This is a genomic window from Bacillus cereus group sp. Bce019, from assembly GCF_051781745.1.
In the GTDB taxonomy this organism is placed as follows: domain Bacteria; phylum Bacillota; class Bacilli; order Bacillales; family Bacillaceae_G; genus Bacillus_A; species Bacillus_A cereus.
The window spans coordinates 1-57,671 of sequence record NZ_JBPWJX010000018.1 but is presented as its reverse complement, the minus strand read 5'-3'; the positions used below and the strand labels follow the sequence as shown (position 1 = coordinate 57,671).

The following is a 57,671-nucleotide window of genomic DNA, read 5'->3' as shown; positions in this document are numbered from 1 at the left end:
TCATAGTACCCACAGATTCACACAACTTAGATATATGGGATGAAATTTCTCTAAAGCAAATACAAGCTGGTGAACATACAAATTTATTTGCGGAACAAAGTAATTATCAAAATATTAATTTGTTACAAGTTAGCGATATCCGTTTATATTTGGACAAGCAACTACAATTCAGTTCCGTCGATGAGCAAATTTATCATGAAGCACTTGTACATCCAATTATGTCAAAAGTAATTGATCCAAAACGTGTTCTCATATTAGGCGGTGGCGATGGCCTTGCCCTGCGAGAAGTTTTAAAATATGAAACTGTACTACATGTAGACCTTGTCGACTTAGATGGATCGATGATTGATATGGCTCGTAATGTTCCTGAATTGGTTTCTTTAAACAAAAGTGCATTTTTTGATAATCGTGTAAATACACACGTATGTGATGCAAAAGAATTTTTAAGCTCTCCTTCCTCTTTATACGATGTAATCATTATTGATTTTCCAGATCCAGCGACAGAGTTGTTAAGTACTTTATATACAAGCGAACTTTTTGCTCGTATAGCTACATTTTTAACAGAAGACGGAGCATTCGTCTGCCAATCTAATTCACCTGCTGATGCACCACTAGTATATTGGAGTATCGGTAACACAATTGAACATGCGGGATTAACTGTGAAAAGTTATCATACAATCGTTCCTTCTTTCGGAACTGACTGGGGATTTCATATTGCTGCTAATTCTGCACATGTACTCGATCAAATTGAACAATTATATGTAGTACCAACTCCTCGAACATTGCCTTCTCTTCTTTTTCCTTTATTTCAATTTAAAGAAGAACATCTAGAACAACGTAACCTCGCTCTTTTAAATTCAGAATCAAATCTTATCTTACACCAATGTTACAAAAAGGAAATGGAGTTTTGACGATATCACAGGAAGGAGTGCTACCTTATGGAATATTCTACTTTCGGTAAGCATATAATAGTAGATTTGTGGGGAGTGGATTTTTCCCTATTAGATGATATGTACTTTTTAGAACATCATTTAGTTAACGCTGCTGACCAATCTGGTGCCCACGTTTTAAACGTAAGTACAAAAGAATTTGATCCGCATGGTGTTACTATTTTAGTTTTACTATCAGAAAGCCACCTTTCTATTCACACTTATCCAGAAAAAAACTTTGCAGCTATCGACTGTTATACTTGCGGTACGACCGTTGAACCGCAAATAGCGATTGATTATATCGTAAGTATATTAAAACCAAATGAGATGCATATAAAAAAACTAATTCGTGGTATAGGAGAGATTGTAAATACTGATTAAATATCACTCTTACTCATTTGTAAAAAGGAGGAGTGTAAATACCATCAGTGGAACGAACATTCCACTGATGGTACAGACACATACATAAAGTGAAACTTTAATTAGTGGGGGTTTTGTTCATCTCCCACTAATTATTAGTTGAACCAATCGGGCCTTTACGGACAGTTAAGCTCCCTCCTAACTTCCTTGCTCCATCCACATTTTGAGGTGGGAGTTTTACTGCCCGTTAATGCGGGATAAAAAACCTTGCATAAGCAAGGTTCATTCATCCACCGACATCTTCCTATATAACTCTACAAACTCACTCGCTAATTCTTTCACCGTAATTGCATTCATTAAATGATCTTGTGCGTGTACCATTAAAAGAGTAACTTCGGTCTTTTCGCCACCAGCTTCTTTCTGGATAAGCTCCGTTTGTACACGGTGCGCCTCTTTTAATTCCTCTAGTGCTTCTTGTAATTTAGCTTCAGCTTCTGTAAACTCCCCACGCTTCGCACAATCAATTGCTTCCATTGAACAACTTCTCGCGTTTCCCCCATGCAAGATTAAATGAAAAGCTTTCGTCTCTATCGTATCCATTGTAGTTCTTTACTCCCCCTTTTCTTCCGCCAGTTTTTGTTTATCCCATATTTTTAAGAACGGTAAATAAATGAAGAATGCTAGCGCAAAGTTAACAAGTTGCAAAATAACACCTGAAATTTTCCCGCCCGATCCTAAATATCCACTAAAAAGAATAGGTGTCGTCCAAGGTACAGCGGCCCCACTCGGACGTGCGACCCATCCCCATTCCATTGCAAAGTAAGAAACAATTGTTAACACAACTGGAACTAATATGAATGGAATTAGTAAAAGTGGGTTCATTACAATCGGCATACCAAAAGTTACCATCTCATTAATATTAAATATACCAGGTGCAATTGACAATCTCCCTAAACTTTTTAATTGTTGACTTCGTGCAAATAGTAACATTCCGACAACTAGAGCAAGCGTTGCACCAGAACCGCCCATATAAATCCATAAATCAAAAAACTGTGCCGTAATCGTATTTGGTACATCTTGCCCAGCTTGAAAAGCAACTCGGTTTTGATCCATTAACGATAACCAAACGGGGCTCATTACACCACCAACAATAGTAGCACCATGAATTCCACACGACCAAAGAACATGAACGAGAATAACTGCTATTATTGCGCCCCAAAGACTAGCACCAAGTACACTAAGTGGTTCCTGTAAAATTTGTCCTACAATATTATGGATACTGCCAAAAGAAGTATTTTCTATAATTAAGCGTAAAATCCAAATGACTGTTACAACAATAAATCCTGGAACAAGTGCCGCAAATGAACGCGTGACAGCTGGTGGAACTGTCTCTGGCATTTTTATAATTATCTTTTTTTGTACAATAAACCGATAAAGTTCAGTAGATATAAGTGCAATAATCATTGCTACAAATAACCCTTGGCTTCCCATTAATGCAGCTGGGATAGCGCCTTCTACAAGTACACTTTCTTTTGTACTTGGTATAATATATGCAACTTGGAATGGAGTCGCAAGTAAAAACGTTACAAGCGACAATGCCCCGGATGCTAAAGCATCCACTTTATAATACTCTCCAAGCCTGTAAGCGATTCCAAAAACAGCTATTAAAGCCATTATATTAAAAGTTGCACTAACTGGATACCCTAAAGCTCTCTGCCAATTCTCACCAAACAAACCTGCCATAAACTCGTTATATCCAGGTATCGGCAGTGCACTAATAATGAGGAAAAACGATCCAATAATTAAGAAAGGCATCGTTAAAATAATTCCATCTCGAATTGCTTGTAAATGCCTCTGCTCTGCAACCTTCCCTGCTATCGGCATCACATACTTCTCTAAAAACCGTATCATCTATCCCACTCTCCTCATGGTTTCATTGACAAAGCTGCTTGCAAGATAGCTTCTCCATTACAAAGTCCGTAATGAACGGATTGAATGACATCAACAGGTATCCCTTTATCCTTACATAATTCTTTCATTTTCGGTAATAAATAACGTACTTGCGGTCCAAGTAAAAGGACATCAGCTTTATCAATATGACTATTCACTTCAGAACCTGATACTGCCCAGATTGTTACTTCTATCCCTCTTGCCTCTGCTGCTTTCTCCATCTTTGTAACAATCAAACTGGAAGACATTCCCGCTGCACAGCAAAGTAAAATATTCATCCCGCTTCCCTCCCCTTTTTTCTCTACCTAAATTATGGTGCACTCCTTGCCACCACTAGGTTACAAATATATATGTCTAGATTTCCTGCTGTATGCCGAGCTTAAAAACAAAAATTTCTTGGTTTTCGCGCTATTCCATTTATCCGTATTCTCCTAGTAAAGAGGACTCTAACTCGCTATAATGATTCAGTATGAATTTTTTTAATTGATAGGAGGATATATTTATGAAGGCATATCGCTTTCCACTTATTTTATTATCTTCTATCCTAATTGGTGGTTTCATTGGTTATTTCATGGGTGCCGATGCAGTTGCTTTAAAGCCGCTTGGTGATATTTTCTTAAACTTAATGTTTACGATTGTTGTGCCGCTAGTGTTCTTTAGCATCGCATCGTCTATTGCTAATATGGATGGATTAAAACGTTTCGGTAAAATTATGTCTAGTATGGCTGGGACTTTCTTATTTACAAGTATTTTAGCTGCTATTTTTATGATTATTGTCGTGAAAGTATTCCCGCCAGCACAAGGTGTTGTACTAGAACTAACACAACCTGACAAAGCCGGCAAAGCTGTTAGTGTTGCAGATCAAATCGTCGGTATTTTAACAGTATCTGACTTCTCGAAGTTACTATCTCGTGAAAATATGTTAGCTCTTATTTTCTTCTCTATCTTAATGGGCATTGCAACTTCAGCAGTTGGCGAAAAAGGAAAGCCATTCGCTACATTCCTACAAGCTGGTGCAGAGATTTCAATGAAGGTTGTATCCTTCATTATGTACTACGCTCCAATCGGACTTGCTGCTTACTTCGCAGCATTAGTTGGCGAATTCGGACCACAACTTCTTGGAACTTACTTCCGAGCAGCAATGGTATACTATCCAGCTTCTCTTATCTACTTCTTTGTATTCTTCACGTTCTATGCATACCTTGCAGGTCGCAAACAAGGTGTACAAGTATTTTGGAAGAACATGGTCTCTCCTACAGTTACATCACTTGCAACTTGTAGTAGTGCCGCAAGTATTCCAGCGAACTTAGAAGCAACGAAGAAAATGGGTATTTCTTCAGACGTTCGTGAAACAGTTGTCCTTCTTGGTTCTACACTTCATAAAGACGGCTCTGTTTTAGGTGGCGTATTAAAAATTGCTTTCTTATTCGGTATTTTCAACATGGAATTCGAAGGACCGAAAACATTAGCAATCGCACTTGTTGTTTCTCTATTAGTAGGAACAGTAATGGGTGCTATTCCAGGCGGCGGTATGATCGGTGAAATGTTAATCGTATCTCTATACGGTTTCCCGCCAGAAGCACTGCCAATTATCGCAGCAATTAGTACAATCATTGATCCACCTGCAACGATGTTAAACGTAACAGCAGATAACGCATGTGCAGTAATGACAGCTCGCCTTGTAGAAGGTAAGAATTGGATCAAAAACAAATTTGCTTAATAGAAAGAAAGAGGATGCTCTAAACGAGCACCCTCTTTTTGTCGTTATTTGTTGATAAGTTGATATTTCCTCTCGCCACAAATTTGTTAAAATCTTCACAAATATTCCACATCCATTATCCATTCTCCGTACTATAATCATGTATGGAAAAGGAGATGGAAACGATGACACAAAGCGCACCTGAATTTAAAGTTTTGCAAAGCATTGCATTTCTCGCTGTCGTTTTGCAAAGTTCTTTATTATATACAATGAATCAAGGAAATGTCTTACTTGAGCAATCCCTCATTATGGGCATGCTATTTAATCTTGCAAAATTCTCAGCACCAGCATTCATATTTATCGTTGGATTTCACTTAATTCGTCACTATACGAAGCAATTAGTATATAAAGAATATATTTCTGAAAAAGCGACACACTTACTCATTCCTTATTTCTTTTGGTCTATTCTTTACTTATTAACAACAAATGATCTTATTACATTACAAAGTGGAATAAAAAGTTTATTACTCGGAACAGCCGCGCCCCATCTTTGGTACGTTATTATGATGTTCCAAATTCACTTATTGTTCCCTTTACTATGCACACTTTTTTATTGGTTTCAAAAACGAACAGAAAATAAAAAAGACATATATAAATATATGACCTTTTTCGCTTGCCTATATTTTCTATTAATGTGGTTCTCTTCTCACTATATTTTTAATGGAGAAAAATTAACAAGTTCAACAATTTTACATTATACAGATCGATCATTTCTATTCTACTCATTCTATTTCGTTATGGGCGGCATTGCCGCTGTAGCACTAAAAACTTGGCGGCTATTCGTCATGAAACATATCCCGCTTATAACAATATTATTTTTCATCTTATTTTTATTCATCAATTATGAGTTGTTTAGTTTTTACGGAGCAAACTCTATTCATTTAACTGTTTCTACCTATTTAAAGCCATCTATGTTTTTATATATCGTATGCGAAATTATCATACTGTATGTGTTATCTATTATGATAGTACAGCGTCGTGGTTTCTTATATAAAACGTTACGTTTCATTGGAAATTACACGTATGGTGCTTATTTAGCTCATTTATTCTTCTTGCAACTATGCACAAAACTTCTTTCCTTATTCACGCTGCAAGAAAATACTATATTATATACCCTATTACTATTTGTGTTAACGGCCATTATCTCTATTTCAACAATGGTCATTTGTAGCACAATACCATTTCATACTTGGATTACAGGACCTTCTCCTACAACAAAGATGAAATGGACGAAGGTTGTATTCCGAAAAAATCATAAAAAACTATTCAAGCCATATATTTGATATAATGATACGCATATAAAAAGAAAGCGAGAGACACCTATGATTAATCAAGTTGGACAAATTATGCTATATGTAAATAACCAAGACGAAACAGTACAATTTTGGACAGAAAAAGTAGGGTTCCAAATCATTGCGGAAGAAAATAACGGAAATGGCTTCCGCTGGATTGAAATTGCACCGGCGAAAGAAGCAGGAACAAGCATCGTCCTTCACGATAAAACGTTAATCGCGAAGATGCAACCTGAACTAAACCTAAATACACCTTCACTTATGTTCTTCTCAAATGACTTAGACCGTCTATATAAAGATCTTTCTGAGAAAAATGTCACAGTTGGACAGGTTGTAGATTTACCTACTGGTAGAGCATTCAACTTTGCTGATAATGAAAATAATTACTTTGCAGTAATGGAACGTAAATAAAAAAGAAGCTATCCGAAAAAATCGGATAGCTTCTTTCATTTTAAGAAACTTGTTCTACATTCGTTTCTCTATGCTGTATATGGCTCGTGATCCAAGCAATTCCACCGGCAACAACGAGATAACATAACAATATTAAAATTTGCATTTGTAATTGCGACCAATCTCCTAAAGAGATAACATCTTGTAATCCTCTAAGAGAATGAGACATTGGGAGAAATTGTCCAATTTTACTAAGAACAGCTATATTTAATTCTCCTGGGAAAGTACCTCCGCTCGTCGCTAATTGCAGGACAAGAAGGGTTACCGCTAAGAACTTTCCAACAAGACCAAATACTGTTACTAGCATAAGAATAAATGTCATGAACGTAAAGGAAATAACAATACTTGATAAAACAAAGAGTGGCACACTTGCGACTTCTAATTTCATAACACCTAGCACAACTACATCTACGAGTAGCGCTTGAATAAGTCCAATTAAATATACCAATCCTAGTTTATTAATAAAATGTACCGTTCCACTTACCTTCATATTTTGTCTGCGGCCAAGAGGTAAAATATTCGATGCCATAATTCCGCCAACATAAAATGCAAGCGATAAGAAATATGGCGCAATGCCTGAACCGTAGTTAGGAACGTCAGAAACTGTTGACTTCACTAACTGAACTGGCTCTGAGAACATCGTATTACGTGCATCATCATTACGAACATCCGCTATCTTCTCTGCGCCCTCTCCCAATTTCGTAGAAAGTTCTTTCGCACCATCATCAAGTTTAACAAGTCCATTTGTTAATTTACCAGCACCGTTATTCAGCTCCGTTCCACCACTCGCAAGTTGATTTACACCTTCTTGTAATGATGTAAATCCAGCTCCCCATTTCGTAAATCCACTAGCTAAATTTGTAGCACCATCTGCTATTTTTTTCGTTCCAGCAGTAGCTTCATTTAACTTAACTCCGAATGTATTCATGCCTTCTTCAATCTTATGTTGACCGTCAGTAAGCTTCTTCGCACCTTGTGTCAATTGTTGTTGGCTATTATTTAAAGTATTTGTTGCTTTAGCTAGTCCATCAGACGTAGCAACAATTTTTTGAAAAGCGGGATCTTGCTGCACTTCTGGATGATTTTTCACGTACTCTTCTAATTGTTGTTTTATACTATTAGCTGCACCATCCGCTTTTACTTGGCCTTCAGCAAGCTTCTCACTTCCGCTCACCCATTCATTTGTACCAGCACTTAATTCACTAACCCCTGATTGTAACGTTTTTTCACCTTGTGCTAATAACTCCATACCGCTATGAAGTGAAGTTGCTCCTTGACTTAGCTCATTCGCTCCGTCAGTTAAGGCTGATTTGCTAGAAGCAAGTTTTTTACTTCCCTCTTTCACTTTTGATGTCCCGTCACTTAAACGATGAATACCATCTGCAAGCTGATTTGCCCCATTTCTTGCATCTGTCGTTCCTTCATGTAACTTCCCAGCACCATTACTTGCATCACTCAATCCTTGTGCCAAATCTTGAAACTTTGAAAACACACCTTCTGTATAAGATTTCGTAATACTGTTTGAGATTTTTGTTTTCATATTTTCAACAGCTGTCGTTCCAATTTGCGCTGCTACAAAGTTTTTACCCGGATTTACTTTGTACTGCAATTGTGCTGGTTCTGGTTTCTCATCCATAAGTGTACTTACCTTTTTAGAGAAATCAGCTGGAATCGTAACAACCATATAGTATTTATCTTCTTTTAGCCCTTCATCAGCATTTTTTTCTGATACGAAATGAAAAGCCAGTTCTTTATTCTCCTTTAAATTTTTTACAAAATCGTCTCCTGCATGAATTGTTTTCTCATCCATCGCAGCACCTTTATCTAAATTCACAACCGCAACAGGTAATTTATCTAATTTTCCGTACGGATCCCAATATCCGGCTAAAAAGAATCCTGAATAAATTAACGGAACGATTAATAAAAAAATTAAAGCGATACGTCCATGCTTATGGTGCCACATCGCTTTCCAATCTTTAAATACAAGTTGAATTCCCTTCATGAAACATACTCCTTCTCCGAATTTAACACCATTAGAATGGTTTAACAGATTTACTATACACGTCACTTTCCATACTGTATAATACATCTTTAATTATTAATTCATTCCTTTTGGTCTATAGAAAGGAGACTCGAAATGGAACTGCTCCAGTTAAAATACTTTCAGACAGTGGCACGACTAGAACATATGACAAAGGCAGCTGAAGAATTGCATATCGCACAACCTTCACTCAGCAAAACAATAGCTAGACTCGAAAAGGATTTAGGCGTCCCTTTATTTGATCGCCAAGGTCGACAGATTACTTTAAATTCTTTCGGAAAAGTATTTTTGAAACGAGTAGAGCGTATTTTTCATGAATTAAGCGAAGGGGAACGAGAAATTAAAGATTTAGCCGAATTACAACAAAGCTCTATTACACTAGCCGTTTCTATTCCGAGAATATTGCCAGAACTACTTGGCTCTTTTTTACTAGAACATCCTAACGTTCGGTTCCAACAATTTCTGGCATCCACTCCTTCTATGAAACGACAACTAGATAATATAGAAATTGACTTTTGTATCTCCTCTGTGCCAATTGAAGGAGAAGAAATTGTTTGGGAACCACTTATTACAGAAGAAATTTTCTTAGTCGTCCCTTCAGGCCATCGTTTATCAGGCCGAGAAAATATCCACCTCCATGAAGTAAAGGACGAACCGTTCATTAGTATGAACACTGGTTATGGATTTCGGCACTTAACGGATGAATTTTGTAAAGAAGCTGGTTTCACTCCACATATTGCTTTTGAAGTCGATGAACCGACCGTGATTAGCGACCTCATTAAGCAAGGTCTCGGCATCGCTTTTGTTCCAAGTTTAACTTTATTAAAAAACTCTACTTTAGCATCGAGCAAGTTGCGTATTATTGAACCCACTTGTCAGCGAACTATCGGATTAAGTTGGTCAAAAAAACGCTACTTATCAAAAACAGCTCAGCAATTCCGTGAATTCGTGATTGACTACTTCTCTAATATTAGAACGTAAAATTATATGAACAAATAAAAGGTGCCACCTTCATATGGTGGCATCTTTTATTGTTCACTCTTTTTTAATTCCATTTCAGCTAAAAGCGGCAATACGTTATCAAAAATATGCGTATTATTATTTTCACCTGTTACATATCCACCGTAATATCTACTAAATACGTTGTCATTTCGGAATGTGGCCATATGATCATACAATTCCTTCGCAAACTTTGTATCACCTGTTTGTAGTACGTACAAAATCGTTAGTCCGTACGCGGCCGGCGATTCATAATTCACAGTTTGTTTTCCCGTTTCTAAATTGTAACGACCGTATAGCTTTCCATCCTCCTGGAACTTCTTCTTTATAAATTCCAAATAAGCAGCTGATGAAAGACCACCTAAACTTCGATGATATGCAACGTATGATTGGTCAATAAGATTCACTTCTTTATCGTACGTAAATGTACCATCTTCTTTATACTCTTTTGGGAATGCCCAGCCATGCCTTGGATAATCTGCTAAAAATTGAACGACTTCCTGATATTGCTGAGCAGAAACTTTGCCGTACTTCTTCATATAGGAGAATGCACGCGGATTTATGTATGATGTTGTTACAAAATTATTTTGTTTCCCTGCATCTGCATCATAATAATCAACATAATAATTATCTTTTTTATTATAATGAAGTACAGCATCACTTAATTGATCGGCAAGGTTTTTATAACGCTCTTCCTTATACATTTCATAAGCACGATATAATTGTTCTATAATACGAAGATCATCTATAAGTGCATTTGTAGCTGACTGCCTCTCTCCCTTTTCAGAGAGTTTCCATAAAACGATATGATTCTTATATATGAAATTATCTTGAATAACCTTTACTTGCTCATCAAATAACGCCTGATCATCTTTATCAAGTGTATACTGTAACCATAATCCCGCCGATTCTGATAAAGCTTCACGTCCCTTAGCTTCACCCGTACCTGCCTTAGTATCTACTAAACGATACGTGGCAAGTGTTCCATTGTCATTCACCATATGTCTTAAAATAAAATTTTCTGTACGGTTTCCTTGTAAAGCTGACCAAAATACAATTCCACCTAAAGCGATTAAGAAGATAACTCCAATCCCTATATATAAACGTTTCCGCAATCTTTTCACCTCCCTAGTAAGGCTAACCTTAATTTTATCAGAACATACATAAATTTAAAAAAGACAATCTATTAGATTGTCTCCCGCATTTCTATCCCCCGCAAACCTCTTTAGAAGGTTTATATAGCGATTGTACAAGTCGATCATATTCACGACGTGTAATTTCTTTATTATATAGCTTCAATAATAAATCTCTATGCTCTTTTGAAAATGCCATCTTTTTAATGACTTCAGGATACATAAAACACCCTCTCCATTTCACATAAACTTCTTGATTCCGAAAAACAGAACTTATGTTCGCATAAAAGATTATAAAAGATTCCTGAGCAAAAAACAAACAAAACATGACCAACTATTTATTTCTTTCTATTCAAAATATTACAACATTATATTATCATATTCACTTTTTAAATACATATATATTTTTGGTAGTTTTTTTGAATAAATCTTCCAATTCAATCAGAAAATAATGGCAAAAAAGAAGAGGAGTTTACATATGGATACGGTAACATTAGCAAGAGCATTTTTTGGTTCTTCATTAGCATTCCACATTATCTTTGCAACACTTGGTGTCGGTCTTTCATTGATGATTTTTATAAGCGAAATACTCTATCACTGGAAGAAAGACTCCGACTATGCCATTATGGCGAAAAGATGGACAAAGGCGTTTGCTATTCTTCTCGGTGTAGCAATTCCAACTGGAACAATTGTTGGTGTGCAAATCTCACTTCTTTGGCCTGGTTTCGCCAAAATTGTTGGGCAAGTTATTTCTGTTCCCTTCCAAATTGAGATTTTCGCCTTCTTTTTGGAGGCTTTATTCATGTCGATTTACGTATATGCAGCTGATAAACTTCCTCCATTTATGAGATTAATCTCGCTATTTTTCGTCATGCTTGGTGCCACGGCATCCGCCGTGCTCATTACATCAGCAAATACATGGATGAATACACCAGCAGGCTTTTCAATGAATCCAGATGGATCTGTTTTTAACGTTGATCCGTGGAAAGCTTTCTTTAATCCAAGTTTTGGCACAAGTGCATTCCATGTTGTTATTACGGCTTATGCAACTGGTGCGGCTGTCATTGCTTCTATCGCTGGATTTAAATTATTGAAGAAAAATTTAAGTACACGTGAAATTGCTTATCATAAAAAAGGGCTACTATTAGGGCTTGTCGTTACATTTATTACAGGCGCTACGATGTGGCTTTCAGGACATGAATCAGCGATTGCCTTACATAAACACTCACCTGAAAAACTTGCATCTGCTGAAGCTTTATTTGAAACGACATCACACGCACCGCTATCCATTGGCGGAGTTGTGGATCCCAATACACTTGAACTAAACTATGCACTTGAAATTCCCAACATGCTTAGCTTATTAGTGGGACTAGACCCTAGCACTGTCGTAAAAGGTCTAAAGGAATTTCCACAAGAAACATGGCCACCATTTTATACGCATACACTATTCAACTTAATGGTCGGCACTGCTGCGTTTACCTTTGCAGTTGCAGCAATTGCGCTCTTATATTGGTACTTCGTTTACCGAAAAAAGGGAACAGAACTACCGAAGTGGCTACTTTGGGGGGCTGCCGCATGCGGACCAATTATGATGCTCGGTATTGAATTCGGATGGATTTTCAGTTGTAGCGGTCGTCAGCCATGGACAATTTATGGTATGCAACGTACCGTCGATGCATCTACACGCGCCGATTTCGTCGGTCCTTTATTTATTTTGTTCATCATTTTATATATTGGACTCGCTATTTTAACAGTCATTGTTCTACGGACATTCTTTAGAAGACATCCATTAAAGAATGATTTACAACACCAAGGAGGCGATTCTCATGCATGAGGAAAGTATTGCAATCATCATCTTATGGGCCCTTATTTTCGTATACAGTATACTAGGGTCCATTGATTTTGGAGCTGGTTTTTGGGGCATGGTATACGCAAAACATCCGACGCTCGCTGCTAAACTTGCGAATCGGTACTTATCACCTACTTGGGAAGTAACAAATACGTTTCTTGTTTTCGTCGTTGTCGCATTTCTCGGCTTCTTTCCGAAAGCGGCCTTTACTCTTGCGACAGTAATGTTCGTACCAGTTATGTTAATTTTAGTGCTCGTTGCAGTACGTAGTACGTTTATGGTATTTGCTTACTCCTTGCCAAAATATCAGTACCTTCTTCGGGTTATTTCAGGTATTACTGGTCTCTTAATTCCAGCACTATTAATTACCGTTTTACCCGTTACAGAGGGAGCCTATATTACAATGTCTGAAGGAAAAGAAGTACTCCTGTATGGAAAACTTCTTTCTAGCCCGGTTATCTACTGTTATATGCTTTTCGGACTAACGTCTGAACTATTTCTCTCCTCTCTCTTTCTCGCTGATTTTGCGAGAGAACAAAGTTCAGAAGATACGTATAGAATTTATAGAAGAAATGCCATCATCCTTGGTCCTGCAACGCTCGTTACAGCGATCATCGCCCTCGTTGTAATGGACCCAGAAACACATTGGCTTATGCAAGGATTAATAAAGCAATTCCCGTGGTTTACAGTTTCTATTATTTTATTCGTTATCGGATACTCGTCCCTTTGGTGGACAAACAAAAAATACAATACACTAGGATACCCTCGCATTGCCGTTTTAGCTGTCGTCGCTCAATATGCATTTGCAAGCTACGCTTACGGCGTCGCGCATTTACCTTATATTATTTATCCTGACGTAACTGTATTTACAAGCTTTACAACGAAAGAAACGTTCTATGCACTGCTTATTCTATACGCAATTGGGATTGCAATTTTATTACCAGGATTTATTTTCTTCTGGAATTTATTCTTGAAGGATCGTACTTTTTTGAAGGAAAAATAATATAGCATTGGGGTCTATTCCAAAAGGCATTTTGGCATGGGCTCCTTTTTTCATGTTTTGTCGATAAGTCGATATATTTTAAGTTGCGCCGATATATTTCAATAATCGCTGATATATTTTAAGTTGCGCTGATATATCTCCATAAGCGCCCATATAAATTTCATTTACTATCTTACTGCCCCAATAATTTATAGACTCCTCTCATAATAGTTATTTCACTATTCGTGACACTTGTCCTTTAGCATGAAAAACACATATTCGCTTCATCTCGTTATACGTCTAGTTCTTCTTATTTTTGCTGAATATACTACCAATATAAACTTGAGACAAGCTACATCTGTTCAAGGGAAAATAGAAAGGTAGGCAAAATATGAGCATTGAAATATGGATTACTATTATTGTATTTTTCTTAACGATGATCGTTATCTTTTGGCGACCCCACGGCTTAAATGAGGCATGGCCAGCAGCAATCGGTGCTGGCATTATCCTAATTACTGGACTTGTGTCAAAACCAGACGTCATAGATATTGTTAGTAAAATAGGAGGAGCCTCCATAACAATATTAGCCACTATTGTTATGGCAGTTATATTAGAAAGCTTCGGCTTCTTCCATTGGTCCGCAGCGAAACTGGCAAATCTAGCGAAAGGTTCTGGACGCCGTCTATACTGGTATATTCAATTATTATGTTTTCTTATGACTCTTTTATTTAATAACGACGGCAGTATTTTAATTACAACTCCAATTTTAATTCTTCTTCTAAAAAACCTTCGATTAAAACCACATCAACAAATTCCTTATTTATTAAGTGGCGCTTTAATCGCTACTGCGTCTAGTGCACCAATTGGTGTAAGTAATATCGTAAACTTAATTGCATTAAATATCGTTAATATGACTCTTTATATGCATACTGCTATGATGTTTGTACCTGCAACATTAGGCTTATTATTTATGTCATGGCTCATGTATACAGTTTTGAAGAAAAAACTTCCGAAAAAATTACCTGTTTCTTCATATGATATTGAAGAAATTTTCTTCACGAAAAACTTCCATCCGCTAAAAGGAAATAATTCTGTTGATACGAAACAAAAACGGACAAGATTCATGTTAAAAGTATTAGGTTTCGTCTTCCTGATGCGCTGTCTTCTATTCGTTGCATCCTTCTTATCCATCCCAATTGAAATCGTTGCAGTACTTGGTTCACTCGTTCTTCTCATTTGGAGATGGTACTACTTACGAACAAATCCTGTCGATATTTTGAAAAAGACACCGTGGCACATTTTAATTTTCGCCTTCTCTATGTACGTCATTATTTACGGACTCCACAACGCAGGATTAACAGCTGCACTTGTACAATGGCTCGAGCCAATTGTGAATCAGCATCTACTCTATGCTAGCTTTGCAATGGGCGGACTTGTATCCATCCTCTCTAACGTCTTCAATAACCATCCTGCCCTTATGATTGGTACAATCACATTAACAGAAATGGGACTAGATCCAGTCACATTAAAAACAATCTATCTTGCAAACATCATTGGTAGTGACATCGGTTCACTATTACTACCAATTGGTACACTAGCTTCACTCATTTGGATGTATATTCTGAAACAAAACAAAATTAAAGTAAAATGGAAAGACTATTTAAGTGTATCCCTTATCGTTATCCCGCTCACAACAGTCGTCACACTATTCCTCTTATTCTACTGGGTACATCTCTTCTTTGCCTTATAAACAACAGAAGCCCCATTTGCTACCGTCTTAGCAAATGGGGCTTCTTCTATAATAAAGTTAGGTACTACAGTGTGATCAATCAAGTAAAGAGGTGTAACATGTTATTGATATAAATGACTACCAGCTTCTTTAAATTCTTCCGCTTTCTCTTTCATTCCTTTTTCAATTGCTTCTGTCGTTTCTAAATCATTTTCTTTTGCATATTCACGAATATCATGTGAAATTCTCATACTACAAAACTTCGGTCCACACATTGAACAGAAGTGAGCTGTCTTTGCCCCTTCTGCAGGCAACGTTTCATCGTGATATTCCATCGCACGTTCAGGATCTAAAGATAAATTAAATTGATCGCGCCAACGGAATTCGAAGCGTGCTTTTGAAAGTGCATCATCACGCTGATGAGCCGTTTTATGTCCTTTCGCAAGATCAGCCGCATGCGCTGCAATTTTGTACGTAATAACACCCGTGCGTACATCATCTTTGTTTGGCAAACCTAAATGTTCTTTCGGCGTTACATAACAAAGCATCGCTGTTCCAAACCAGCCAATCATAGCAGCTCCAATCGCCGATGTAATATGGTCATAACCTGGTGCAATATCTGTCGTTAGCGGCCCAAGTGTGTAAAACGGCGCGCCCTGACAAATATCAAGCTCTTTCTCCATATTTTCTTTAATTAAATGCATCGGTACATGCCCAGGCCCTTCAATCATAACTTGCACATCATGTTTCCAAGCAATCTTCGTTAATTCACCAAGTGTTTCAAGCTCAGAAAACTGTGCTTCGTCATTTGCATCTGCAATCGAACCTGGACGTAATCCATCTCCAAGAGAGAACGAAACATCGTACTGCTTCATAATTTCACAAATCTCTTCAAAGTGAGTATATAGGAAATTTTCTTTATGATGGAATAGACACCACTGCGCCATAATCGAACCACCGCGCGAAACGATACCTGTCGTACGCTTTGCCGTGATTGGAATGTAACGAAGCAATACACCAGCGTGAATCGTAAAGTAATCAACGCCTTGCTCCGCCTGCTCAATTAACGTATCACGATATACTTCCCACGTTAAATCTTCTGCAATTCCGTTTACTTTTTCCAGCGCTTGATAGATCGGTACAGTTCCAACTGGTACAGGCGCGTTACGAATAATCCACTCACGCGTCGTATGAATATTTTTACCTGTAGATAAATCCATAATCGTATCTGCACCCCAGCGAGTAGCCCACGTCATCTTCTCTACTTCTTCTGCAATCGAAGAAGATACAGCTGAGTTTCCGATATTCGCGTTTACCTTCACATGGAAGTTACGCCCGATAATCATCGGTTCAGCTTCTGGATGATTAATATTCGCTGGTAAAATAGCGCGGCCTTCTGCGATTTCCTTACGAACAAACTCCGGCTCTACCCCTTCACGAATCGCAACATATTCCATCTCAGAAGTAATAATGCCATTACGTGCATAGTGCATTTGCGTAACGTTTGCACCTTGCTTTGCTCTAAGTGGCTGGCGATCCATTTGCGGGAAAACAGGTGTATGTTTCGAAGCCACTTTCACACCGTCATCCTCTGGTTTCACTTCACGCCCTTCGTATGCTTCTACATCACCACGCCCCATAATCCAAGAGTGGCGCGGCGTTGGAATCCCCTTTTCTAACTCCACTTTATACTCAGGATCCGTATAAGGGCCGCTCGTATCATACACACGAATTGGCGGATTTGGAACGCCATTCGTTTCGCTTTGTTCAATCTCACGCATCGGTACTTTCATGCCTTCTCGTGGCCCATCCACATATACTTTCTTACTCCCTGGTAAACTCGATTTCAATTCAATTTGCTCAGCTGAAACAGATTGTTTCATAATTTTTGTTGCCCCCCTGTACGTGACAAGGACGAGATATGGCCAGCGTATGCCAAAATAAAAAGAGCCAGGTCCATAAAAAAATAAGGACCTGGCTCATAAAAGACATCATTATGTAAAGCCGTTAACTTCCCTACGCTGGTACGAGCCAGATCAGGTCCAAAGGGTTAAGAAGTTCACGCGCTTCTCTCTCAGCCTACGCATACGTTAGGCACCCCTAGTTTATCACTGATTTAATTTTCAATACTTTCCCATCATACACCATAATCTGAAAAATTCAAAGTTTATTTCTTTTGCTCTTTACGGAATCATCCAAGTTAAATAATAAGCCTGCACATAAGTCATAATCCCTACAATGATAACGAAGAACAAACTATGCTTAACTGTAAAACGGAACAAATCCGATTCTTTTCCAGCAAGACCAACTGCTGCACAAGCGATCGCAATCGACTGTGGGGAAATCATTTTACCTGTTACACCGCCTGTTGTATTTGCTGCAACGAGAAGCACTTCAGATACGCCGACTTGCTGCGCTGTAATGGCTTGTAAATTTGAGAACAGTGCATTCGCAGACGTATCAGACCCTGTTAGGAATACGCCAATCCAGCCTAAGAATGGTGAGAAGAACGGGAATAGTCCGCCAGTTCCAGCTAATGCTAACGCTAACGTGGAAGATAGACCAGAATAGTTTGCGATAAATGCAAACCCTAGTACGAATCCGATAGATAGAATTGGCATTTTTAATTCGCTTAACGTTTCTTTAAATGTCACTACTGCATCTTTTACATTCATTTTCAAAATAAACATGGAAATGATACACGCAATTAAAATCGCTGTTCCGGTTGCCGATAATACATCAAACTTCAAAATTGCCTCGTAAGGCGTTGGTTTATTTACAATTGGCTCTGCTTTCATTACTAGATTATGCAGACCTGGAATTTCAAACTTAAATACAAGACTTTCTAAAGCCCCTCCTGGAGTGAATAATGCCTTAAAGAAACTTTGGCTCCAAATGACTACCATAACCGTTAATACGATAAATGGGGACCATGCCTTCACTACTTTTCCAAACGTTAATTTCGGCATCGATGCCGCTGTCGTTGTTGCTGCTACTTCACTATTGGCTTGCCCAGATTGATAAATTTCTTTCGGCTGCCAAACTTTTAAGAACAGCGCTAAACTAATTAAACTTACAAGTGCCGATGTAATATCCGGAAGTTCTGGTCCTAAAAATGTCGCTGTAATGAACTGCGTAATCGCAAATGAACTACCCGCTACAAATAACGCAGGCCACGTTTGTCGTATCCCCTTAAATCCATCCATTAAAAATACGATAAAGAATGGCACAAATAATGATAGGAACGGTAATTGATGCCCAGCCATTTGTCCAATTTTATGTGGATCAATACCTGTTACTTGTCCAGCAACTGTAATCGGAATTCCCATCGCTCCGAACGCCACTGGTGCAGTATTTGCAATCAAACAAAGACCTGCTGCGTATAAAGGATTTAACCCAAGACCCGCAAGAAGCGCTGCTGTAATCGCTACTGGTGCCCCAAATCCTGCCGCTCCTTCTAAAAATGCTCCAAATGAAAATCCAATTAAAATAACGAGTAGACGATGATCGTTCGTAATCGATAATACCGATGCACGAATCACATCGAATTGACCTGTTTTCACAGAAATTTTATATAAAAATACCGACATAATGATAATCCAAGCAATTGGCCATAATCCGTATAAGAAACCATATCCGGTCGCTGCCATTGCCATCGTGAACGGCATTTTATAAGCGAATAACGCTACTAAAACTGTAAGTACAACTGTAATAAACCCTGCCACATACCCTTTCATGCGGAAAACTGCTAAAGCTAAGAAAAAAAAGATAATCGGAATAAGTGCGACCGCTGCCGAAATCCAAATGTTTCCGAATGGATCATAAACTTGTGTCCATGTGTTCATTGTTCTCTCCCCCTAAAGAATCCCCTTTTGAATAGAATAACCTCATCAATAGACTATCAGGTCATCATACCTTTAAGTCTAAAATAAAAAAACGTTTAAGAAAACGTTTTCAATAACTTTCATTTATACTGTACCATAACAATTTCTATTAAAAAAGATTTTTTTGAAAATTTTATTATTTAACAGAAAATCTTACAAAATCGTCACGTTCTTGTAATGTTCATCGATAGGAAGTTTGCCAAAATTATTGCATAATAATAGTATAACAACAGAAATTATTTATGAGGTGATATATATGAACGGAAATAAAATATTAGCTGCGTTATCATACTTTAGTGTACTATTTGCCCCTATCTTATTCCCTATTATCGTTTGGATTGTAGGAGACGCTGAAACAAAACCACATGCAAAACGTGCTCTATGGACACACATCATTCCAAGTATCGCTACATTCATTGGCGTAACTATTTTAGGAATTATGGGTCTTGGATCTGATCAACCAGATGTAACACTTGGAATTGGATCAATGATTGTCTTAGCTATTTGCGGAATCATCAGCTTATACTACTTCATCTGGAACATTGTAAAAGGAATTAAAGTGCTGAAAGCTTAATTTTAAACAAATATTTGTTTAAAAAGGGCCCCTTGCAAATTGCAAGGGGCCCTTTTCCTAATTCGTTCACTTTATCTTCTGCGTTTCTTCTTTTTTCTCATCATTTTCTTTCGGCGTGTATTCACTTTATCCGCTATAATGTGGAGCGTACTTGCCACAACAATTCCCATTAAGAATGTTACAATTTCAACCTCATGTTTCTGCGCAATTTCTATTAAATTACCATCCAATGCGATTACATTTAATAGTAATAAAAATGGAGAAAAGACAATTAACATGTACGCAATACGAATCACATCACCAAGTATAATCGTATGCGTAAAGAAAGATCGATGTGGCATTACTTTCTTATAAGGATACCAAAATATACGTAAGAAACCCCATTTGTTATAAGCATTACTGTACGTATCTAAATCTGGTGTTAAAAATGAAGTACCTACTAAAAAACCAATTGCAAAAGTTAATAAAAAATCAAAATTTGTTAATCCATACGAAAAGAGCAAAAACAAAACAACCGGAAGGGATATTAAGTTTATTTTCGTATGCGTTCTTCCTGATGGCATAATGCACTTCCTCGCTTACGTTCGTCCTGTCACCTTATGACAGGTTTCACCTATTGACCTAATTTCTGATCGATAAATGTTGTGTCTATATCCGAACCAAACCATTCTGCCAACTTCACTCGTGCCTTATCTTTCACATCTTCATTGACGTATAACGACACCTGTATTAGTGCGGCCGTTAACGCCCCTAAATCATCCGTATAGCCAATTCCAGCAATGAAATCTGGAATCGCATCAATCGGTGCAATAAAATAAGCAAGTGCTCCAATTACAATAATTTTCACTCGTTTTGGAACATCTGGTCTTTGCAAAACGTAAAACAGTAATAAACTTGCATAAATGACCGACTGCCCTGCTTGCTTTGCAACATGTTTTACTTTCTTCCAAAACGCTTCAACCGAAAATTTTTGTTTCATGTAAAAAGCCTCCCTATTTTTAAAAAGAAATAAGCTACAATATGTTATCAGTAAAAGTTCATGGAAATTACACAAAACCTATCAATGAACTTTTATTGTAACAAACAAACTAAAAAAGAACAAGTGTTCGTTAATTTTTACACGATTTCCTTCATATAATAGATTTCTAGATAACCCTTACCCATCTTCGTTTCTTATTTCTCAACAAAGAAAATTTTCACTTCTACTTAACATTCTGCTCTACCTTTGTTATATTTTCTAGTTGACGGACATATAAACGAATGTTAAAGTTTTCTCTGGTAGTGACAAATCTTATACAAAAAATGTAAAATGTTATAGTGTTTCTCATAAACGAATTTTGTTGTATAATACAGAAATGACGTTATGCTTATGAGCAACAAAAGAAACCAAAAGGGTATGCATAGTTATAGTCGTATATGGGTGAATATAGAACCTTTAATTATGGCCAAGAAAACTATGTATTTTTTATTTTAGCATTTTTCGCTCCAAAATCGACCAAGCCTGATAGAGAAAGGGTGGAAATGAATGAAAGAAACCTTGAAATCACAATTTCAAAATGTGCGTTTCACTGTATTCGTAGCTTTAGCCTTATGGCTGAAAACTTACCTTATTACACGCACAAGCTTTGACTTAAAACTTGAATCTTTCATGCAAGAATTCATTTTATTCCTTAGCCCATTAGCAGCATCATTACTGCTTGTTGGTCTTGCATTATTTGCAAAAGGGAAAAAACGTAACTATATAGCACTTGGAATTAATTTTGTCTTAACAATCGTTCTTGTTGGTAACGTAATGTTCTACGGATTCTACAATGACTTCGTTACATTACCGGTGCTAGGACAAACATCTAACTTCGGAAGTTTAGGTTCTAGTGTGAAAGAATTATTTAACTACAAAATTATCCTTGCATTTGCAGACATTATCGTTTTCTTCGTTCTATTAAAGAAAATGAAGAACTTTGCACCTACAGAGCGTGTAGCACGTCCGATGCGTTCTCTATACTTCGTATCAACAGTTGCTATTTTCTTCGCAAACTTAGGACTTGCAGAAGCTGAACGCCCAGAACTATTAACACGTTCATTCGACCGCGTTATGCTTGTTAAAAACTTAGGATTATATGTACACCAAGTATACGATCTTGGCTTACAAGCAAAATCAAGTTCACAAAAAGCGTTCGCTGACGGTAGTAAATTACAAGAAACAGAAAACTACGTAAAAACAACACAAAGTAAACCGGATCCAAATATGTTCGGTACTGCAAAAGGGAAAAACGTAATTGTTGTCTCTCTTGAGTCATTACAAACATTCTTAATTGGTGCAACAGTTAACGGACAAGAAGTTACACCATTCTTAAACCAATTTACGAAAGAAAGTTATTACTTTGATAACTTCTTCCATCAAACTGGTCAAGGTAAAACATCTGATGCTGAATTCCTAGTAGATACTTCGTTATATCCACTAGACCGCGGTGCTGTATTCTTCACACACGGTAACAATGAATATACAGCAACTCCAGAAATTTTACGTCAGCAAGGGTATCACACGTCGGTATTCCACGCAAACAACGCAACATTCTGGAACCGTAACATTATGTATCCAGCACTTGGTTATGATCGTTACTACAACGAACTTGACTACAAGATTACGCCAGAAACAAAATTAAACTGGGGATTAAAAGATATCGAGTACTTCGATCAATCTATTGATATGTTAAAACAAGTGAAGCAACCATTCTATACTCGCTTCCTTACTTTAACGAATCACTACCCATTCACTTACGATGACAGTACAAAATTAATCGACGAATACAATTCTGGTGATGGAGTATTTGACCGTTACATGGTAACTGCTCGTTACTTAGACGAAGCAATGAAACACTTTATTGAGCGTCTAAAAGCAGAAGGTATTTACGACAACTCAGTAATCGTATTCTACGGTGACCACTACGGTATTTCTGAAAACCATAACCGTGCAATGGCACAGTTCTTAGGAAAAGAAGAAATCACTGCATTTGACCATATGAACTTACAAAAAACACCGATGTTTATTCACGTTCCAGGTCAAAAAGAAGGTAAAACAATTTCGAAACCAACTGGTGAAATTGACATTAAACCAACTATTCTAAACTTACTTGGTGTAGATTCTACAAATGACGTTCGATTCGGTCATGATGTATTCTCACCTGATAATAAAGGATTCGTTGTTCTTCGTGACGGTAGCTTCGTTACAGATAAATACATGTACACAAACAGTACATTCTATGATCGTGCTACTGGCGAAGTTGTACAATTACCGAAAGAAGAATCTCAACCACTAATTGATCGTGCCCAAAATGAATTGAACATGTCTGATAAAATCATTGAAGGTGACTTACTTCGCTTCTCTGAAAGTAATAAGATCAAAACTGGTGAAGTAAAAACAGTTATTAAAGAAGAAAAGAAGAGCGCTGAGTAATCTCAGCCTCTTTTTTTATTTTCTTCCATACAACTACTTATATTCATTAACTTTAAAATTACATAACCTTTACCAAATATTCACATAGTGTTAATGAAGGATCTCTATAATAAAATATGTAAACGAGGTTCTACATATTTCTTATCTCTCATCTTTCATAAGATCCCTTAAAGAAGTGTGTAAATCTTTTGTTTCTACTTTCTTATAATTGTCTTTCAACATGTTTTGTTTCCATACACAAAACATTCAACGAGACAATGTCCCTATGAAAGATAGCTACCCTCCTTGTGCAGCATTCCATAAGAATGTTGCTTTTTTTTTATTTAAAAGCAGGATTCTCATTCTTATTTTCGAATTTGTATATACAAAATGCTGTAAAGTGAAACTTTAATCAGCCCTCACCAATCGGGCAGCTACGGGCAGTTATTCGCCCACTTCACTTCTTTGCTCCACCCGAATTTTTAAGTAGGAGTTTTACTGCCCGTGAATGCGGGGTAAACCATCCTTACTTCTCTATGATTTACAAATACATATACGGTCATATGTAGAGAATTGCTTACATAAAAATTACTATAGTGATTTTTATGTCGCATGAATGAAAGTTTCACGTTACTTACGTACTTACGAAAGGATGGGACGGAAATTGGCATACGAAAAATTTGTACTTTGGAATGATGAAGTTATTGATACAACAAAACAACAAACGTACATAGAACTTGAAGAGAGAGGTTTGCAGTTTGGAGATGGTGTCTACGAGGTTATTCGCCTATATAAAGGGAACTTTCACTTATTAGATCCGCACATAACGAGATTATATCGCTCCATGGAAGAAGTAGAATTATCGCTCCCTTTCTCAAAAGCTGAGCTCATCACTTTATTTTACAAATTAATTGAACGAAACCATTTCCACGAAGATGGCACAATTTATTTGCAAGTATCTCGCGGTGTACAAGCTCGCACACATGTATTTTCATATGACACCCCTCCGACAATTTATGCCTATATTACAAAAAAAGAAAGACCAGCCTTATGGATTGAATATGGTATACGCGCTATATCAGAACCCGATACTCGATGGCTACGCTGTGACATTAAATCATTAAATTTATTACCAAACGTACTAGCTGCTACGAAAGCTGAACGGAAAGGCTGTAAAGAGGCACTTCTCGTAAGGAATGGTATTGTAACGGAAGGAAGCCATTCCAACTTCTTTTTAATTAAAAATGGAACTCTTTACACACATCCAGCCAATCATCTTATTTTAAATGGAATTATTCGTCAATATGTCCTTTCTTTAGCGAATACTCTTCACATTCCTGTACAGGAAGAACTTTTCAGCATTCGTGACGTTTATCAAGCAGATGAATGCTTTTTTACAGGCACAACGATTGAAATTTTACCAATGACCCACCTTGATGGAACCGCGATTCAAGATGGGCAAGTTGGTCCTATCACCAAAAAGCTGCAAAAATCTTTTAATCAAATCTTGTTACAATCCAATATGGCATCTTCTTAAACCCGAATAATTTCTGTCCTTTCACATTCAATATATGCATTTAAATGGAAATCAAGGTGTAAATTTATACCTTGATTTTTTCTTGTAATCTTTTTGTCATATTCAGATTCCCACATAAGCCTTGACAGTAATCGACATGCTCTTTAGAATTTTTAACAGTTGGTAAATATTTCTTCACTACATTACAGACAGAAAGGAATCGACAAATTATGAAAAAGTATCTTGCCGGTCTTGCGGCAGTGTCTGTAGCAGGAGGAGCAGCACCTACACTTGATAGTGTTCAAGCTGCACCTGAACAAAATACACAAAAAGCTGCTACAACTGTCCAAGCTTCTGCATCAAACAACTCATCTTATACGGTAAACGCGAGCGTATTACATGTTCGTGCGGGATCAAGCACTTCTCACGACATCATCTCACGTGTTTATAACGGTCAATCACTAAACGTGATTGGCGAAGAAAATGGTTGGTTCAAAATTAACATTAACGGAAAAACAGGCTTTGTTAGTGGCGAATTTGTATCAAAAAGTGGAGCAGCAAACAACAATGTAAGCACAGGTGGAAACAATAAAGTTACTGCTGATGTATTACGTGTACGTACAGCTCCTAACACATCTAGTTCTGTTTCTGGACGTGTATATGAAGGACAAACATTAAACGTAATTGGACAAGAAAATGGTTGGGTGAAAATTAACCATAATGGACAAGTAGGTTATGTAAGTGGCGAATTCGTATCTGGCGTTTCTTCTAATGCGGGTTCTTCAAACAACAATACGAATAATAACAACCAAGAAGTAAAACCAGCAAGCGGAAATTATACAGTAAATGTATCTTCCCTTCGCGTTCGTACAGGTCCTAGCACTTCTCACACAACTGTAGGTTCTGTCAAAAAAGGACAAGTAGTACAAGTTGTTGGCGAAGTTCAAGATTGGTTCAAAATCAATTACGCAGGACAAACTGCTTATATAAGCAAAGACTACGTAACAAAAGGCGGTTCTAACGAAAACGTTACAGAAGGCAACAAACAAGAGCAAAACAATAATGGAACTATTCAAACTGGTGGTTCTTACGTAGTTAACGCTACATCTTTACGTGTTCGTACAGGCCCTGCTGCTTACCATAGTGTAATTGGTGGCGTTTTAAACGGTACAACATTAAACGTAGTTGGATCTGAAAACGGTTGGTTTAAAGTAAATTACCAAGGAAAAACAGGCTTTGTTAGTAGCGAATTTGTAAAATTCGTTAAAGGTGGCACTACTACTCCTGAGCAACCAAAACAACCTGAAAAACCTAACCAAGGTGCAATTGGTGACTACTACATTAATGCTTCTGCACTAAATGTACGTAGCGGCGAAGGTACAAACTATAGAATCATAGGCGCACTTCCACAAGGTCAGAAGGTTCAAGTAATCTCTGAAAACTCTGGATGGAGCAAAATTAACTACAACGGTCAAACTGGTTATATCGGAACACGTTACCTATCTAAAACACCAGTTGGAGGCGCAGTAGATAATAAGCCTAACAATAACCAAAATAACAATCAAAACAATAACAACAATAATAATACAGGTAATAATAGCGGCGACAGTTCTTCCGTACTTGCATACGCAAAATCAATGCAAGGTGTACCATACGTTTGGGGCGGAACTTCTGCTAACGGTGTTGACTGCAGTGGTTACATCTACCACGTATTTAAGAAATTTGGTCATAACATTAGCCGCCAAAGTGTTGCAGGATATTGGAGTAGCCTACCAAAAACTTCAAGTCCACAACCTGGTGACTTAATTTATTTCCAAAACACTTATAAATCTGGTCCTTCTCACATGGGTATTTACCTTGGGGGCGGATCATTTATCCAAGCTGGAGATAAAGGTGTAGCAATCGCTTCATTAAGTAACTCTTATTGGAAGAGCCACTTCTTAGGATACACGAAAGCACCTTAATTAATAGTTTCAAAGCCTTCTAGTTTACTAGAAGGCTTTTTTGTACAATTTCAACACATTTCTCCCTTTCCCCTAGCTTCCCTCTACAAAAATAATGTATCTATTCTTCTATTTCATACACTTTATTCTGCAAAAACAATGCATAACGTTATCATAATGTATATATTCCCATAAAAAACATAACCTATTTCATGTCTATTTATTTCATATGTGTTTTTTTGAAGAATTTTCTTTTTATTTAAACTTTTCATTAGACGTTTGACCTCCGATGTCCATTATGATAAGTTACTTAAGATGTTATATTCGTAAACGTATAGACAACTGGTTTATACACTGTTTTTACTATGAGGAAGGAGCATACACTGCATGAATCTTTTATGGGGAATTGGCGGCGTGATTGGAGTATTAGCAATTGCATTCTTACTATCTTCCAACCGCAAAGCTATTAATTGGCGCACAATTTTAATCGCGCTAGCATTACAAATGTCATTTTCATTTATCGTATTACGATGGGATGCTGGTAAAGCAGGTTTAAAACACGCTGCTGACGGTGTTCAAGGATTAATTAATTTTTCTTACGAGGGAATTAAGTTCGTTACTGGGGATTTAGTCAACGCAAAAGGACCTTGGGGATTTGTATTCTTTATTCAAGCACTACTTCCAATCGTATTTATTAGTTCATTAGTAGCAATCTTATATTATTTCGGTATTATGCAGAAATTTGTTAGCATCGTTGGCGGTGCATTAAGTAAACTTCTTGGAACTTCTAAAGCAGAAAGCTTAAACTCAGTAACGACTGTATTTTTAGGACAAACTGAAGCTCCAATTTTAATTAAACCTTACTTAGCACGCTTAACAAATAGTGAATTCTTCACTATTATGGTAAGCGGTATGACAGCTGTTGCTGGATCTGTTCTTGTCGGTTATGCAGCAATGGGTATTCCGTTAGAGCACTTATTAGCAGCTGCAATAATGGCAGCTCCATCAAGCTTATTAATTGCGAAACTGATTATGCCAGAGACAGAAAAAGTAGATAATAACGTTGAACTTTCTACAGAACGTGAAGACGCAAACGTTATCGATGCAGCTGCACGCGGTGCATCTGAAGGTATGCAACTTGTTATTAACGTAGCAGCAATGTTAATGGCTTTCATCGCATTAATCGCTTTATTAAATGGATTATTAGGATGGGTTGGTTCTCTGTTCGATATTAAACTTAGCCTTGATTTAATCTTCGGTTACTTATTATCACCATTTGCAATCTTAATCGGGGTTTCTCCTGGTGAAGCTGTACAAGCAGCAAGCTTCATTGGTCAAAAACTTGCAATCAACGAATTCGTTGCATACGCAAACTTAGGACCACACATGGCAGAGTTCTCTGACAAAACAAATCTAATTTTAACATTTGCAATCTGTGGATTCGCAAACTTCTCTTCTATCGCAATTCAATTAGGTGTAACTGGAACGTTAGCTCCTACTCGCCGTAAACAAATTGCACAATTAGGGATTAAAGCAGTTATCGCTGGTACATTAGCGAACTTCTTAAACGCAGCAGTTGCAGGTATGATGTTCCTATAAACTTATATAGAGTCTTCTCTTTCTCCAAGAGAAGACTTTTTTCATGCAATCCAAACGTATTATATATATCTATCAAGCATCTTATCCCAAATATAAGAACATTATGATACAATAATGTTTAAGTCTTTTTATTTTTCTGATGAAAATAGAAATACTACTTGTTGTTGCCCTTCAAAAGAATGTAACGACATAGTCAATTTCTTAATAATTGCGCATACTACAAGTATCTATGGATGAAATAGCTTTAAGGAGGAAAGTTTTGTGAAAGATAAGTTCTATAAAATCCTCTCTATGTGGATTCTACAAATTGTATTTTATTTTACTACTGTACATGTGACGAATTATGAGCATGCGCTCATTTTTACAATAATATACGTAATCGTAAATGTACTATTCTTATTTTTAGCTGACAAAACAGCATTTGTTTTCTTCATACTAGGAACCATTATTTCCGTATTTTATTTGTTCTATCAAGCATGGCTTCATTTATGGAGTACATCAGATCAATGGCAATATATGATTATCCACTTCCTGATGGCAGCTAACTTCTTCATTGTATATATAACAACTCACCTATTGAAAAAAGTGATTCATGAAAATAAAACTTTAACTGAGCGTGTGAGAACATTAGAACAATATATTGGAGAATCAAAATTACTAACAAGACAAGAATTCGAGAGACGCCAAGCATTATTAACAACTGCAATGAATCGTCGTAATGAAACAGGCGTTATCATTTACTTTGATTTCACTTCCTTTAGTAAATATACGAAGGAAAGTGTTATGGACCGTGTAGCTTCCTTATTAGTTGAAACGGTAAGGAATGATTTTGACCTTGCTGCTGAATATGATAATAATACGCTAGTTATTTTATTACAAAACACAAATGAAGCTGGTGCTGACATTGTAATGAACCGCCTACAGCCAAAAATGGAGCAATGGCTTGCTGCTGAAGCAATCCGAGATATAAAAATTTCACGCGAGCACATTGGAAACAAAGGACAGACACTGTTATGATGACTCTCGTTATACTTCTTTTATTCCTTCTGTTTTGCGTACTCGTTTTTTGGATTAGTATCACATTTTCAATTAAATATGTACTGATTTTTACAGCCTTTCTATTCTCTGGCTTACTCGTTTACTACTCTTTCTTAACAATTGCGGGCTTAATTCATCGAAATAGCAAACGAAAAGATCGTACGCTAGAACATTATCCGAGCGTCGATATTTTCATACCTGCCCATAATGAAGGCGTCGTTATTAAAGATACTTTAGAGGCGATGGCGAAGATTGAATATCCTGGAAAGCTAACTATTTATTTATTAAATGATAACTCTCAAGATGAAACACCTGAAATCGGCGATGATTTCGACAAAGCTTATGCTCATATTCGCCATATTCGTGTTCCCCCCGGTGAACCGAAGGGTAAATCACGTGTACTAAACTATGGGCTTAGTATTTCAGATGGTGAATACTTCTGTGTGTACGATGCAGATAACCAACCTGAACCACACGCACTGCGAATGCTTGTAGAGCACGCTGAAACAACTGAAGATGCTGTTGGAGCTGTTGGACATGTTCGTACAGTAAACGAAAAGCGAAACTGGCTGACGCGAATGATTTCACTGGAATTTCAAATCTTCCAGCTCCTTATGCAATCTGGACGCTGGTTACTATTCCAAACAGGCTCACTGACAGGAACAAATATGCTTCTTCGTCGCTCCGCACTAGAAGAGCTTGGTGGCTATGACCCTTATGCAATTGCAGAAGATGCTGAATTAACATTAAGAATTACACAAAAAGGTTATCTCTTACCAATCGTCCCAGAATCAGTTACTTGGGAACAAGAACCAGAGCATTTAAAAATTCTTATTAAACAACGTACACGTTGGCTCCAAGGGAATTTATACATTTTAGAAAAAATGTTCTCGTCATTAAGTTTCTTTAAAGGAAAGCTGCTTGTTCATTCCTTACAACAAGTTCTAGTGTATATTGTATTTTGGCTATTCCTAATCATTTCAAACGTTTGGTTTGTAATTGGGCTACTCGGGATATTCCAAATTCAATATAGCATTCCGCTACTATTTATGTGGTATGTCGCATATATTACATATGTTTCTCAATTATTTAGTGCCCAGAGTGTCGAACGAACCTTTACACCGACTAATATTTTTATTAGCGTTATTATGTACTTTACGTACGCACAGCTCTTTACGTACTTATTTATTCGTAGCTTAATCTTGTACTTACGTGCAAAGAGCAAGAAACAAGTCATTGGCTGGGATAAGACAGTTCGATTCAAAAAAGAGAAATAATAACAATAAGCACAGAGCGCCGTATGCTCTGTGCTTATTTATTGCCGTATAAATTATATATCAGACAATACCCCTTAGCTGAAAGTAATTTCACGTCCATCCCCCAACGAACGATCGACCTTCATTTATATACGAAAAAGTGATTGCTATTTTTGTAGAACCAATTGCTTCTCTTGCTGTTCTTTGCGCGTTTCAGTCTTAGGTTCCGTGCTTTCTTGGACACTACGATGTGCCACACGTTTCAAACAAATATGCTTCCACTTTCTTTCGTAACGTTTCATTATTCTAGATGTCCCCCTTGAATGCGCTTTAAAACTATTTGAAATCGCTTACAGGAAATAATATAGCACATATATATAAACGTGACAACACATTTCCGACATATTTTTGACAAAAATACGAATAGAATTCGTAAGGTATCGAATATTGTCGAAACCTATCGTTTTTTCTTCGTATAAAAGGCATACTACTTATATGGTAAAGTATTTTATTTCCCCTACCTGCATTTCAAATTCCTTCTATATAAAGTGAAACTTTCATTAGCCATCACCAATTGTACTTTTACAGGCAAATAGAGAAATAAAAAAGAGCTGATATGAAATCAGCTCTTTTCCTTCTATTATTAATGACGCTTCATACGCCCTTCTTTTTGTAACTCTTTAAATAATGCTGCCATCATAAAGAAAATAACGAAGACGAACGGGAATGCTGCAATGATAGCTGCCGTTTGTAAGGCTTCTAATCCGCCAATATATAATAGCGTAGAAGCTATCGCGGCTAGAACGATACCCCAAATCATTTTAATACGATTTGGTGGGTTTAAACTACCATGTGTCGTTAACATTCCTAAAACAAATGTTGCAGAGTCTGCCGATGTAATAAAGAATGTTGCAATAAGTAAAATACCTAAAACTGATAAAGCTGATCCAAAGCTGCCCATCTGATCGAACATAGCGAATAATCCTACTTCTGTTCCCATTTCTTTCACTTTGTCGAAGATATGTGCATCACCAAACAGCTCCATATGAATACCAGTACCGCCGAACACAGAGAACCAAAGTGCACCAATTACGGTCGGCACAAGTAACACACCGATAACAAACTCACGAATCGTACGACCTCGTGAAACACGAGCAATAAACGTACCTACGAACGGTGACCACGCAATCCACCATGCCCAATAGAAAATTGTCCATGACTGAATCCATTGATTCCCACCTTCGTCTAATGGACTTAAACGGAAACTCATACTTGGCAATTCCTGAATATAAGAACCGATTGTTGAAGTGAAGTAATTCATAATAAAGTTTGTTGGACCCGCAAATAATACAATGATCATAAGTGCAAACGCAAAAATAATATTCGTATTACTTAAATATTTAATTCCTTTATCAAGACCTGTTTGCGCAGATAACATAAATAATACTGTTACGATTGCAATAATAACTAACTGAGTCGTTAATGAGTTCGGGATAGATGTTAAATAACTAACACCACCTGCAATTTGTTTCGCACCAAGACCTAATGACGTTGCAACACCAAACACAGTTGCGAAAACAGCTAACACATCAAATGAATGAGCAATACGCCCGTGTTCCCCGCCCTTAAATAACGGACCTACTGTCGCACTAATCGTACTTGCTTTTCCTTTTCTAAAAGTAAAGTAAGCAATACATAATGCTACAAACGCATATAGTCCCCAAGGATGTAATCCCCAATGGAAAAATGAAAAACGCAGTGCAAGGCGCGCACTTTCCTCAGTTGCACTATCTCCAAACGGAGGTGCGTATAAATGGTTTAATGGTTCGGCAACGCCCCAGAAAACTAAGCCAATACCCATACCAGCACTAAATAACATAGCAAACCATGTCATATAACTATAATCAGGTTCATCATCATCTTTACCTAAACGAATAGAACCGTATTTCGAAACAATTAAAAAGATAGACACACCTAAAATAATAGACACGGAAATAATATAAAACCATCCGAACTTACTAACTAATGCAGTTTGAATTGCGGTTGTTACATTTCCTAAGCTACCTTTTCCAATAATAGATTCGGGAATAATCCCCCAAATTGTAAATGCAATACATAATGTTAATGAAACGATGAATGTTTTTGTCAGTTTCCTCATCAAATCCCCCTTCGTAGGTTTCGCTTTTGTAAATAACATAAATTCCGATATGTAAAATCGGATAGAAAACTATAATTTTGCGGTGATTTTCTTACTTTCACCTTCACCAATTCGAATTCTTATGGACAGCCTTACCTTTCGTATAACCTTTTCACTCTGCAAGAGCTACAAGTTAGAAATACTGCTGTCAAATTGTGTGAGAAAAACGCGGATAGGAATGTATTTTCCTAAAAAAGGATGTGTTACATATGTAAAAAAGGGCAAAGTTCTTCCTTGCAACCCTTTCGTTTTGTAACAATTATGCGGTTTTTTTGCTAGTATATAGCACGTGTTTATAGCTTCACAAACAAAATGTTTATGTTTATATAACTATATTACCCATAAAACGGTAAAATACTCAAGGAATGTAATCGTTTAGTAAACATCATGTAACATCCCTGTAATATTTTTATTTACGTCGAAAAAAATATGTTGTATTAAATATTTTGAATATAACTAGAAACCTATGAGTCATATAGAATGAAAAACGCTTTCCTATATTTTTTGTTATATTACAGGATGTTAACGACTTATTACGAATGGTTTGTAATTGTGTGTTTTCCCCAAATCCGAAAAAATCTGTTGCTATAATGAGGACACGAAAACAAACGCAATGGAGGCTATCATGAAAAAATTAATTGGTATAGCAACAGCAGCAGTTTTTGGTCTTGGGATTTTCACATCATCTGCTAATGCAGAAACTGTTGTAACAACAGACGTACTAAACGTACGCGAAAACCCTACTACTGAATCAAAAGTTGTCGGTAAATTACTAAACGGTAATAAAATAGATGTTCAAAATACAGAGAACGGATGGTCAAAAATTACTTTAGACGGTAAAGACGCATTCGTAAGTGCAGAGTTCACAAAAAGCATCTACTACGTAACAGCTAACGTATTAAACGTACGTGCTGAAGCGAACACAAACTCAGAGGTTCTTGGAAAGTTGAAGAAAGACGATGTAATCGAAACAACGAACCAAGTACAAAATGAGTGGTTACAATTTGAATATAACGGGAAAACAGCTTATGTTCATGTTCCTTTCTTAACAGGTACAGCACCTGTAATTGAGAAACAAGAAACAACTGCTCCTGCTAAAGCTGAAGCACCAGCTAAGGCTCAAGCACCTGTAGCACAAGCAAAACCAGCTGCTAAGCCTGCTGTGAAAGCTGCTGAAACTAACACACCATCTGGTGGTCGTGAGTTAACAGTTGTAGCTACAGCATATACAGCTCACCCGAGCGAAAACGGTGGCACATATGGCGGCCGTGTATTAACTGCAATGGGTCATGATTTAACTGCGAATCCAAACATGAAAATGATCGCTGTTGACCCGAAAGTAATCCCATTAGGATCTAAAGTATGGGTAGAAGGTTACGGAGAAGCTATCGCTGGAGATACTGGTGGTGCAATTAAAGGTAACCGTATTGATATCTTACTTGGATCAGATAGTGCTGCTCAAAAATGGGGACGCAAAACTGTTAAAGTGAAAATTTTAAAATAACCAATGACTGCTAAATTACAAGCCGGTTCTCTTTATTGAGAGCTGGCTTTTATTTATTTATAATACATATAAGGAGGCTACGCCCATGAATGTACAAGCAAAAGTAGACTGGATTGGTACGCCAAAACCGTACATATATAAAGATGAAGTGACATATAACGCTACTTCTATTGATTTTTCACTCGCTGGCGATGATAACCGCTATAAGTTAATTGTGCTCAAGTCTGAAAACAATACACATTACAAAATTGTGCAATATGGAATAAAACCAGGCTCTCAAAAGCCATTTCCTATCGACATTCCATTTGAACAAAACATGTTACCAATTATAGAGCAAATATTACATGATCCGTATGTACAAGCGATATTAAAGGAAACGCACTCATAATTGTAAAAAAAGATATCACCTCGCCGCATTTTTCGGCTAAGTGATATCTTTTTTATTTTCCCTTCGTGAACACAATTTAAGAAAAATATATCAACGATTTTTCGATTATATCTATCATAACTTACGATATATCAACGGTTCGACACGAAATATCGATTTAGCTACAAAAAAGAAGCTGTTCAAATATTGAACAGCTTCTCTCATATTAACGAGTTGGACCAGATACATCTTCTGATTTCAACGTATTATTTGCACCAAGAGAATGATACAACATCTTTCCATTTCCATTCACAGTTACAATATGTTCGTTATTAAAACTTTTGAACTTCACAGATCCATCACCGTAACGAATATGATACTCTTCATATGTCGTTACTTTATATTTCGTAGCACTTTGATGCTCTACATTACGAACTTCCATCGTTAATAAGTCTTCTGTAATTCCTTTTTTGTGTAAATACTGTATATAATCACGGTCTTCCTTATACGATTTCCCGCTCTTATCATAATTATTTTCAATTAAACTAAAATCATTTAATGAAATTGCACGTACGTTATCATAAATATGATTTCTTACAAATTCGCCCACTGCTGAACTTGATGTTTCTTTCGGGAATTTTAAGTAATACGTGCTTTGGTCTCCAATTTTAACACTTTCAGATTTCATCACACCAAAATCAGTAGTTTTCTCTAAATGTACTTCTACTGTTTCATCTGTGGATACAGGGCCAAGCTTATAACTTCCATAATTTAATTTTCCACGTTTTTTCCCATTCACAAATACAGTTGCATCACTTTCATCAGAAGAAATGCTTACATACTTGCCTTCAAGCGATAAATCCACTTTCACCTTCTCGCTCTGTTCATCCGCTAAATCTACTTCTTTCTCTGTTTCTAATTCAGTAAGTTCTGTCTTCGCCGTTGCCTTTACAACATATGTACCTGGGAAGTATGGCCCCAACTCTTTCGAAGTTTTATCACTAGAAAGCTCTGTTTCTTTTTTGTCATTCACATGTATTTCTGCGTTTTTTGCAGTTGTACTAACGCTCATATAATAAGATTTCATACTGAACTTATACTTTGGATATAAGAACCACTCTTTTCCCTCTTCTACTATTTCCCCGTCCTTAAATGAAGATTTATCTTTAGTTAACTTTTGATCTACTGTCTCTTTCTGTAAATAAGACAGTAATTGTTTGTTGTAAGAAGGATTCTCTTTTAAATAACGCATGTACGCTTTAATATCCTCTGTCTTAATCTTTAAGCTTGAATCATTCGCTTTTACAAACTCATCAATTGCATTAATATCTTTCTTTTGGAATGCTTCAATCATTACATTTACTTGCTTTTCTTTTGAAAACTTATATGCTCCAAATTTATATGCCCCAAATAATAATGCAGCAATAATGGTAAAACCAATGATTAAAAATAAATTTTTCTTACTTTTCACTGGTTTTGTCTCGCTTTGTAATTCGGTATATGAAGCAGCAGTGTTATCAACGATTACTTCTACTTTACTCCCACACTCAGGACAAAAGTTCAAATGGTCTGCAACATTCTTTTTACATGTTCCACAAAACTTCAACGTGCTCTCCTCCTATTTTTTAGCTAATTTCATTCCAGCAAATGCCGCTACATATGTCACAATCAAACTAAACAAAGTTAAATATGTAAATGAATTTTGCATAGATAGTACTGTTCCACTTGTTCCAAATAAACTTGTTACAGTTCCTGAAACATTAATTTGGAACTTAGAAATCATATTCATTACAATCATCATAATTGTGTAAGAACCACTGCATACCGCTAATGTAATATATATATTGGCAGTCGGTAATTTAGCTAACTTTCTTCCCGCTCTAAACATAAAGAACAACGGAATAATAAGCAGTAATAAACCGTAATGGAATACGTTATTCACTTTATCAAATTCTGCAAGGCTTTCTTCATTTGCTCCTTTTGAAATCAATATCTCTCTAAGCTCTACGCCATTTACAGAGACGCCTGATATAAATGAAAACGATAGTGTGCTCTCATATGCATTTGATTTCTTTCCAATTCTAGTAAATTCCTTACTAAGTGCTGGACTTGATACTTCTAACGGCGCAAAATGAGCCATACTCCATAATTGAGGTGTTAACTCTAATGCTAATAATGTACTTTCAGATTTTAAAGTTGTTATTTCTTTTAATGGTTCAATACCGTCTTCCTTACTTACTAACGCCATAATACAAACCGCTACTGCTGTTACTAAAAGTCCTTTTATCATAGCTGAAACACCGTAATAAACAGACGCTCCATATGGCATTAACTCGTGAAATGCTGCTGCCATATTGTTTTGGCTTGTATGAGCAATAAATCCTAATAAGGTAAATAATGTCCCACATACAAAACCACTCAATAAACTCTTAATTGCTGAATAGCCAACCGTAATCTTACCTGCTTCTGAGAATGGAATTGCAAAAGATTGTGATGCTATAAAACTTATAATGAATAAAAAGACGCCATAAATAATACCAACTGTTGCTGCCATAAAGATTTGATCTTTAATCGTTTTCGCAACACGCTGTTTCCCTAACCAAATTCCTGTACCAGCGAAAATAATAAATGGAATGATTAATAGTAATGTAAATGGAGTATGCCAAGATAAAGAAAATATCAATCCACTATCATCGTTAGCTGTAAAACCAAGTAAATGATAACTTAACATCGTAGAAGTTGCACTCGAATAAAAACTTGGCAACATTTCTAATTCTTTCGCAAATTTGCTAAACATCTCACTTAACATAGAGGCAAATAATAAACTACCAATCCAACCAGCAATTAACATGAGAATACTTGCAACAGCCCCACCAATAAAACCTTTTTGTAAAACGGCTTTATCTGCTTTAAATTCAACTTTAGGAGCACCATCCATTGTAGGCAATTTTACAGATTGTTCTTTTTTCTTCACAACAGATAAAGAATACCCACACTTTTGACAATATAAATTTTTTTGAGCATTTTCACTGCCACAACCTTTGCAGTATTTTGCAGTATCTTTTTCTAATGTTACTGCATCTATAGCTCCTGCAATCTCCATACTACCTTCATTTGGGCAATAATTTACTTCTTCACCATGTTGTTTTCCACATGTGCGACAATACATTTAATTCACTCCCCACTTTGCTTAATTCCACAAACTGGACAGTAAGTAGAGTTTTTATCGATATGCTCATTACATGAAATACAATTTACCGTTTCACCTTCATTTTCTACTGCTAACATCGGGTTAGGCTTTCCACACGAACCACAAAACTTATCATTTATTGATAAAGGTCCACCACATTCACATGTAGCTTTTTCACCTTGTTGTTTTTGCAATTCAACAATGCGCTTTCTTGCTTGATAAATAGCTACATCAAATTCTTGAACTGGAGCAATCATTTCTTTTAAGCTCGCTTCATTTACTCCACTTCCTCTTAATTGAACATACACTTGCTGTCCAACCTCTAATAGAACCTCTGCTTTTTTCTGCATTTGCACTTGCATTCCCTTTTTCAATTGAGCAATTTCTTGTGCAACTTGCAACTTCATTTTCCCTTGTTCTATTCCTTCTTGTAACTTATTCATTCCACTACCTAACTTCGTCTGTAAATCTGACAAATCATTTCTCCTCCTATACATATATATTCATATATGAAATTAACATTTTATATATTACCATGATTTTCAAGTTATGTAATCCAAATTTCATTTTTTCTGTTTTGAGCATTTTTTGTTTATAATGGTAAAGGAAAGAAATATGTGTACGGAGGAATATTATGCTGCAACACTCAATTACGAAAGATGAAATTATGATGATTGCGAATGAGTTCGTTCAAGGACTAGATCCACAGCAAACAGCTGATCAGGAACATGTCGCTACAGCTCGGCACCTATATCGTAGTGGTGTTGTCTACAACGTTGACTTTGATGGTTATACACTATCAGGAACTGTAGATGCGGAAGGCAACGTATATAGCGTTCATATTCCGATTCGTAATGTCGCTGAAAGTTATTGTGATTGCTTCGCACCAACACAATGTGAGCATATGCTCGCTGTATTACTATCTGCAGCGTCTAGTTTCGGGCAAGTAGGAGATGTATTAACTTTATTTAAAAATAATACGAAACCTTCCCTTCCTCCTATTCGAACTGCAAGACAAGTATTGCAATCATCAGCTTTTGAAGAAACGGATTATAAAAGTTGGGAATCGTATTTTGAAAAAGAATATGAATCATTTAAAAAAGAACAAGCTCGCCTTACTTATAAACAAATGTATTTTCTTATGAGTATCTTTACAGATTTCTATACGAAACTTGAGCGGAAAGCTCCGCGCGTCATCGCCATACATGAATTATTCAGGTTACATGCAGCACTTTACTGCTTTCAAAAATTATTAGAAGAAATCCAGGCATTCGAAGCAAACAAAACGTATTCTTATCATCAACCTGTTAATGTCGTTCGCCTATTTGTAGATAAAGTGGAATCCATCGTTCGGGACTTACAATCAGAAGCGATTCCTTCAGATTCTGAAATAATTTTGCAAGAAACAGCTCGTCTTGTTCATGAAGTATTCTTCTCTACCGACGCTTATACACAAGAGCGATTTTTCATTTATCGCCACATATGGAGTGAACTTTTAAACAATAAAGAGAAAATACAAGAGGAAGAAAAACGAATCGATACGAAAATCAATCCACTATCTAAAGCATTAGCATCTTCTCACCTTCTCTTTTTAAATGAAGAAGATCTACTAGCGATGGACTTACTAAAAAAACAACCTGCTTCTGTTGTGAGTCTATACTTCTATTGGTTAGAAGAACTATTAAGTGCCATGCAGTGGGATCGTGCAAAAAACTGGCTTTCCTTTACGTATAAACAAGTAAAGAAAACGATCCAAGATCACGAAGATACGATTTTCATAAAAGATATCGTTCGGCTATTTGTAATCATGTATGAAACATACGCAACACATACAAATGAACAAGCTGGTTTTGAAATGATTTTACAAGAACTATTACCGTATAGTTTCACAAACTATGAACAGTACGTACTCGCGAAAAAACAGTATCACACATGGGCAGAGCTTCATCTCTTATATGGGTTTGAAGCAATTGAACTGTTAAAAGAACCACTGAAAGATATTGAAAAAGAAGCGTCAGAAGCAGCACTTCCCCTTTATCACCTTGCTGCTGTAGAGGCAATTGAAGAACGAAATCGTAAATCATATAGACGCGCAGTTCGTTACTTAAAGAAATTACGTACATTATATAAACGATTAAAACGCACCGATGAATGGGATGCTTTCATTATTCACATCGCCAATCTCCATTCACGTCTGCGTGCACTACAAGAGGAATTACGGAAAGGAAAATTAATCGATGATCAATCAAACTGAAGTAACAATTAGGCTCCAGCATGTTAGTCAAGGTTGGTTCCTTTGGGGAGAAGATGACAGCGGTACTCCATTATCCGTAACAAGTTGGAAACGAAATGCATTCACATGGCACTCCACTTCTTTCTACGGTACGTTTCTAAAAGAAGCAACCTTCGAAGGAAAACAAGGTGTGCTACTAACAAATGCACAAGCCTTTGAATACATTGCAAACAAACCGATGAATTCCTTTGCACATATTCAACTGAACGGCCCTATTACAGCACTTACAAAAGATGCAAATGAATTATGGGATGCCTTTACGAGTGGTAGCTTCGTACCAGATATGGAGCACTGGCCTAAGCAACCATCTTGGAAAGTTCAAAACACGCCAATTGAAGATGACACATTAGCATCTCTTTTCTCAGCAGCAGTTAATGAAAGCATATTACAAGACAATCGCTCAAATGACGGCTGGGAAGATGCTAAAAGACTATATGAACATTACGACTTTACGAAAAGACAATTGGAAACAGCACTACATGAAGAAGATTGGCTTCGAAAAATTGGTTATATTGAAGATGATCTTCCGTTTACAATCGGACTAAGACTGCAAGAACCACAAGAAGAATTTGAAATGTGGAAGCTTGAAACAATTGTGACACCAAAACGCGGGGCGCATCGCATATATGTATATGAAAACATCGATTCCTTACCGAAAAGATGGCACGATTACGAAGAACGGATTACAGAAACACAAGAAGGTTTTAGTAAGCTCATACCGTGGTTAAAAGAAGGAGATATATTCCGAAACGAGCTCTTTGAAACCGAAGCGTGGAACTTCTTAACAGAAGCAAGCAATGAATTACTTGCAGCCGGCATTACAATTTTACTACCATCATGGTGGCAAAATTTAAAAGCAACAAAACCGAAATTACGTGTCCAGCTGAAGCAAAATACAGTACAAACACAATCGTTCTTTGGTATGAATACGCTCGTTAATTTTGACTGGCGCATTTCGACGAACGGCATTGATTTATCAGAAAGCGAATTTTTCGAACTCGTTGAACAAAACAAACGGCTATTTAATATAAACGGTCAATGGATGCGACTAGATCCAGCCTTTATCGAAGAAGTAAGGAAACTCATGAACCGTGCCGATAAATACGGACTAGAGATGAAAGATGTTTTGCAACAACATTTATCAAATACGGCTGAAACAGAAATTGTAGAAGATGATAGTCCGTTTACTGATATTGAAATCGAACTAGATGGATATTATGAGGAACTATTCCAAAAGCTGCTTCATATTGGAGATATTCCAAAAGTAGATGTCCCTACTTCACTAAACGCAACACTTCGTCCGTATCAACAACACGGCATTGAATGGTTATTATATTTACGAAAGCTTGGATTTGGAGCATTGCTAGCTGACGATATGGGACTCGGGAAAAGTATTCAAACAATCTCTTACTTACTATATATAAAAGAAAACAATCTCAAAACAGGCCCTGCATTAATCGTAGCGCCGACATCTGTTCTTGGAAATTGGCAAAAAGAATTTGAGCGTTTCGCACCGAATTTACGTGTTCAATTACATTACGGAAGTAATAGAGATAAAGGCAATTCATTTGAAGATTTCCTTCAATCGGCAGATGTTGTATTAACATCTTATGCATTGGCTCAGCTCGATGAGGAAGAATTGACTTCATTATGCTGGGATGCTGTTATTTTGGATGAAGCACAAAATATTAAGAACCCACATACGAAACAGTCGAAAGCAGTACGAAACTTGCAAGCAAATCACAAAATCGCTTTAACTGGTACGCCGATGGAAAATCGCCTCGCTGAACTTTGGTCCATTTTCGACTTTATTAATCATGGATATCTCGGAAGCTTAGGGCAATTCCAACGCCGCTTCGTCACACCAATTGAAAAAGATCGTGATGAAGGAAAAATCCAGCAAGTTCAACGGTTTATCTCACCATTTTTACTGCGCCGAACGAAGAAAGATCAAACAGTCGCATTAAATTTACCAGATAAACAAGAACAAAAAGCTTACTGTCCTCTTACTGGTGAACAAGCTTCCTTATATGAACAACTTGTTCAAGATACACTGCAAAATGTCGAAGGATTAAGTGGAATTGAAAGACGCGGCTTTATATTACTTATGCTGAACAAGCTAAAACAAATTTGTAATCATCCAGCTCTTTATTTAAAAGAAGAAGAGCCACAAAATGTCGTTGAACGCTCTATGAAAACAAAAACGTTAATGGAGCTCATCGAAAATATAAAAGATCAAAATGAAAGTTGCCTCATCTTCACTCAATATATCGGCATGGGGAACATGCTAAAACGTGTGCTAGAAGAAAAATTCGGCCAGCGTGTCCTCTTCTTAAACGGGAGTGTACCGAAAAAAGATCGCGACAAGATGATTGAGGAGTTCCAAAACGGAACGTATGACATTTTTATCTTATCCTTAAAAGCTGGCGGAACAGGATTAAACTTAACCGCTGCCAACCATGTCATTCACTACGATCGTTGGTGGAACCCAGCTGTGGAAAATCAAGCAACAGACCGCGCATATCGCATTGGTCAAAAACGATTTGTTCATGTTCACAAACTCATTACAACAGGAACATTAGAAGAAAAAATTGATGAAATGCTAGAAAGAAAACAATCTCTAAACAATGCGGTCATCACAAGCGATAGCTGGATGACTGAACTATCAACAGACGAACTAAAAGAATTACTTGGTGTATAAAGTGAAACTTTAATCAGTGGAGGTTTTACTCCCCGCAAAAAAAGCGCTAATCTTATTTGAGATTAGCGCTTTTTTCTATTCCAAAACCAATTACTTATTATAATTCCCGTTAATCCGCCGCACGTATCAAGCAATGAATCTTGCCACATTGGTGTACGGTCTCCCGTATACCATTGGTGAATTTCATCAAATGTTGCATAACCCGCAACGAAAAGAAGGGCATATATAAAACATCTTTTCCTCGAATGACCTGATCGATGAAAAGCGTAATAAATCAATGAACCTAGCATAAAGAACACCATAAAATGAGCACCTTTACGAAGGAAAAACTCAATAAATCCGCCTACACCTTTATTCGCAATACTAACAGGGGTTCCTCCACCATAATCGATAGATACCCATGAAAAATGCTCTTTCACAAATTCAACATTTACATATTGTTCAATATCTGAACGCATATCCTGCTTTTTATATGGTTGTGCCGAAGAATAGAAAATCAGCCCCATCCATAGTAATACAGGAATCCAAAATAACCATTTACGATTCATTATCCAGAATTCTCCTCTCTTAATCTTTTAAGGGTACCAAAAAAAAGAAAAAATTTCACGCCAAAACATGACATTTGTACCCTATTTATAAAGTGAAAGGAGGTGATACACATGGCAATTGAAACAATCGTAATGGATTTAACTTTACGTCTTGTCTTAAACAACGGATTAGATAAGAACGGCAAAACAGTTTTCAAGAGCAAACAATTTAAACGTGTTAAAACAAATGCGAGCTTAGATCAAGTACACAACGTAGCTCATGCTCTAGCTTCCTTACAAGCATCACCACTTCACGCTGTACAACTTGTAAGCACATCAGATCTTTCTAAACTATAAAGTAAAACTCGGATCAGTGGGGATTTTATTCATCCCCGCTGAGTATTAGACCGCAATTTAACCGGCAGACCCAAATCCCATAAATAGCTTGATAAATACAAAGGAGGGAATAACACATGCAAGTACTAGAGTTGATTTTCGCAAAAGAAGATGGAAAAACAGTCGTTTTTTCTATCGATACGCCCATCACACCAATCGATGCACAAGTCGTAAATCAAGTAATGGATACAATCCTCGCCTCATCTGTATTTTCATCCATTGATGAAAATACACGAAAAAAGGGAGCTCGCCTTGTAGAAAAAAATGTATCTGAAGTTCCAATTACTCTATAAAATGAAAAAGGCGAATCTGCATCATTTTGCAGATTCGTCTTTTTTCTTCGGCATTTCAATCGGAATAAAAATCTTTGAGAAACCGACGCATACGTACTTATAATGTTCTTCACCTATATCAAACTCAGTCGTATATGTTGAGAAGAATATATAATCATTTCGCTTCGTATAATGATCAATTAATAACCCAACTTGTGGCTCAACATACTTTTTCGCTAACTTTTTACCGGCCGATGCCAAGTCGCCAAGGAGACCCTCTTCATTCTCTTTTTGAACTTCATCTAGCTTCTTACTCACATCATTACGCTTCATAAACTGCTTCGCTGCCCATTCTGTATATTCGCCCTTACTCGGATTACTGTTTGCTAAATATACTAGGAGAACGACAACTAAAGCCATAATAATATACTTTTTCTTCATACTATATCACCGCCTACTCTTTTCTATTTTCATATATATGTACAAGCGATGCAAATTAGAAAGACTATCACCTATTGATTGTAAACGAATAGCCAAAATTTACAATATGAAATAGAATATTAACAGTAAATTTACTTAATTTATATATAATTATATTCGGAATGAAAATTATAAGGGAGGATATAGAATTATGGATAATGAAAACAACATTTTTATTTCTAGTTCTACAATGATGCTTGAACCATGTAAACACCCTTATTACCGTACAAAAATTATTGACAGTAGCGGAAACCATCTTTACTCCTGTCAAACTGCTCTCCAACTTATACAGAAATCTTGTCTAACAAATATTCATTCTACTTATCAAGGGAGACGTAATGCTGTAAAAACAAAATTTAAATTTAAACAAAACGTTCCAATTCCGATCAATCATAGAGAATATATTTGTGCTTTCCCAACAGAATCTCCTGCTTCTCCAAATTGTATTTGGCTTTTCTTCAAACATGTTCATACAATAGAGTTTTTCAAAAAAGCTAAACGAGCTAAAATTCATTTTTCAAACGGAGCTACCGTAACGATACAAATTAGCCCCCATAAGTTAAGCCAGCAATTATGGAAAGCTGGATATGTATTATCCCAAATGAACATGCAAGATTCATCACCTTAATAACAAATAGAATGGAAGGTAGTATTTCCTTACCTTCCATTCTATTTTCTATTTTTATCCTTTTACACTATCTCGCATTTTCTCGAGTGCTTGCCGATACATCCATCTTACTTGATAATATGTCATTTCCGTCTCTAAAGCGATTTCTCCCATCGTCTTCCCTGCAAAAAAACGTTCAAAAATAATATACTTCTCCGTCTCATCTAACACGCTCATAAAATCCTTCACTCTTATTTCAACGTCCTCAAAATGAAAGATATCCTCATACTCTCCTACACATACACATCTCTCCTGCACTGCGAACTCTTTCTTCAATCTCTCTAATATATAACCTCGCACCGTTACAACTGCATATGCAGGGAAATACCCCTTCTTTTCATCAAATCTTTCATACGCATGCCAAAGACCGATTAAACCACATTGATAATACTCTTCATAATCTTTACGAATACCTAATTTCTTTATTTGATTTACAATCATCCCTTCATACAAAACAACTGCCTCTTTAAAAGTCGCTGGCTTCACACAGTACCCGTTTCTAAAAGGTATACCTTTCTAGTATTCCGCGGTACCTTCACAATATAAAAATAAAGAAAAGATTTCACTGTGAGTCATTTCAAATACTACCGACGGAATTTGAAATTACACTATGTAGAATTTGAAATTCTGTTGGTGGTATTGGAAATAGGGGTAAAAATAAAAAAGGTGACTCTTGGAAGAGCCACCTTTTCTATCTTATTTCCTTATTGGAACATACCTTGTAAAGCTCCGATTCCAAGAGTTAAAACAAAGAAAACAATAGTAATAATTGTTGCCTGCTTTTTAGTCAAACCTGCTGTAATTTGAAGACCTAGCCATGTAACTACATATCCCCAAATTGTAAACACTTCAAATTTACTTACAATACCTTTTACAACACCACTACTCGAGGCGAAAATTGGCCCTAGGCCAGTGTACATTTCTTGACCCGATCCACCTAAAACATAAGCTAAAATTATATTTATTAATACACCAATTAATGAAATAACACTTGAATATACAGTAATCGCCAATAATTTTTTATAAGAAGTATCATTGCTCATAAACACCATTAATACTTTATACACTACAGCACTTAGTAAGAAACTAAATCCCATACCAAGAGCACCTACACCGAATCCCATACCATATGTCATTCCAGCTGAAACAGTAACACCTAACTCCTTATTGAGCTCAATTGCTTCAGGTGTTAGAGAATATACATAAGCAGCAAATCCCCCAATAAGTCCACCTAATAAAACAAGTAGCCAAAACGCTCCCCAAACTGCATTACTCGTTTTCATTCTTTCGAACTGCACTCCAGGAGAAGTGATCATTCCGAACAATGATGGCTTTTCTCCACCAACTTTTTGCGTATTCAAATTAGCTTCCATTATAACGCCTCCTTCTATTTATATAACCCGTTCTAACGGGCGGTTCACTTCCTCATGCAAGAGGCTACGAACCGCCCACTAGAACGGTAATGTGTAGTTCTACTACACTATTAATTACTCATAACGCAATGCTTCAATTGGATCTAATTTCGCAGCTTTATTTGCTGGAATTAATCCGAAAATAATACCGAGTGTCATCGAGAACAGTACGCCTCCAACGACAACTTCCCATGAAACGAGTGGTGGCCATTTTGCGAATGTAGAAACGATATATGCTCCGCCATACCCAAGGCCAATTCCGATTAAACCACCTAGAAGCGTCAACATAACTGCTTCAATTAAAAACTGTAATAAAATTTTACTACGTGTTGCTCCAAGTGCTTTACGTACACCAATTTCACGTGTACGCTCCGTTACAGATACAAGCATGATGTTCATAACACCAATTCCACCAACGACTAATGAAATACCAGCGATACCACCGATGATCATTGTCATAATACCAGTCATCTTCGAAATACCTTCTTGAATTTCTTTTAAATTCATAACTTCATATTTACCGGTTGCATCAGTAGGTTTACGACTATTTAAAACATCTGCAGCTTTTTTACCTGCTTTTTCTAGATTATCTACATTTTTTGCTTGAACAGAAATATTTTGAATTTCATCTTTTCCATACAATGTCGGCCATAATGAAATTGGAACTAGTGCTTCTGATGGTCCCATTCCCATAAACTCATTATCTGATTTGTAGACACCGATAATTTGCATCGGTTGACCTTTCATTTCAATAATTTTACCGACTGGATTGGCATCTTTAAACACCTTTTCTTCCATTTGTTTACTAATCATGACAACGTTATTACCTTGATCCACATCTGATTCTTGTAAAGAACGTCCCTTTAACAACTTTACTTTATTTACTGCAAAGTACTCACTATCTAATCCAGTAATACTCACCATTTCTTTTTTATCTTCAATATCAAGTGGTTCCATGCTGGAATTTGTTGTTACCACATGTGAAATTTCTGGAATTTTTTTAATTTCAAAAATGTCTTCTTCAGTTATCTTCGGTGCTTCTACCATTCCCATACCGAAAGGATCGTTTATATCTGCACTATAATGAATCGGAACCGTTTGATTACCTGCCCCAACGAACTGCGATTTCAATGCAGCTTCTCCGCCTTGCCCAATTGCAACGACAGTAATAATCGAACCTACCCCGATGATAATACCGAGCATCGTAAGAGCTGAACGCAGTTTATGAGCTAAAATAGAAGACAGGGCAATTTTTATACTATCTAGTAAACTCATACCGCACACCTTCTATCTTCTGTAACTTTCCCGTCTCGCAGTACAATGCGGCGGGAAGAATATGCTGCTACTTCCTCTTCATGCGTAACCATAACAATCGTCGTACCTTCTGCATTAAGCTTCGTGAAAATATCCATAACTTGCTCACCAGACTTCGTATCAAGTGCACCAGTCGGTTCATCGGCCATAATGAACGTTGGATTATTCGCAATCGCTCTTGCAATCGCTACACGCTGCTTCTGTCCACCTGATAACTCATTTGGTAAATGATGCACGCGATCTGCCAATCCAACTTTACCTAACGCCTCCAAAGCACGTTTGCGACGCTCCGCTTTCTTCACGCCACCATATACGAGCGGAAGCTCAACATTTTCCACTGCTGAAAGACGAGGTAGTAAATTAAAATGCTGAAATACAAAGCCAATATATTCATTACGAATTAAAGCAAGCTTTGACTCGTCTGCTGTTAAGATATTCACGTCATTCAGCATATATTCGCCTTCTGTTGGACGATCTAAACAACCGATAATATTCATAAGCGTCGACTTACCAGAGCCAGACGGTCCCATAATCGAAACGAACTCACCGCTCTGAATTGTTAAACTAATACCATGCAAAATCGGCACCGCCAATTTCCCTTGATAATACGTTTTAGCAATATTATTTAACGTAATCATTTCTCTTTCACTTCCATTCCGTCATACACATCGTCGGAAGGATTTTTAACCACCTTTTGCCCCACTGTTACGCCTTCTACAACCTCTGTCCAGTCTCCATCAGTAGAACCTTTTTTCACATTTTGTTTACGAAGCTTCCCTTTATCCTCAACATAAACAAATGCATCATCGCCTTTTTCTACAATGCTTTTACTTGGAACAGCAATCATCGTCTTATTCTCTAAGTTTACTTGCAGAGAAACGTGATAACCTGGAGATAAACCATCTTGACTATCAAGGCTAGCTTTATATGTATATTGGGACATATTTTGAGTTGCTTCACCCATGCCGCCAGCTTGCGCCATCTCTGCACTTGTTGGGAACTCACTTACCTCTGTAATCTTACCTGTCCACTTCTTCTTATTATTTGCTTTCGCCGTTACAGTGAATGTTTGATCCTTTTGAATTTGTGACTTCTGAAGCTCAGTTAACGTACCTTGAACTTGGAATGGATCTTTAGAAGCTACTTGTAAAAACGCTTTTCCTTGACCACCTAACGCTTGAGATGAACTTTGTGCCGCATCTTTATCTAACTTTTGAACAACACCAGCAAAATTACTATAAATCGTAAGTTCTTTCTGCTTCTTACTTAACTCTTCTTTCTGCAACTTTCCTTTTTCTTTCTCAAGGTCAATTGTTTTTTGTCCTATCTCTAACTCGTTTACTTGCTCGTCCATCGGATCTGTTACTTCTTTCCCAGCTCCGCTATCTTTTGCCTTCTTAATTTCTTTCTTTAAAGAATCAATCTTCTTTTTCCCTTGATCATAACGCATATCCGCCATCTTCTGATCAAGCTCAGCTTGCTTCATTTGAAGGTTAATCTCTTCATTATCATAAGAGAATAACTTCGTGCCTTTCTCTACCTCTTGCCCTTCTTTTACCTCAATATCTTTCACTTTCCCTTTGGCCGGATCTGCATAGAAACTTTCAATATTACCAGGCTTCACCTGACCAGAAATTAACTTCGTATTATTCAGCTTACGCTCTGTCACTTTCTCAAAACTTACAGCATCAGCATTTGTTGATGCACCCTTCTTCTTACCTTGCATAACAAAAATATTAATTGCTGCTACAATAACAATTAGTGCAATAACCCCAATAATAATCCATTTCTTCTTCTTGTTTGGAGTACGAACCGTATTTGGTAACATATTCTCTCTCCCTTTATAAATTAATAGTTTAATAAATACCATAATTGTATAAAACTTTCTGAAAATAAATTGTATATTATTACAATCTTTTTACAAAGTTTTACACATCCATTTATATTGTAACAAAAATTCCAATGATTAGAAATATGACATTATATCTTTTAAGATAGATTTAAGGAAAGATTATATTATATAGAAAAAGCCATCCAAAATGATAATTGGATAGCTTTTTCAAACAAAATATTACGCTACTTTAGGATCTTTTCTCTCATGTCCACGTTGAACAATAAATAAGAAGATTGTTGATAAAATTGCTCCTGTTAATAGTAAGATGAAACAACCATCCCAGCCAGAACGATCAACAATAACACCAATTGCTGCGTTAGCTACAAGACTTCCGCCTACATAACCAAATAGACCACACATACCAACTGTCGTACCTACTGCAAATTTCGGTACTAATTCCATGGCACTTAAACCGATTAAGAACTGTGGTACATAAATTAAACAACCGATAATAGAAACTGCAATACTTACAACAAGTACGCTAGTTGCTTGCCAATATATAAACGTACCAATAACAACTCCAACCATACTAATAATACATAATGGCATACGTTTTCCTTTAAATAATTTATCACTTAAAAAACCAACGATTAATGAACTTGGAATTGCCATACCTTCAAAGATTGCATATGCCGCATGCGCTTCTGCTTTTGAAAATCCTTTAACTGTCGTTAAATAAAGTGGAACCCAGTTAATAACACCAAAACGAATTAAATAAACAAAAGCATTCGCAATACATAAGAACCATACAAATTTATTTTTCACTACATACTTCATTAAAATTTCTTTTGGTGACATCTTGTTAGCATTATCTGCTTTTTCAAGATTTTCATAGTCATTACGATACTCATCAATTGGAGGAAGACCTTCAGATTCTGGTGTATCCTTCGCATTGATCCAAACAAGCACTGCAATTACCATTGCGATAATCGCAGGGAAAATAAACACGCCACCTTGCCAATGATTTTCACCGAAAATACCTACGCCAATTCCGACAAGTGGTGGCACAAGCATTCCACCAACGTTGTGTGAAATATTCCAAAGACCTGTTTTCGTACCACGTTCTTTCTTCGAGAACCATTTCGTCATAACAATACTACAAGGTGGTGCTCCCATACCTTGCACAATACCGTTAACAACAAGTAATGTAACAATCATCCCAAATGATGAGGCAAAACCGAAACAAATATTTACAAGCCCTGATAAGAATAAACCGACTGCGATAAAGCGCTGGGCGAAAGCTTTATCTGATAAATTCCCCATAAAGAACTTACTAAATCCATAAACAATTGCCATTACTGAACCTAGTAGACCAATTTCAGCTGTACTAAAACCATATTCTTGTACTAAATACGTACTTGATAACGTAAAGTTACTACGAACTAAATAATAAGCAGCATATCCCACTGAAATCCCGATTAACACACGAATACGTAGTAATCGATATACACGGTCGATCATATCCGCTGGCAATCTTTCAATTGCAGGTGCTGGCTTGAGCCATTTAAACATATAATTTCGTCTCCTTTTCTCACTTCAGAGAGAGACGCTGTCTATTCCATATCTCGATTATTCCGCTATTTGATATATTTTGGTTCGTTCTTCTAACCGGCTGTCCTTCTATTTCTTTCTCATTCTTCGCAAACATCGTTGGTACGCCAAACGACACTTTTTCTAAAATATGCCCCGCTTCTTCTGATAAACAATAATCAATAAATAAATCCGCAATAATACCACTCGGTGCACGTTTTAGTTTCGAAATTGCATTAACGGATAACCCTGTTTGCTCAGGTTCGTTACTTAAAATCGGAAAGCCTTGTTTTTGAAGCATTCTCTGATCTCCCATAAAGTTGATGCCTATCATATATTCACCGCTCGCAACAAGTTCTGCTGGGATGTAACCATTCACTGTTACTTCTCCAACTTGTTCCGCCAGATTCTTCACATATTCCTTCGCTTCCGCTTCACCTAACGTATCAATCAGTGATTGGAAAAACGTATATGCTGTACCTGAAACATTTGGATCGGGCATGACAATCTTTCCCTTATATACTGGATTCAATAAATCTTTCCATCTTAACGGATACGAGAGACCGAGCGGCGCTATTTCCTCGTTCCACCGCTCTTTATTAATCGCAATTGCCAGCTTCTCCACTTCATAACCGTACCAATAACTATCTTTATCTTTAACAGTTTTTGAAATACGATTTGCATGTTGGCTTATCACAGGAATAGAAAGATTTTTTTGCTTCATCATTTGATGCGCATCTACTGTACCGCCAATAATAATATCCGCCTTCGGATTTCCGGCTTCTTCTTCCACTCTACGAAGAAGTTCTTCTGTTGAAAGACGAATAAATTCATACGTACATCCGCGCGGCTTACAAAATGATGAAAGTAACGCTTCACCAACTTCCTCACGAGCCGCTACATACGCAACAATATGACGATCATCCAAAATAGGGAGACCATTTTTACTATATTTAATAGAGGTTGTATCTCGAGAGCAACTAGACATCGCTCCTCCAATTACTAGCAAAAAGAAGAAAAAGGCTATCTTTCTCATGACGCATTCTCCTTTACGAATAACTCTGCTAGAGAGCTTTTCATATACATGACATTTCCGTTATTATCACCGAGATATTGCACAACAAAGTACGATGGATACACAGAAATCGTAAGAATATCTTCACGATCATTCTTTACACGCTTACCTGTTTTATAAGCTGTAATATAAGCAATCGGTTCATTCTGCGATTGTAATAACTTCTGAATTTCTCCGTAATCTGTAATTTGCTTTGCGTACCGAATAGAATCCAGTATGTGCGTAAGATTGATAGTACGTACCACATCACCTTGACGTACTACGACATCCTTTGCTGAAGCAAAGAAATCACTAATACGCTCTGGCGTGTAATACAGGCTTAATAAATACGTTTGAAGTGCTGAAATCATCGGATCCATGCCATTCTTTCCGTATACATTTTCCCCATACTGGAACAAGTCACCTACTGCAAAAGTACGCTTATGTCCATTCAAGTACGTTACTTCTCCAGTAAATACTTGTTCTTGGCTCTTAACGCCCTCAGGCTCTATTCGAATTCGGTCAAAGAATGAAACAATCGTATGCAAACGAACTTCATCCGTTACAACAATTTCTCCCCACTTTTCATGTCTTACTTTCACTTCAATTGGAAGAGATTCATTCACCCTTTGTAAAACGGCTTGTTTATCATTTACAATGTTGATTCGATTATAGATTTGCTTCTCCATAACATAAAACAAAACAAGAGAAACAATCATACAAATGACAAACATAAGAATTTGAAATGATAGCCTTTTCATTTCTGCCTACCTCCAAGATAAAAAAACGTTGTTTCGAAAATACCGCATAATTGTTTCATAAATGTATCATTTAACCGCTTTCAAGTTTTTTATGTCTTCCATCCTTCTCGGAAGCAAAAATGTAATGAATATTGTAGTACCTACTTCTTCACTACTCTCAATCCGCATGCTTCCGCCCTGCTTACTCATAATCTCCTGACAAATATACAAACCATAACCATTCCCGTAACTAGAAGGAAGTGCCTTTCCTTTCGGAGACTCATTCCACTCCGCAAGCACCACTTCATCTATACCGATCCCATCATCATGAACAAAGACCTTCGCCTCATGCTCATTTACAATTACATTCATACGAATGTGCGAAGCATCACTATACTTAATTGCATTATCAAGCACATTTAAAAAAATTTGCTTCGTCTTATCAAAATCCGCAACAACATGTACATCCGTTAACTCATTTATCACTTCAATTTCAAACTGATTTAGACGAGGCTTCACAATTGAAACTGCTTCCTCTGCCAATTCCTTTATGTTCACAACTGTAGGAGACACTTCAAACGTACTCGTTCCATATTTCGAGGACTTAAGCAGCTCCTCTACAAGTGATAATAAACGCTCACTTTCCACAGCCACATAACGGAGACTTTCCTGTACATCTTCTTTCGATTGTAACTTCGGAATTAAATCAACATAACCGATAATTGCCGTTAGCGGTGTTTTTAGCTCATGCGTAATACGGTCTAGGAAATCTTTCTGCTTCTCTTTCTCCTCCTGCAATTGCTTAATATGCAGCTCAATTCCATCAGCCATCGCATTAAAAGATGCTGAAAGCTGAGCGATTTCCACGTACTCATTTAACTCAATCTTACTCTTATAATCACCATTCGCGAGCCTCTGTGCCATTTGTCTCAACTGATCAATTGGTTTATGAAGAGACTTCGCCAAACGAATCGCAAAGAAAATACCGGTAGCAACTAAACAAAGAGACGTCATTAAGAAAGTCCAGCTCACATTTGTTAAAACTTCCTTCTCACCCGTTAACTCATTTATAAAACGAATACTTCCAATGACATCGTTTCCATAATAAACCGGGCTTGAAAACAAAAGAATAGGAGCTGGATCCGCCTCCTCAAAAACATAAGACTTCTTTCCCTTCAAGGAACTCTCAATGTCGATGTTACGGTGAAGCAATGCTCCTTTTTGTGTATCTGCAACAACATCGCCATTCTTCCCGATCATCTGCACACGGACATCCATACGCTTCGCTAAATACGACGCAATTAAAAGTGAATTCGGACCAAGCGTATCCACTTCTGCTTCCTTCTCTAAATAATTCATCGTATAAATTTGTGCTTCTACACTTAACTTTTCTAAAGAATCTGCTGCGTTATGATACATATTCTTTTCTAACGTAATATAAACAACTGCATATAAAAGAACAAAAATCGGAATTAACAACCCAACTATTCCAAACACCATATTTCGCTTTAAAGACATACCATCACCACTTAACAATCCAGTTTATAGCCCACGCCATAAATTGTCTTAATATATTCTCCGCTCGTCCCAAGCTTCTTTCGAAGTCTCTGCACCATAATATCAACCGCTCTCGTATTTCCGATATACTCAAATCCCCATACTTTCTCAAGCAACTCATCCCTCATAAACACACGCTGCGGATTTGAAACAAACAACTGACATAAATTAAACTCTCGGTACGTTAACTGAATCTCTTGTCCACTCACATGTACCTTTCTTTCCTTAGGACAAATCACTATCTCTCCAGCCTCAATTACTTCATGACTTACAGCCGCCTCCGTCTTCTTTACACGCCGCGCCATATTCTTAACCCGAAGAATAAGCTCCGCATAATTAAACGGCTTCGTCACATAATCATCAGCACCAAGCTGCAAGCCAAGCAACTTATCATTCATCTGACTCTTTGCCGTTAACATAAGCACCGGTATATCCCTATCCCTCTCACGGAACAAACGAAGCAACTCATACCCATCCGTATCCGGAAGCATAACATCCAAAATCAATACATCCGGCCCTTCATTCCATTTCTCTAAAGCTTCTCTCCCATCAGCCGCTGCCAATACTTCATAACCTTCCATCTCCAGCTGCATCCGAATCAAATTACGGATACTCGATTCATCATCAACCACAAGTATTTTCATCATTCTCCTCCTTCCATCATGTATTATAGTACAGTTTAGTATAGCAAAAATCGTACAAAAAAAGAGAGGGTATTGTCGAACATATTTTGTCGACGATACCCTCTCCCCTTTTATTATTTAGCTACAAAATAATCCGTTACATATTGTGCCCAAACTTCATGACCTTTAGCAGTTGGGAAACCAAACTCTTCTTTTAAGTATGGTAGGATAGCCTTTGTCGATGCATCCGGCCATGCTGCCCAATGATCAATATATGTATAATTATTTTGCATCGCAAATTGTTTTAATGCTTCAATTGCTTTCGGGTAATTTTTCGCACCATACACTGGATTTGATGGTTGAATCATAATTGTAGCGCCCTTTGCACTAGTAGAAAGTGCTTGAACAAATTTCTGTGTACTCGCAACAGAGTTCCCATTACCAGTTTTACCGTTATCAGTAATAAATGGTGGCTCAAATAAAATTACATCTGGATTCTCTTTCGCAATCTCTTTATCACGCTTATTCGCGATTAACTCTTCTGTGCTTTCACCCTTATATTCCTTTACAGTCACATTCCATAAACCTTTACCGTAAGCAGTTTCTAAATTAGACGTTAACTTAGCTGCCCAAGCACCTTTTTCAGATGAAGAAGCTTCATCACCAACAATAACAAGATTTACTGCCTTTTTATCCTCAGCAGCTTTCTTTAACTTCTCTTTCACTGCATCTGGCAAATTCTTCGCATATGCTTCATTAAAAGATGACTTCGTATCTTGTTTCTTCTCTTCCTTTTTCTCTTCTTTCTTCGCTCCGCTATCTTTCACTTCAGCCTTTGTTTGCGTTACTTCACTCGTTTGTCCTGTTGCATTTGCAACCTTCTTATTCCAGTACAATTTACCGCTCACAATCGAAGCAACAAACAATACAAAAACAACAAGGACAAGTACTGCTTTCTTATTCATCGATTCACCTCATCTATTAATCTCACAATATATAATACTAATATAAATCCACGCAAAAATAAACCCAACTCCTTCCAAAGGAGTTGGGTTATTACATACTACTTAGTCACTTCAAGATGTGCTCTTAATTTATTCGTTAAATCTTGTTTTGCAGCATCTGGAACATAGTAGTACCAAATACCATCAGCAGCTTTGTGGCCATCACCCGGGATTTGGATATCCTCACTATTTTTCAAACAATCTTTATAATTCTTTTGCATATCAAACATTTGATCTTGCGTTAAGTTTGTTTTCACGTTCTTTTGGATTGCTGTAAGTACATCTCCATAGCTTGTTAAAGAAGAGAAGGTTGCACCTTTCTTAATAACAGCTTGCATCACTTGACGTTGACGCATTTGACGACCGAAGTCGCCTCGTGGGTCTTCTTTGCGCATACGTGTATATGCTAGAGCTTGATCACCTGTTAAGTGAATATTCCCTTTCTGGAAGTGTTTCCCTTCTAGGGAGAATTCTAAATCATTATTAACATCGACACCGCCTACTGCATCTACAATATCTTTAAACCCTTCCATGTTTACTTCAATATAGTAATTGATAGGAACATTTAAGAATTTTTCTACTGTCGCTACAGACATGTCTACGCCACCAAATGCGTACGCATGGTTGATTTTATCACTTTTTCCTTTTCCAACGATCTCTGTGTATGTATCACGAGGGATACTTACTGTTTTCATTGAATTATTTTTTGGATTTAACGTGATGACCATTAATGAATCTGAACGACCTTTATCTTTACCGCGCTCATCTGCACCTAATAGTAAAATTGAAACAGGTTCAGATTTATTGATTTTTTCTTCTTGTTTATTACCTTGATCACGTTTTAATGGTTTATGAACTTCATCTAATGTTTTTGAAACAGAAGAATATATATTATAAGCGTAAGCTCCTCCACCTATAATTAGTACTCCTATGATTCCTAATATCCAAAATAGGATTTTCTTTTTCATGCTTTTAACCTTCTTTCTTCAGGTACCGCTATCAAATTATTATAACTTCAAAATATAAAATACATTATACATGTAATTCGATTTTTAAGCCAAACTATATTGATAACTCAATGAAAGTTTTAGCAACCTATAACCAATTCTCTAGTTACTAACTTTTTGATATCCAGTCTTATTTTCAGACTGCCACCTCCAAGAATCTGCACACATTTCTTCTAATCCGCGTGTTGCCTCCCAGCCTAATTCACGCTTTGCTTTCGATGCATCA

General features: G+C 36.9%; 51 protein-coding genes, 1 pseudogene and 1 riboswitch (1 of these 53 running past the window's edge). Of the genes and pseudogenes, 23 read left to right on the top strand and 29 right to left on the bottom strand.

What is annotated here, in order from left to right; translation table 11 throughout:
* A protein-coding gene (locus tag ACS2QP_RS21055; protein ID WP_438882798.1) for a polyamine aminopropyltransferase crosses the window boundary here: on the top strand, positions 1-911 show its 3' portion. 172 nt of this gene lie to the left of the window's left edge; the window shows 911 of its 1,083 coding nt (coding positions 173-1,083); the start codon falls outside the window, past its left edge; it ends in the stop codon at positions 909-911.
* Between the two features lie 27 nt (positions 912-938).
* Positions 939-1,310: an adenosylmethionine decarboxylase gene (gene speD / locus ACS2QP_RS21050; RefSeq protein WP_000456837.1), complete on the top strand. Its 372-nt coding sequence runs from the start codon at positions 939-941 to the stop codon at positions 1,308-1,310.
* Positions 1,311-1,571: 261 nt separating this feature from the next.
* Here the strand turns inward: speD and ACS2QP_RS21045 are convergent, their stop codons facing one another.
* From ACS2QP_RS21045 to ACS2QP_RS21035, 3 genes are read right to left on the bottom strand one after another with little or no spacing between them, the layout of a single operon-like run.
* On the bottom strand, positions 1,572-1,889 hold the full coding sequence (locus ACS2QP_RS21045) for a PTS lactose/cellobiose transporter subunit IIA (RefSeq protein WP_000379645.1): 318 nt from the start codon (positions 1,887-1,889) through the stop codon (positions 1,572-1,574).
* A 9-nt stretch (positions 1,890-1,898) separates the two neighbouring features.
* Positions 1,899-3,200 (bottom strand): PTS cellobiose transporter subunit IIC, encoded by a 1,302-nt coding sequence (celB, locus tag ACS2QP_RS21040; RefSeq protein ID WP_088349183.1) that lies wholly within the window; start codon positions 3,198-3,200, stop codon positions 1,899-1,901.
* 14 nt (positions 3,201-3,214) lie between these two features.
* Positions 3,215-3,517, bottom strand: coding sequence for a PTS sugar transporter subunit IIB (locus ACS2QP_RS21035; RefSeq protein WP_001023555.1), 303 nt, complete (start codon positions 3,515-3,517; stop codon positions 3,215-3,217).
* Between the two features lie 224 nt (positions 3,518-3,741).
* On the opposite strand from ACS2QP_RS21035, the gene ACS2QP_RS21030 reads away from it, so the two are divergent.
* The 3 genes from ACS2QP_RS21030 to ACS2QP_RS21020 all read left to right on the top strand — a co-directional run bounded on the left by ACS2QP_RS21030 (position 3,742) and on the right by ACS2QP_RS21020 (position 6,701).
* Entirely contained in the window at positions 3,742-4,959 is a 1,218-nt protein-coding gene (locus ACS2QP_RS21030; protein ID WP_000649376.1) for a dicarboxylate/amino acid:cation symporter, read from the top strand.
* 164 nt (positions 4,960-5,123) lie between these two features.
* The gene (locus ACS2QP_RS21025; protein ID WP_000194344.1) at positions 5,124-6,281 is read left to right on the top strand and encodes an acyltransferase; all 1,158 of its coding nucleotides are present in this window, start codon (positions 5,124-5,126) and stop codon (positions 6,279-6,281) included.
* A 39-nt stretch (positions 6,282-6,320) separates the two neighbouring features.
* A complete protein-coding gene (locus tag ACS2QP_RS21020) occupies positions 6,321-6,701 on the top strand; it encodes a VOC family protein (protein ID WP_000610163.1) in 381 nt (126 codons plus the stop codon).
* A gap of 40 nt (positions 6,702-6,741) precedes the next feature.
* On the opposite strand, the gene ACS2QP_RS21015 is transcribed toward ACS2QP_RS21020, so the two are convergent.
* Complete coding sequence (locus ACS2QP_RS21015) at positions 6,742-8,742, bottom strand: YhgE/Pip domain-containing protein (RefSeq protein WP_332284104.1); 2,001 nt, start codon at positions 8,740-8,742, stop codon at positions 6,742-6,744.
* Positions 8,743-8,877: 135 nt separating this feature from the next.
* On the opposite strand from ACS2QP_RS21015, the gene ACS2QP_RS21010 reads away from it, so the two are divergent.
* Positions 8,878-9,762 carry a LysR family transcriptional regulator gene (locus ACS2QP_RS21010; protein ID WP_000421926.1) on the top strand — a complete coding sequence of 295 codons (885 nt, stop codon included), beginning with the start codon at positions 8,878-8,880 and terminating at the stop codon, positions 9,760-9,762.
* 47 nt (positions 9,763-9,809) lie between these two features.
* Here ACS2QP_RS21010 and ACS2QP_RS21005 read toward each other — a convergent pair whose 3' ends face one another.
* A complete protein-coding gene (locus ACS2QP_RS21005) occupies positions 9,810-10,895 on the bottom strand; it encodes a transcriptional regulator (protein WP_438882797.1) in 1,086 nt (361 codons plus the stop codon).
* Positions 10,896-10,986: 91 nt separating this feature from the next.
* Entirely contained in the window at positions 10,987-11,136 is a 150-nt protein-coding gene (locus tag ACS2QP_RS21000; protein ID WP_000283180.1) for a hypothetical protein, read from the bottom strand.
* Positions 11,137-11,391: 255 nt separating this feature from the next.
* Here ACS2QP_RS21000 and cydA point away from each other — a divergent pair, with 255 nt between their 5' ends.
* The 3 genes from cydA to ACS2QP_RS20985 all read left to right on the top strand — a co-directional run bounded on the left by cydA (position 11,392) and on the right by ACS2QP_RS20985 (position 15,494).
* Entirely contained in the window at positions 11,392-12,747 is a 1,356-nt protein-coding gene (gene cydA / locus ACS2QP_RS20995; protein WP_000381976.1) for a cytochrome ubiquinol oxidase subunit I, read from the top strand.
* Positions 12,740-13,765, top strand: a complete 1,026-nt coding sequence (locus ACS2QP_RS20990; protein WP_000544185.1) for a cytochrome d ubiquinol oxidase subunit II — start codon at positions 12,740-12,742, stop codon at positions 13,763-13,765. The genes cydA and ACS2QP_RS20990 overlap by 8 nt, the downstream gene beginning before the upstream one ends.
* Before the next feature lie 370 nt (positions 13,766-14,135).
* Complete coding sequence (locus ACS2QP_RS20985) at positions 14,136-15,494, top strand: arsenic transporter (RefSeq protein WP_000021117.1); 1,359 nt, start codon at positions 14,136-14,138, stop codon at positions 15,492-15,494.
* 101 nt (positions 15,495-15,595) lie between these two features.
* Here ACS2QP_RS20985 and thiC read toward each other — a convergent pair whose 3' ends face one another.
* Together thiC and lldP are read right to left on the bottom strand one after the other, a co-directional pair.
* The gene (gene thiC / locus ACS2QP_RS20980; RefSeq protein WP_000814485.1) at positions 15,596-17,356 is read right to left on the bottom strand and encodes a phosphomethylpyrimidine synthase ThiC; all 1,761 of its coding nucleotides are present in this window, start codon (positions 17,354-17,356) and stop codon (positions 15,596-15,598) included.
* A gap of 113 nt (positions 17,357-17,469) precedes the next feature.
* A riboswitch (TPP riboswitch) is annotated at positions 17,470-17,585 on the bottom strand.
* Between the two features lie 71 nt (positions 17,586-17,656).
* Positions 17,657-19,318, bottom strand: a complete 1,662-nt coding sequence (gene lldP / locus ACS2QP_RS20975) for an L-lactate permease (RefSeq protein ID WP_001099333.1) — start codon at positions 19,316-19,318, stop codon at positions 17,657-17,659.
* Between the two features lie 295 nt (positions 19,319-19,613).
* On the opposite strand from lldP, the gene ACS2QP_RS20970 reads away from it, so the two are divergent.
* Positions 19,614-19,931 carry a DUF4870 domain-containing protein gene (locus ACS2QP_RS20970; RefSeq protein ID WP_001014099.1) on the top strand — a complete coding sequence of 106 codons (318 nt, stop codon included), beginning with the start codon at positions 19,614-19,616 and terminating at the stop codon, positions 19,929-19,931.
* A gap of 71 nt (positions 19,932-20,002) precedes the next feature.
* Here the strand turns inward: ACS2QP_RS20970 and ACS2QP_RS20965 are convergent, their stop codons facing one another.
* Both ACS2QP_RS20965 and ACS2QP_RS20960 read right to left on the bottom strand, forming a co-directional pair.
* A complete protein-coding gene (locus tag ACS2QP_RS20965; protein ID WP_001139061.1) occupies positions 20,003-20,494 on the bottom strand; it encodes a metal-binding protein in 492 nt (163 codons plus the stop codon).
* A gap of 50 nt (positions 20,495-20,544) precedes the next feature.
* On the bottom strand, positions 20,545-20,910 hold the full coding sequence (locus tag ACS2QP_RS20960) for a YkvA family protein (RefSeq protein WP_000810369.1): 366 nt from the start codon (positions 20,908-20,910) through the stop codon (positions 20,545-20,547).
* A 546-nt stretch (positions 20,911-21,456) separates the two neighbouring features.
* Here ACS2QP_RS20960 and ACS2QP_RS20955 point away from each other — a divergent pair.
* The 6 genes from ACS2QP_RS20955 (at position 21,457) to ACS2QP_RS20930 (ending at position 30,737) form a co-directional block, all read left to right on the top strand.
* Positions 21,457-23,385 (top strand): LTA synthase family protein, encoded by a 1,929-nt coding sequence (locus ACS2QP_RS20955; RefSeq protein WP_000665358.1) that lies wholly within the window; start codon positions 21,457-21,459, stop codon positions 23,383-23,385.
* 631 nt (positions 23,386-24,016) lie between these two features.
* Complete coding sequence (locus tag ACS2QP_RS20950; protein WP_438882796.1) at positions 24,017-24,901, top strand: D-amino-acid transaminase; 885 nt, start codon at positions 24,017-24,019, stop codon at positions 24,899-24,901.
* A 209-nt stretch (positions 24,902-25,110) separates the two neighbouring features.
* Positions 25,111-26,844 carry a C40 family peptidase gene (locus ACS2QP_RS20945; RefSeq protein WP_088349196.1) on the top strand — a complete coding sequence of 578 codons (1,734 nt, stop codon included), beginning with the start codon at positions 25,111-25,113 and terminating at the stop codon, positions 26,842-26,844.
* Positions 26,845-27,210: 366 nt separating this feature from the next.
* Positions 27,211-28,422, top strand: a complete 1,212-nt coding sequence (locus tag ACS2QP_RS20940; protein ID WP_224201243.1) for a NupC/NupG family nucleoside CNT transporter — start codon at positions 27,211-27,213, stop codon at positions 28,420-28,422.
* Between the two features lie 261 nt (positions 28,423-28,683).
* Positions 28,684-29,439, top strand: coding sequence for a diguanylate cyclase domain-containing protein (locus tag ACS2QP_RS20935; protein WP_431148765.1), 756 nt, complete (start codon positions 28,684-28,686; stop codon positions 29,437-29,439).
* Positions 29,436-30,737, top strand: coding sequence for a glycosyltransferase family 2 protein (locus tag ACS2QP_RS20930; protein WP_000988749.1), 1,302 nt, complete (start codon positions 29,436-29,438; stop codon positions 30,735-30,737). The genes ACS2QP_RS20935 and ACS2QP_RS20930 overlap by 4 nt, the downstream gene beginning before the upstream one ends.
* A 622-nt stretch (positions 30,738-31,359) precedes the next feature.
* Here ACS2QP_RS20930 and opuD read toward each other — a convergent pair.
* Positions 31,360-32,874 carry a glycine betaine transporter OpuD gene (opuD, locus tag ACS2QP_RS20925; protein ID WP_001229103.1) on the bottom strand — a complete coding sequence of 505 codons (1,515 nt, stop codon included), beginning with the start codon at positions 32,872-32,874 and terminating at the stop codon, positions 31,360-31,362.
* 664 nt (positions 32,875-33,538) lie between these two features.
* Here opuD and ACS2QP_RS20920 point away from each other — a divergent pair.
* The gene (locus tag ACS2QP_RS20920; RefSeq protein WP_000733332.1) at positions 33,539-34,417 is read left to right on the top strand and encodes a cell wall-binding protein EntA; all 879 of its coding nucleotides are present in this window, start codon (positions 33,539-33,541) and stop codon (positions 34,415-34,417) included.
* An 85-nt stretch (positions 34,418-34,502) separates the two neighbouring features.
* Positions 34,503-34,805 carry a DUF3910 family protein gene (locus ACS2QP_RS20915; protein WP_001102539.1) on the top strand — a complete coding sequence of 101 codons (303 nt, stop codon included), beginning with the start codon at positions 34,503-34,505 and terminating at the stop codon, positions 34,803-34,805.
* Positions 34,806-35,010: 205 nt separating this feature from the next.
* On the opposite strand, the gene ACS2QP_RS20910 is transcribed toward ACS2QP_RS20915, so the two are convergent.
* Genes ACS2QP_RS20910 through ACS2QP_RS20900 form a run of 3 tightly spaced genes read right to left on the bottom strand, consistent with a single transcriptional unit; the run spans position 35,011 to position 38,450 of the window.
* Positions 35,011-36,390, bottom strand: a complete 1,380-nt coding sequence (locus tag ACS2QP_RS20910) for a zinc ribbon domain-containing protein (protein WP_332284108.1) — start codon at positions 36,388-36,390, stop codon at positions 35,011-35,013.
* A gap of 12 nt (positions 36,391-36,402) precedes the next feature.
* Positions 36,403-37,953, bottom strand: a complete 1,551-nt coding sequence (locus tag ACS2QP_RS20905; RefSeq protein WP_332284109.1) for a zinc ribbon domain-containing protein — start codon at positions 37,951-37,953, stop codon at positions 36,403-36,405.
* Positions 37,954-37,958: 5 nt separating this feature from the next.
* Positions 37,959-38,450 carry a zinc ribbon domain-containing protein gene (locus ACS2QP_RS20900; RefSeq protein ID WP_001281753.1) on the bottom strand — a complete coding sequence of 164 codons (492 nt, stop codon included), beginning with the start codon at positions 38,448-38,450 and terminating at the stop codon, positions 37,959-37,961.
* Between the two features lie 158 nt (positions 38,451-38,608).
* Between ACS2QP_RS20900 and ACS2QP_RS20895 the strand changes: the two genes are divergently transcribed.
* Both ACS2QP_RS20895 and ACS2QP_RS20890 read left to right on the top strand, forming a co-directional pair.
* Positions 38,609-40,228, top strand: a complete 1,620-nt coding sequence (locus ACS2QP_RS20895) for an SWIM zinc finger family protein (RefSeq protein WP_438882795.1) — start codon at positions 38,609-38,611, stop codon at positions 40,226-40,228.
* Positions 40,212-42,968, top strand: coding sequence for a DEAD/DEAH box helicase (locus tag ACS2QP_RS20890; RefSeq protein ID WP_438882794.1), 2,757 nt, complete (start codon positions 40,212-40,214; stop codon positions 42,966-42,968). Before ACS2QP_RS20895 ends, ACS2QP_RS20890 begins: the two co-directional genes overlap by 17 nt.
* A gap of 62 nt (positions 42,969-43,030) precedes the next feature.
* On the opposite strand, the gene ACS2QP_RS20885 is transcribed toward ACS2QP_RS20890, so the two are convergent.
* Entirely contained in the window at positions 43,031-43,516 is a 486-nt protein-coding gene (locus tag ACS2QP_RS20885; RefSeq protein ID WP_001080707.1) for a VanZ family protein, read from the bottom strand.
* 111 nt (positions 43,517-43,627) lie between these two features.
* Between ACS2QP_RS20885 and ACS2QP_RS20880 the strand changes: the two genes are divergently transcribed.
* Positions 43,628-43,852 (top strand): DUF1659 domain-containing protein, encoded by a 225-nt coding sequence (locus tag ACS2QP_RS20880; protein WP_000963861.1) that lies wholly within the window; start codon positions 43,628-43,630, stop codon positions 43,850-43,852.
* A 116-nt stretch (positions 43,853-43,968) separates the two neighbouring features.
* Positions 43,969-44,184: a DUF2922 domain-containing protein gene (locus tag ACS2QP_RS20875; protein WP_001197593.1), complete on the top strand. Its 216-nt coding sequence runs from the start codon at positions 43,969-43,971 to the stop codon at positions 44,182-44,184.
* Positions 44,185-44,205: 21 nt separating this feature from the next.
* Here ACS2QP_RS20875 and ACS2QP_RS20870 read toward each other — a convergent pair whose 3' ends face one another.
* Positions 44,206-44,604 carry a DUF4359 domain-containing protein gene (locus tag ACS2QP_RS20870; RefSeq protein WP_000731405.1) on the bottom strand — a complete coding sequence of 133 codons (399 nt, stop codon included), beginning with the start codon at positions 44,602-44,604 and terminating at the stop codon, positions 44,206-44,208.
* Positions 44,605-44,794: 190 nt separating this feature from the next.
* Between ACS2QP_RS20870 and ACS2QP_RS20865 the strand changes: the two genes are divergently transcribed.
* The gene (locus tag ACS2QP_RS20865; RefSeq protein ID WP_000368312.1) at positions 44,795-45,271 is read left to right on the top strand and encodes a competence protein ComK; all 477 of its coding nucleotides are present in this window, start codon (positions 44,795-44,797) and stop codon (positions 45,269-45,271) included.
* A gap of 54 nt (positions 45,272-45,325) precedes the next feature.
* Here the strand turns inward: ACS2QP_RS20865 and ACS2QP_RS20860 are convergent, their stop codons facing one another.
* The 13 genes and pseudogenes from ACS2QP_RS20860 to ACS2QP_RS20800 all read right to left on the bottom strand — a co-directional run.
* Complete coding sequence (locus ACS2QP_RS20860) at positions 45,326-45,796, bottom strand: sigma-70 family RNA polymerase sigma factor (RefSeq protein WP_033690656.1); 471 nt, start codon at positions 45,794-45,796, stop codon at positions 45,326-45,328.
* Positions 45,797-46,014: 218 nt separating this feature from the next.
* On the bottom strand, positions 46,015-46,683 hold the full coding sequence (locus ACS2QP_RS20855) for a Yip1 family protein (protein WP_000387956.1): 669 nt from the start codon (positions 46,681-46,683) through the stop codon (positions 46,015-46,017).
* A gap of 114 nt (positions 46,684-46,797) precedes the next feature.
* Positions 46,798-47,997 carry an ABC transporter permease gene (locus ACS2QP_RS20850; protein ID WP_000054349.1) on the bottom strand — a complete coding sequence of 400 codons (1,200 nt, stop codon included), beginning with the start codon at positions 47,995-47,997 and terminating at the stop codon, positions 46,798-46,800.
* Positions 47,994-48,674 carry an ABC transporter ATP-binding protein gene (locus tag ACS2QP_RS20845; RefSeq protein WP_000631624.1) on the bottom strand — a complete coding sequence of 227 codons (681 nt, stop codon included), beginning with the start codon at positions 48,672-48,674 and terminating at the stop codon, positions 47,994-47,996. Before ACS2QP_RS20845 ends, ACS2QP_RS20850 begins: the two co-directional genes overlap by 4 nt.
* Positions 48,671-49,864, bottom strand: a complete 1,194-nt coding sequence (locus tag ACS2QP_RS20840) for an efflux RND transporter periplasmic adaptor subunit (RefSeq protein ID WP_046393090.1) — start codon at positions 49,862-49,864, stop codon at positions 48,671-48,673. Before ACS2QP_RS20840 ends, ACS2QP_RS20845 begins: the two co-directional genes overlap by 4 nt.
* 243 nt (positions 49,865-50,107) lie before the next feature.
* Complete coding sequence (locus tag ACS2QP_RS20835) at positions 50,108-51,442, bottom strand: MFS transporter (RefSeq protein WP_017674580.1); 1,335 nt, start codon at positions 51,440-51,442, stop codon at positions 50,108-50,110.
* Between the two features lie 19 nt (positions 51,443-51,461).
* Positions 51,462-52,496 carry an ABC transporter substrate-binding protein gene (locus ACS2QP_RS20830; protein ID WP_089607745.1) on the bottom strand — a complete coding sequence of 345 codons (1,035 nt, stop codon included), beginning with the start codon at positions 52,494-52,496 and terminating at the stop codon, positions 51,462-51,464.
* The gene (locus ACS2QP_RS20825) at positions 52,493-53,275 is read right to left on the bottom strand and encodes a DUF3919 family protein (protein WP_006925814.1); all 783 of its coding nucleotides are present in this window, start codon (positions 53,273-53,275) and stop codon (positions 52,493-52,495) included. The genes ACS2QP_RS20830 and ACS2QP_RS20825 overlap by 4 nt, the downstream gene beginning before the upstream one ends.
* 66 nt (positions 53,276-53,341) lie before the next feature.
* Positions 53,342-54,772, bottom strand: coding sequence for a HAMP domain-containing sensor histidine kinase (locus ACS2QP_RS20820; protein ID WP_000054024.1), 1,431 nt, complete (start codon positions 54,770-54,772; stop codon positions 53,342-53,344).
* Between the two features lie 11 nt (positions 54,773-54,783).
* Entirely contained in the window at positions 54,784-55,455 is a 672-nt protein-coding gene (locus ACS2QP_RS20815; protein WP_000699548.1) for a response regulator transcription factor, read from the bottom strand.
* Positions 55,456-55,568: 113 nt separating this feature from the next.
* Complete coding sequence (locus ACS2QP_RS20810) at positions 55,569-56,399, bottom strand: SGNH/GDSL hydrolase family protein (RefSeq protein ID WP_001034222.1); 831 nt, start codon at positions 56,397-56,399, stop codon at positions 55,569-55,571.
* Between the two features lie 98 nt (positions 56,400-56,497).
* A complete protein-coding gene (gene tagU, locus ACS2QP_RS20805) occupies positions 56,498-57,406 on the bottom strand; it encodes a polyisoprenyl-teichoic acid--peptidoglycan teichoic acid transferase TagU (RefSeq protein WP_438882793.1) in 909 nt (302 codons plus the stop codon).
* A gap of 141 nt (positions 57,407-57,547) precedes the next feature.
* Positions 57,548-57,671 (bottom strand): annotated as a pseudogene (locus ACS2QP_RS20800) (UDP-glucose 4-epimerase); the annotation flags it as partial.

What these genes read in the sequence shown, in the direction of transcription:
- ACS2QP_RS20855 (WP_000387956.1), bottom strand. Translation starts at nt 46,683, where the DNA reads ATGGAAGCTAATTTGAATACGCAAAAAGTTGGTGGAGAAAAGCCATCA.
- ACS2QP_RS21025 (WP_000194344.1), top strand. Translation starts at nt 5,124, where the DNA reads ATGACACAAAGCGCACCTGAATTTAAAGTTTTGCAAAGCATTGCATTT.
- ACS2QP_RS20870 (WP_000731405.1), bottom strand. Translation starts at nt 44,604, where the DNA reads ATGAAGAAAAAGTATATTATTATGGCTTTAGTTGTCGTTCTCCTAGTA.
- lldP (WP_001099333.1), bottom strand. Translation starts at nt 19,318, where the DNA reads ATGAACACATGGACACAAGTTTATGATCCATTCGGAAACATTTGGATT.
- ACS2QP_RS20915 (WP_001102539.1), top strand. Translation starts at nt 34,503, where the DNA reads ATGAATGTACAAGCAAAAGTAGACTGGATTGGTACGCCAAAACCGTAC.
- opuD (WP_001229103.1), bottom strand. Translation starts at nt 32,874, where the DNA reads ATGAGGAAACTGACAAAAACATTCATCGTTTCATTAACATTATGTATT.
- ACS2QP_RS20895 (WP_438882795.1), top strand. Translation starts at nt 38,609, where the DNA reads ATGCTGCAACACTCAATTACGAAAGATGAAATTATGATGATTGCGAAT.
- ACS2QP_RS20865 (WP_000368312.1), top strand. Translation starts at nt 44,795, where the DNA reads ATGGATAATGAAAACAACATTTTTATTTCTAGTTCTACAATGATGCTT.
- thiC (WP_000814485.1), bottom strand. Translation starts at nt 17,356, where the DNA reads ATGAAACAATCTGTTTCAGCTGAGCAAATTGAATTGAAATCGAGTTTA.
- ACS2QP_RS21020 (WP_000610163.1), top strand. Translation starts at nt 6,321, where the DNA reads ATGATTAATCAAGTTGGACAAATTATGCTATATGTAAATAACCAAGAC.
- ACS2QP_RS20920 (WP_000733332.1), top strand. Translation starts at nt 33,539, where the DNA reads ATGAAAAAATTAATTGGTATAGCAACAGCAGCAGTTTTTGGTCTTGGG.
- ACS2QP_RS21000 (WP_000283180.1), bottom strand. Translation starts at nt 11,136, where the DNA reads ATGTATCCTGAAGTCATTAAAAAGATGGCATTTTCAAAAGAGCATAGA.
- ACS2QP_RS20825 (WP_006925814.1), bottom strand. Translation starts at nt 53,275, where the DNA reads ATGAAAAGGCTATCATTTCAAATTCTTATGTTTGTCATTTGTATGATT.
- ACS2QP_RS20940 (WP_224201243.1), top strand. Translation starts at nt 27,211, where the DNA reads ATGAATCTTTTATGGGGAATTGGCGGCGTGATTGGAGTATTAGCAATT.
- ACS2QP_RS20850 (WP_000054349.1), bottom strand. Translation starts at nt 47,997, where the DNA reads ATGAGTTTACTAGATAGTATAAAAATTGCCCTGTCTTCTATTTTAGCT.
- ACS2QP_RS20990 (WP_000544185.1), top strand. Translation starts at nt 12,740, where the DNA reads ATGCATGAGGAAAGTATTGCAATCATCATCTTATGGGCCCTTATTTTC.
- ACS2QP_RS20880 (WP_000963861.1), top strand. Translation starts at nt 43,628, where the DNA reads ATGGCAATTGAAACAATCGTAATGGATTTAACTTTACGTCTTGTCTTA.
- celB (WP_088349183.1), bottom strand. Translation starts at nt 3,200, where the DNA reads ATGATACGGTTTTTAGAGAAGTATGTGATGCCGATAGCAGGGAAGGTT.
- ACS2QP_RS20885 (WP_001080707.1), bottom strand. Translation starts at nt 43,516, where the DNA reads ATGAATCGTAAATGGTTATTTTGGATTCCTGTATTACTATGGATGGGG.
- ACS2QP_RS20875 (WP_001197593.1), top strand. Translation starts at nt 43,969, where the DNA reads ATGCAAGTACTAGAGTTGATTTTCGCAAAAGAAGATGGAAAAACAGTC.
- ACS2QP_RS20970 (WP_001014099.1), top strand. Translation starts at nt 19,614, where the DNA reads ATGAACGGAAATAAAATATTAGCTGCGTTATCATACTTTAGTGTACTA.
- ACS2QP_RS20835 (WP_017674580.1), bottom strand. Translation starts at nt 51,442, where the DNA reads ATGTTTAAATGGCTCAAGCCAGCACCTGCAATTGAAAGATTGCCAGCG.
- ACS2QP_RS20960 (WP_000810369.1), bottom strand. Translation starts at nt 20,910, where the DNA reads ATGAAACAAAAATTTTCGGTTGAAGCGTTTTGGAAGAAAGTAAAACAT.
- ACS2QP_RS20955 (WP_000665358.1), top strand. Translation starts at nt 21,457, where the DNA reads ATGAAAGAAACCTTGAAATCACAATTTCAAAATGTGCGTTTCACTGTA.
- ACS2QP_RS21030 (WP_000649376.1), top strand. Translation starts at nt 3,742, where the DNA reads ATGAAGGCATATCGCTTTCCACTTATTTTATTATCTTCTATCCTAATT.
- ACS2QP_RS20890 (WP_438882794.1), top strand. Translation starts at nt 40,212, where the DNA reads ATGATCAATCAAACTGAAGTAACAATTAGGCTCCAGCATGTTAGTCAA.
- ACS2QP_RS21045 (WP_000379645.1), bottom strand. Translation starts at nt 1,889, where the DNA reads ATGGATACGATAGAGACGAAAGCTTTTCATTTAATCTTGCATGGGGGA.
- ACS2QP_RS20820 (WP_000054024.1), bottom strand. Translation starts at nt 54,772, where the DNA reads ATGTCTTTAAAGCGAAATATGGTGTTTGGAATAGTTGGGTTGTTAATT.
- ACS2QP_RS20950 (WP_438882796.1), top strand. Translation starts at nt 24,017, where the DNA reads ATGGGACGGAAATTGGCATACGAAAAATTTGTACTTTGGAATGATGAA.
- ACS2QP_RS20840 (WP_046393090.1), bottom strand. Translation starts at nt 49,864, where the DNA reads ATGTTACCAAATACGGTTCGTACTCCAAACAAGAAGAAGAAATGGATT.
- tagU (WP_438882793.1), bottom strand. Translation starts at nt 57,406, where the DNA reads ATGAAAAAGAAAATCCTATTTTGGATATTAGGAATCATAGGAGTACTA.
- ACS2QP_RS20830 (WP_089607745.1), bottom strand. Translation starts at nt 52,496, where the DNA reads ATGAGAAAGATAGCCTTTTTCTTCTTTTTGCTAGTAATTGGAGGAGCG.
- ACS2QP_RS20965 (WP_001139061.1), bottom strand. Translation starts at nt 20,494, where the DNA reads ATGCCATCAGGAAGAACGCATACGAAAATAAACTTAATATCCCTTCCG.
- ACS2QP_RS20945 (WP_088349196.1), top strand. Translation starts at nt 25,111, where the DNA reads ATGAAAAAGTATCTTGCCGGTCTTGCGGCAGTGTCTGTAGCAGGAGGA.
- speD (WP_000456837.1), top strand. Translation starts at nt 939, where the DNA reads ATGGAATATTCTACTTTCGGTAAGCATATAATAGTAGATTTGTGGGGA.
- ACS2QP_RS20930 (WP_000988749.1), top strand. Translation starts at nt 29,436, where the DNA reads ATGATGACTCTCGTTATACTTCTTTTATTCCTTCTGTTTTGCGTACTC.
- ACS2QP_RS21035 (WP_001023555.1), bottom strand. Translation starts at nt 3,517, where the DNA reads ATGAATATTTTACTTTGCTGTGCAGCGGGAATGTCTTCCAGTTTGATT.
- ACS2QP_RS20845 (WP_000631624.1), bottom strand. Translation starts at nt 48,674, where the DNA reads ATGATTACGTTAAATAATATTGCTAAAACGTATTATCAAGGGAAATTG.
- ACS2QP_RS21010 (WP_000421926.1), top strand. Translation starts at nt 8,878, where the DNA reads ATGGAACTGCTCCAGTTAAAATACTTTCAGACAGTGGCACGACTAGAA.
- ACS2QP_RS20810 (WP_001034222.1), bottom strand. Translation starts at nt 56,399, where the DNA reads ATGAATAAGAAAGCAGTACTTGTCCTTGTTGTTTTTGTATTGTTTGTT.
- ACS2QP_RS21015 (WP_332284104.1), bottom strand. Translation starts at nt 8,742, where the DNA reads ATGAAGGGAATTCAACTTGTATTTAAAGATTGGAAAGCGATGTGGCAC.
- ACS2QP_RS20905 (WP_332284109.1), bottom strand. Translation starts at nt 37,953, where the DNA reads ATGTATTGTCGCACATGTGGAAAACAACATGGTGAAGAAGTAAATTAT.
- cydA (WP_000381976.1), top strand. Translation starts at nt 11,392, where the DNA reads ATGGATACGGTAACATTAGCAAGAGCATTTTTTGGTTCTTCATTAGCA.
- ACS2QP_RS20985 (WP_000021117.1), top strand. Translation starts at nt 14,136, where the DNA reads ATGAGCATTGAAATATGGATTACTATTATTGTATTTTTCTTAACGATG.
- ACS2QP_RS20815 (WP_000699548.1), bottom strand. Translation starts at nt 55,455, where the DNA reads ATGAAAATACTTGTGGTTGATGATGAATCGAGTATCCGTAATTTGATT.